The 57160-nt window shown below is 66.7% G+C and carries 49 protein-coding genes and 1 pseudogene (2 of these 50 only partly in view); 32 read left to right on the forward strand and 18 right to left on the reverse strand.

Features of this window, described 5'->3' with window-relative positions:
- Positions 1-352, reverse strand: partial view of a TetR/AcrR family transcriptional regulator gene (locus HWX03_RS24775; protein WP_175873014.1) — the 5' portion only. Its footprint begins 287 nt before the window's first position; 352 of the gene's 639 nt are visible here — the first part of the coding sequence; it begins with the start codon at positions 350-352; its stop codon lies beyond the left edge, outside the window.
- A gap of 144 nt (positions 353-496) precedes the next feature.
- On the opposite strand from HWX03_RS24775, the gene HWX03_RS24780 reads away from it, so the two are divergent.
- Positions 497-2017 (forward strand): MFS transporter, encoded by a 1521-nt coding sequence (locus HWX03_RS24780; RefSeq protein ID WP_175873015.1) that lies wholly within the window; start codon positions 497-499, stop codon positions 2015-2017.
- 53 nt (positions 2018-2070) lie between these two features.
- Here the strand turns inward: HWX03_RS24780 and HWX03_RS24785 are convergent, their stop codons facing one another.
- From HWX03_RS24785 to HWX03_RS24795, 3 genes are all read right to left on the reverse strand, one after another.
- Positions 2071-2715, reverse strand: a complete 645-nt coding sequence (locus HWX03_RS24785; RefSeq protein ID WP_011548771.1) for a response regulator transcription factor — start codon at positions 2713-2715, stop codon at positions 2071-2073.
- 31 nt (positions 2716-2746) lie between these two features.
- A complete protein-coding gene (locus tag HWX03_RS24790) occupies positions 2747-4129 on the reverse strand; it encodes a cache domain-containing protein (protein ID WP_175873016.1) in 1383 nt (460 codons plus the stop codon).
- Between the two features lie 152 nt (positions 4130-4281).
- Entirely contained in the window at positions 4282-5847 is a 1566-nt protein-coding gene (locus tag HWX03_RS24795) for a sensor domain-containing diguanylate cyclase (RefSeq protein ID WP_175873017.1), read from the reverse strand.
- Positions 5848-6727: 880 nt separating this feature from the next.
- Between HWX03_RS24795 and hutU the strand changes: the two genes are divergently transcribed.
- The 7 genes and pseudogenes from hutU (at position 6728) to HWX03_RS24830 (ending at position 14225) form a co-directional block, all read left to right on the forward strand.
- A complete protein-coding gene (gene hutU, locus HWX03_RS24800) occupies positions 6728-8449 on the forward strand; it encodes a urocanate hydratase (protein WP_175873018.1) in 1722 nt (573 codons plus the stop codon).
- Between the two features lie 251 nt (positions 8450-8700).
- A pseudogene (locus HWX03_RS24805) lies at positions 8701-9737 on the forward strand (LLM class flavin-dependent oxidoreductase).
- 21 nt (positions 9738-9758) lie between these two features.
- A complete protein-coding gene (locus HWX03_RS24810) occupies positions 9759-10370 on the forward strand; it encodes an isochorismatase family cysteine hydrolase (protein WP_175873019.1) in 612 nt (203 codons plus the stop codon).
- On the forward strand, positions 10351-11418 hold the full coding sequence (trpD, locus tag HWX03_RS24815) for an anthranilate phosphoribosyltransferase (RefSeq protein WP_175873020.1): 1068 nt from the start codon (positions 10351-10353) through the stop codon (positions 11416-11418). Before HWX03_RS24810 ends, trpD begins: the two co-directional genes overlap by 20 nt.
- Complete coding sequence (locus HWX03_RS24820) at positions 11415-12626, forward strand: phosphoribosyltransferase family protein (RefSeq protein ID WP_175873021.1); 1212 nt, start codon at positions 11415-11417, stop codon at positions 12624-12626. Before trpD ends, HWX03_RS24820 begins: the two co-directional genes overlap by 4 nt.
- Before the next feature lie 16 nt (positions 12627-12642).
- Entirely contained in the window at positions 12643-13902 is a 1260-nt protein-coding gene (locus HWX03_RS24825; RefSeq protein ID WP_175873022.1) for an MFS transporter, read from the forward strand.
- A 17-nt stretch (positions 13903-13919) separates the two neighbouring features.
- Positions 13920-14225, forward strand: coding sequence for a hypothetical protein (locus HWX03_RS24830; protein ID WP_175873023.1), 306 nt, complete (start codon positions 13920-13922; stop codon positions 14223-14225).
- A gap of 225 nt (positions 14226-14450) precedes the next feature.
- On the opposite strand, the gene HWX03_RS24835 is transcribed toward HWX03_RS24830, so the two are convergent.
- Genes HWX03_RS24835 through glcD form a run of 5 tightly spaced genes read right to left on the reverse strand, consistent with a single transcriptional unit; the run spans position 14451 to position 20920 of the window.
- Complete coding sequence (locus HWX03_RS24835) at positions 14451-16622, reverse strand: malate synthase G (protein ID WP_175873024.1); 2172 nt, start codon at positions 16620-16622, stop codon at positions 14451-14453.
- Positions 16623-16666: 44 nt separating this feature from the next.
- Positions 16667-17071, reverse strand: coding sequence for a heme-binding protein (locus HWX03_RS24840; RefSeq protein ID WP_175873025.1), 405 nt, complete (start codon positions 17069-17071; stop codon positions 16667-16669).
- Positions 17072-17093: 22 nt separating this feature from the next.
- On the reverse strand, positions 17094-18314 hold the full coding sequence (gene glcF, locus HWX03_RS24845; protein ID WP_175873026.1) for a glycolate oxidase subunit GlcF: 1221 nt from the start codon (positions 18312-18314) through the stop codon (positions 17094-17096).
- Positions 18315-18344: 30 nt separating this feature from the next.
- Positions 18345-19421 carry a glycolate oxidase subunit GlcE gene (gene glcE / locus HWX03_RS24850; RefSeq protein WP_175873027.1) on the reverse strand — a complete coding sequence of 359 codons (1077 nt, stop codon included), beginning with the start codon at positions 19419-19421 and terminating at the stop codon, positions 18345-18347.
- Complete coding sequence (gene glcD, locus HWX03_RS24855) at positions 19421-20920, reverse strand: glycolate oxidase subunit GlcD (protein ID WP_175873028.1); 1500 nt, start codon at positions 20918-20920, stop codon at positions 19421-19423. Before glcD ends, glcE begins: the two co-directional genes overlap by 1 nt.
- 223 nt (positions 20921-21143) lie before the next feature.
- Between glcD and glcC the strand changes: the two genes are divergently transcribed.
- The 3 genes from glcC to HWX03_RS24870 all read left to right on the forward strand — a co-directional run bounded on the left by glcC (position 21144) and on the right by HWX03_RS24870 (position 23988).
- A complete protein-coding gene (gene glcC / locus HWX03_RS24860) occupies positions 21144-21914 on the forward strand; it encodes a transcriptional regulator GlcC (RefSeq protein ID WP_174432547.1) in 771 nt (256 codons plus the stop codon).
- Between the two features lie 62 nt (positions 21915-21976).
- Positions 21977-23431 (forward strand): DEAD/DEAH box helicase, encoded by a 1455-nt coding sequence (locus HWX03_RS24865; protein ID WP_175873029.1) that lies wholly within the window; start codon positions 21977-21979, stop codon positions 23429-23431.
- 173 nt (positions 23432-23604) lie between these two features.
- Entirely contained in the window at positions 23605-23988 is a 384-nt protein-coding gene (locus HWX03_RS24870; RefSeq protein ID WP_175873030.1) for an ATP-dependent protease, read from the forward strand.
- Between the two features lie 80 nt (positions 23989-24068).
- Here the strand turns inward: HWX03_RS24870 and HWX03_RS24875 are convergent, their stop codons facing one another.
- Positions 24069-25010: a LysR substrate-binding domain-containing protein gene (locus HWX03_RS24875; RefSeq protein ID WP_175873031.1), complete on the reverse strand. Its 942-nt coding sequence runs from the start codon at positions 25008-25010 to the stop codon at positions 24069-24071.
- A gap of 76 nt (positions 25011-25086) precedes the next feature.
- On the opposite strand from HWX03_RS24875, the gene HWX03_RS24880 reads away from it, so the two are divergent.
- The 5 genes from HWX03_RS24880 (at position 25087) to HWX03_RS24900 (ending at position 28271) form a co-directional block, all read left to right on the forward strand.
- Positions 25087-25491 (forward strand): nuclear transport factor 2 family protein, encoded by a 405-nt coding sequence (locus HWX03_RS24880; protein ID WP_175873188.1) that lies wholly within the window; start codon positions 25087-25089, stop codon positions 25489-25491.
- Between the two features lie 124 nt (positions 25492-25615).
- On the forward strand, positions 25616-25912 hold the full coding sequence (locus HWX03_RS24885; protein ID WP_175823669.1) for a hypothetical protein: 297 nt from the start codon (positions 25616-25618) through the stop codon (positions 25910-25912).
- 100 nt (positions 25913-26012) lie between these two features.
- Positions 26013-26351: a multidrug efflux SMR transporter gene (locus tag HWX03_RS24890; protein WP_175823670.1), complete on the forward strand. Its 339-nt coding sequence runs from the start codon at positions 26013-26015 to the stop codon at positions 26349-26351.
- Positions 26352-26455: 104 nt separating this feature from the next.
- Positions 26456-27322: a DMT family transporter gene (locus HWX03_RS24895; RefSeq protein ID WP_175873032.1), complete on the forward strand. Its 867-nt coding sequence runs from the start codon at positions 26456-26458 to the stop codon at positions 27320-27322.
- Between the two features lie 70 nt (positions 27323-27392).
- Positions 27393-28271 (forward strand): hypothetical protein, encoded by an 879-nt coding sequence (locus tag HWX03_RS24900; RefSeq protein ID WP_175873033.1) that lies wholly within the window; start codon positions 27393-27395, stop codon positions 28269-28271.
- A 253-nt stretch (positions 28272-28524) separates the two neighbouring features.
- Here the strand turns inward: HWX03_RS24900 and HWX03_RS24905 are convergent, their stop codons facing one another.
- The 5 genes from HWX03_RS24905 to ugpC all read right to left on the reverse strand — a co-directional run bounded on the left by HWX03_RS24905 (position 28525) and on the right by ugpC (position 34862).
- On the reverse strand, positions 28525-29376 hold the full coding sequence (locus tag HWX03_RS24905; protein ID WP_006482683.1) for a carbohydrate ABC transporter permease: 852 nt from the start codon (positions 29374-29376) through the stop codon (positions 28525-28527).
- Positions 29377-29397: 21 nt separating this feature from the next.
- Positions 29398-30342, reverse strand: coding sequence for a sugar ABC transporter permease (locus HWX03_RS24910; RefSeq protein ID WP_175873034.1), 945 nt, complete (start codon positions 30340-30342; stop codon positions 29398-29400).
- A 54-nt stretch (positions 30343-30396) separates the two neighbouring features.
- The gene (locus HWX03_RS24915) at positions 30397-31656 is read right to left on the reverse strand and encodes an extracellular solute-binding protein (RefSeq protein ID WP_175873035.1); all 1260 of its coding nucleotides are present in this window, start codon (positions 31654-31656) and stop codon (positions 30397-30399) included.
- 63 nt (positions 31657-31719) lie between these two features.
- The gene (locus tag HWX03_RS24920; RefSeq protein WP_175873036.1) at positions 31720-33705 is read right to left on the reverse strand and encodes a beta-galactosidase; all 1986 of its coding nucleotides are present in this window, start codon (positions 33703-33705) and stop codon (positions 31720-31722) included.
- Between the two features lie 8 nt (positions 33706-33713).
- Positions 33714-34862: a sn-glycerol-3-phosphate ABC transporter ATP-binding protein UgpC gene (gene ugpC, locus HWX03_RS24925; protein WP_175873037.1), complete on the reverse strand. Its 1149-nt coding sequence runs from the start codon at positions 34860-34862 to the stop codon at positions 33714-33716.
- A gap of 189 nt (positions 34863-35051) precedes the next feature.
- Between ugpC and HWX03_RS24930 the strand changes: the two genes are divergently transcribed.
- From HWX03_RS24930 to HWX03_RS24940, 3 genes are all read left to right on the forward strand, one after another.
- Complete coding sequence (locus HWX03_RS24930; protein WP_175873038.1) at positions 35052-36107, forward strand: LacI family DNA-binding transcriptional regulator; 1056 nt, start codon at positions 35052-35054, stop codon at positions 36105-36107.
- A gap of 273 nt (positions 36108-36380) precedes the next feature.
- Entirely contained in the window at positions 36381-37088 is a 708-nt protein-coding gene (locus HWX03_RS24935; RefSeq protein WP_175873039.1) for a TetR/AcrR family transcriptional regulator, read from the forward strand.
- Between the two features lie 262 nt (positions 37089-37350).
- Positions 37351-38766, forward strand: coding sequence for a family 1 glycosylhydrolase (locus HWX03_RS24940; RefSeq protein ID WP_175873040.1), 1416 nt, complete (start codon positions 37351-37353; stop codon positions 38764-38766).
- 294 nt (positions 38767-39060) lie between these two features.
- On the opposite strand, the gene HWX03_RS24945 is transcribed toward HWX03_RS24940, so the two are convergent.
- Positions 39061-39702: a GntR family transcriptional regulator gene (locus tag HWX03_RS24945; RefSeq protein ID WP_175873041.1), complete on the reverse strand. Its 642-nt coding sequence runs from the start codon at positions 39700-39702 to the stop codon at positions 39061-39063.
- 131 nt (positions 39703-39833) lie between these two features.
- Between HWX03_RS24945 and HWX03_RS24950 the strand changes: the two genes are divergently transcribed.
- Positions 39834-40310: an OsmC family protein gene (locus HWX03_RS24950; protein ID WP_175873042.1), complete on the forward strand. Its 477-nt coding sequence runs from the start codon at positions 39834-39836 to the stop codon at positions 40308-40310.
- 18 nt (positions 40311-40328) lie between these two features.
- Here the strand turns inward: HWX03_RS24950 and HWX03_RS24955 are convergent, their stop codons facing one another.
- Positions 40329-41279 (reverse strand): LysR family transcriptional regulator, encoded by a 951-nt coding sequence (locus tag HWX03_RS24955; protein ID WP_175873043.1) that lies wholly within the window; start codon positions 41277-41279, stop codon positions 40329-40331.
- 114 nt (positions 41280-41393) lie between these two features.
- Between HWX03_RS24955 and HWX03_RS24960 the strand changes: the two genes are divergently transcribed.
- From HWX03_RS24960 to HWX03_RS24995, 8 genes are all read left to right on the forward strand, one after another.
- The gene (locus tag HWX03_RS24960) at positions 41394-43145 is read left to right on the forward strand and encodes an IlvD/Edd family dehydratase (RefSeq protein ID WP_089489919.1); all 1752 of its coding nucleotides are present in this window, start codon (positions 41394-41396) and stop codon (positions 43143-43145) included.
- Positions 43146-43422: 277 nt separating this feature from the next.
- A complete protein-coding gene (locus HWX03_RS24965) occupies positions 43423-44781 on the forward strand; it encodes an MFS transporter (protein ID WP_175873044.1) in 1359 nt (452 codons plus the stop codon).
- Between the two features lie 48 nt (positions 44782-44829).
- Positions 44830-45759, forward strand: a complete 930-nt coding sequence (locus HWX03_RS24970; protein ID WP_175873045.1) for a dihydrodipicolinate synthase family protein — start codon at positions 44830-44832, stop codon at positions 45757-45759.
- Positions 45760-45783: 24 nt separating this feature from the next.
- Positions 45784-46713, forward strand: a complete 930-nt coding sequence (locus HWX03_RS24975; protein WP_175873046.1) for a Gfo/Idh/MocA family oxidoreductase — start codon at positions 45784-45786, stop codon at positions 46711-46713.
- A gap of 90 nt (positions 46714-46803) precedes the next feature.
- Positions 46804-47817: an arabinose ABC transporter substrate-binding protein gene (locus tag HWX03_RS24980; protein WP_175873047.1), complete on the forward strand. Its 1014-nt coding sequence runs from the start codon at positions 46804-46806 to the stop codon at positions 47815-47817.
- A gap of 21 nt (positions 47818-47838) precedes the next feature.
- Positions 47839-49386 carry an L-arabinose ABC transporter ATP-binding protein AraG gene (gene araG, locus HWX03_RS24985; protein ID WP_175873048.1) on the forward strand — a complete coding sequence of 516 codons (1548 nt, stop codon included), beginning with the start codon at positions 47839-47841 and terminating at the stop codon, positions 49384-49386.
- 30 nt (positions 49387-49416) lie between these two features.
- A complete protein-coding gene (gene araH / locus HWX03_RS24990) occupies positions 49417-50436 on the forward strand; it encodes an L-arabinose ABC transporter permease AraH (protein ID WP_175873049.1) in 1020 nt (339 codons plus the stop codon).
- Positions 50437-50486: 50 nt separating this feature from the next.
- The gene (locus HWX03_RS24995) at positions 50487-51389 is read left to right on the forward strand and encodes an SMP-30/gluconolactonase/LRE family protein (RefSeq protein WP_175873050.1); all 903 of its coding nucleotides are present in this window, start codon (positions 50487-50489) and stop codon (positions 51387-51389) included.
- 92 nt (positions 51390-51481) lie between these two features.
- Here the strand turns inward: HWX03_RS24995 and HWX03_RS25000 are convergent, their stop codons facing one another.
- Positions 51482-51886, reverse strand: a complete 405-nt coding sequence (locus tag HWX03_RS25000; RefSeq protein WP_175873051.1) for a hypothetical protein — start codon at positions 51884-51886, stop codon at positions 51482-51484.
- A 283-nt stretch (positions 51887-52169) separates the two neighbouring features.
- Between HWX03_RS25000 and HWX03_RS25005 the strand changes: the two genes are divergently transcribed.
- The 4 genes from HWX03_RS25005 to HWX03_RS25020 all read left to right on the forward strand — a co-directional run.
- Positions 52170-52697: a MarR family winged helix-turn-helix transcriptional regulator gene (locus HWX03_RS25005; protein WP_175873052.1), complete on the forward strand. Its 528-nt coding sequence runs from the start codon at positions 52170-52172 to the stop codon at positions 52695-52697.
- Between the two features lie 234 nt (positions 52698-52931).
- Positions 52932-53762 carry a p-hydroxycinnamoyl CoA hydratase/lyase gene (locus tag HWX03_RS25010; protein WP_175873053.1) on the forward strand — a complete coding sequence of 277 codons (831 nt, stop codon included), beginning with the start codon at positions 52932-52934 and terminating at the stop codon, positions 53760-53762.
- A gap of 71 nt (positions 53763-53833) precedes the next feature.
- On the forward strand, positions 53834-55282 hold the full coding sequence (locus HWX03_RS25015) for an aldehyde dehydrogenase (protein WP_175873054.1): 1449 nt from the start codon (positions 53834-53836) through the stop codon (positions 55280-55282).
- A protein-coding gene (locus tag HWX03_RS25020; RefSeq protein ID WP_175873055.1) for a feruloyl-CoA synthase crosses the window boundary here: on the forward strand, positions 55279-57160 show its 5' portion. Its footprint extends 20 nt past the window's final position; only the first 1882 of its 1902 coding nucleotides appear in the window; its start codon is at positions 55279-55281; its stop codon lies off the right edge, out of view. Before HWX03_RS25015 ends, HWX03_RS25020 begins: the two co-directional genes overlap by 4 nt.

Here is a 57160-nt window from a genome sequence, read left to right on the forward strand (position 1 = left end):
AGATCTCGATGCTGGCGCGGATCCACGCACGCAGGCGCGCGAGCCAGTCGTCGGCGTCGCACGCGTTCACCGCGTGCTGCAGCTGGTCGAGGAACGATGCCGTATAGCGCTGCGCGAGCGCCGCGAGCATGTCGGCCTTCGATTCGAAGTAGTGATAGAACGTGCCCTTCGCGACCTGCGCGTGCTCGACGATCTCGCTGATGGTCGTCGCCTCGATGCCCTGCGCGAGGAACAGCGTCTCGGCCGCGGCCATCAGCTCCTCGAGGCGGACTTCCGCCGGCTTCGTGCGCGGCTTGCCCGCCGCCCCGTCGTCTTTCCCTGTCCTGATCCCTGCCTTGGTCCTGTCCGTCATCGCGCGGCTCGACGCCCGTTCATGCAAAGCCCGCAGTTTAGGCCAGCACCTCGTTCACGGCCAACGCAGTTGATTGACCGACGGTCAGTCGATATATAAGATGAGAAGCATTCTCATCGATAGGCCCGCCGCGGCCCGACCGCCATGTCTCGTTACCGTCGTGCCGCACTCGTTCTGGCCGCGTGTCTGGGCACCTTTCTCGCCACGCTCGATATCAGCATCGTCAACGTCGCGTTACCGACGCTGCAGACGGCGCTCGATACCGATATCGGCGGCCTGCAGTGGGTCGTCAACGCGTACGCGCTCGCGCTGTCCGCATTCATGCTGTCGGCCGGCCCGCTCGGTGACCGCTATGGTCACAAGCGCGTGTGGCTCGCCAGCGTGATCCTGTTCACGGCCGGGTCGATCGTCTGCGCGTGTGCGGGCCGGATCGAGCCGCTGCTGGCTGGCCGCGCGATCCAGGGGCTCGCCGGCGCGTTGCTGATTCCCGGCGCGATGCCGATCCTCACCCATGCGTTTCCCGACGCGCGCGAACGCGCCCGCGTGATCGGCGGGTGGTCGGCGTTCAGCGCGCTCGCGCTGATCGTCGGGCCGCTGCTGGGCGGCCTGCTGGTCGAGCATGGCGGATGGCAGGACATCTTTCTCGTCAACGTGCCGATCGGTATCGTTGCCGTGCTGCTCGGCGCCTGGGGCATTCCGGAGCGGCGGCATCCGGAGCATGCGGCGTTCGATCCGTTCGGGCAGGTGCTGAGCGTGGCGTGGCTCGGCCTGCTGACCTACGGGCTGATCGGCATCGGCGAAGCCGGCACCTCGCACGTGAAGGTGCTGGCGCCACTGGCGGGCGCGGCGGTGGCGTTCGTCGTCTTTGTCCGTGTCGAAACGCGTGTCGCGCGGCCGCTGCTGCCGGTGTGGCTGTTTCGCGACCGGCGGCTGGTGCGCGCGAATCTCGCGTCGTTCGTGCTCGGGTTCTCGGGGTACAGCAGCCTGTTCTTCCTGTCGTTGTTCCTGCAGCAGGCGCAGGGCCGTGCGCCCGCCGCAGCCGGGTGGCAACTGATGCCGCAGTTCGTGATGACGGCGATCACGTCGATGCTGTTCGGGCGCATCGCGGCGCGTATCCCGTTGCGCGCGCTGATGGTGGCCGGATACGGGCTGATCGGCGCGATGCTCGCGGTGATGGCCGGCTTCGGTGCGGCAACCCCCTATGCGGCGGTCGGCGTGGTGCTGGCGCTGCTCGGCGTCGGCATGGGGCTCGCGGTGCCGGCGACCGGCATGACCGTGATGGAGCTGGCGCCGGCGGAGCGCGCGGGCATGGCGTCGGCGACGATGAACGCGTTGCGCCAGACCGGGATGAGCCTGGGCATCGCGGTGCTCGGCAGCATGATGAGCGTGGGCGCGTTGCACCGGATGACGGTGGCGATGCACGCGGCGGGCAGTGCGCAAGCGGATACGCTTGCGCGGCAGGCAGTGATGGAGCACGTGTTCGTGGCTGGGCGACCTGACATGCTCGGCGCGTATCGGGATGCGATGGCGCGCGGGTTTTCGATCGCGATCCTGTGTTCCGGGATCCTCAGTATGGCGGTCGTGGTGATGTTGATGATGCGGCGTGAAAAGGAGCCGCGAGCGGCCGCGTTGTGCGTGACGCCTTCGCAGCCGGAACCGGAATGAGGCGGCGTACCGGCCGATCGCTTTTTCGTTGCGAATCGGTGCGGCAGGCGCGCCTACCGCCGCCGATGCTCGACCGCGAACTTGATCAGCTCGGCCTGCCCCTCGATCTCCAGCTTGCGCTTCAGGTTGAGCCGGTGCGTCTCGACCGTGCGCACCGACAGCCCCGTCTGTTGCGCGATCTGCTTGCTCGACAGCCCTTCGGCCAGCGCGTCGAGGATGTCACGCTCGCGCGGCGTCAACCGGTCCAGCGGCGACGCGGTCGCGCTGGCCTGGATCATCCGCGCGGCCAGCCCTTCGCTGAAGAACGTCTGCCCGGCCAGCACCGCGCCGATCGCACGGACGATCTCGCTCGCGGGCGAATCCTTCAGCAGGTAGCCGCTCGCGCCGGCGCGCACCGCCTGCGTCACGTACTCGATGTTGTCGTGCATCGACAGCATCAGCACGCGAATGCCCGGAAAGCGCTCGTGGAACACGCCGGCGAGCGTGATGCCGTTCATTCCGTTCATGCCGACGTCCATCAGCGCGAGATCGGGTTCGAGCGACTCGGCCAGCGCGAGCGCCTCGTCCGCGTTGCCGGCCTCGCCGACCACCGACAGGTCGGCCGCTTCGAGCCGCATCCGCAAGCCGTCGCGCACGAGCGGGTGATCGTCGACGAGCAGCAGCCGGGCGGCGGGCCGGGCGGTATCGGGGGCGCTCATGCGTGAAAGTCTCCTGTGATGGGGCGCGTCGTCACGCCGCGCTGGGCAGCGGCACGCTCGCGGCGACGATCGTGTGGCCGACCTGCGACGCGATCGACAGCGTGCCGCCGAGCGCGTCGAGGCGCTCGCGCATGTTGCGCAGGCCGATGCCGCGGCGTGCGTCGGCCTGCGAGCGTTCGGCGTCGAAGCCGCAGCCGTTGTCGGCGATCGTCAGCGTGACGGAGTGCGCGCCGACGTCGAGCGTGACGGCCGCGCGCGACGCCCGCGCATGATGCACGATGTTGCTCAGCGCTTCCTGCGCGATCCGGAACAGCGCGGTGTTGACGGCTTCGGGCAGCGGCCGCGTGCCGCTGTGCGCGACCTGCGTATAGCCGATGTCGATGCCGCTCTCGGCGCCGAGCTCGCGCACGAGTTGCTCGAGCGCGGCCGCGAGGCCGAGATCGTCGAGCATCGACGGACGCAGCGCATGCGAGATGCGCCGGACTTCGCGCAGCGTGTCGCCGAGCCGCCCGACGCCGGACGCGAGTGCCTGCTCGGCTTCGGGCACGCGCGACGTGCCGCGCTCGAAGCGCGCGAGCGCGGATTCGAGCATCAGCTTCGCGGACACCATCATCTGGCTGATCCCGTCGTGCAGTTCGCGCGACAGCCGCGCGCGCTCCTGCTCCTGCGATTCGACGACGCGCTGCGCGAGCAGCTTGAGCTTCGCGTCGGCGCTGCGCGACTCGCTGACGTTCAGCACCAGCGCGCACACGGCGATCGCCGCCGCGCCGGTGAGCGCGATCGCGGTGAGCCAGCTCATCGTGCGCTCGATGTTCGCGGACGCGCGCGCGTCGATGCGCTGCAGCGCGGTGTCGACGTCGTCGAGATAGATGCCGGTGCCGACCATCCAGCCCCAGCGCTCGAGCGCGACGACGTAGCCGAGCTTCGGCGCGACGCGGCCCGTCGACGGCCGCTGCCATGCGTAGCGCACGTAGCCGCCGCCCTGCGACGCCGCGCCGATCAGCTTCTGGATCGTCAGCGCGCCCTGCGGGTCGCGCATCGACCAGAAGTTGTGGCCGACGCGCTCGGGCTCGCGCGGATGCATCAGCGAATTGCCGTGCAGGTCGTAGACGAAGAAATAGCCGTCGGGGCCGAAATCCATCTTCTGCAGCATCGCGAGCGCCTGCGTGCGCAGCAGCGCGTCGTCGCGCGCATTGCGGCCGCTCGCGTCGTAGAGCGGCATGATCGCGCTCGTCGCGAGCTCGACGTAGTGTTTCAGCTCGACTTCCTTGCTCGACAGGTACGCGGCCTGGATCGTCACGTGCTGCGTGCGCGCGAGCGACGTCGCCTGCTGGCGCACGCCGAAGCCGATGCCGGCGATCGCGAGCAGGAACGGCACGATGGCCAGAAGGAAGATCTTTGCCTTGAGTCTCATGGTGGTGCGAAGCGGCTGCGAAGCGGCGCGGCCGGCTAGGCGCGGACCGGTCGGGCGCATCGGCCGCGCGGCGGCGTATCGAGCCGATATTGTCGGTGATTTTGCATGCGGACGGCGGCGACCCGGCAGCCGCCCCGCCGCTGCCCGTACGCTCAGGCCCGTCGCGATTCGAGATCGTCGGGCGACGCGGCCGCCTGCACGACGACGCGGTTGCGCCCGCCTTCCTTCGCCCGATACAGCGCATCGTCGGCCCGCTTCAGCGCGGCCTGGATGTTGTCGTCGCGTTCGGGATAGCTGGTCGTCACGCCGATGCTCACCGTCAGGCGGCCGACCGTGCCGGCGTCGTGCCGGATGCCGAGATCGAGGATGCCCGCGCGGATCGTTTCGGCGATCGTCACCGCGCCGTCCGTGTCGATGTCGGGCAGCACCACGACGAATTCCTCGCCGCCGTAGCGCGCCGCATAGTCGGCCGGGCGGCGCAGGCAGCCGGCGATGCAGCGGCCGACCGCGGCGAGCGCGTCGTCGCCGGCCTGGTGGCCCTGCGTGTCGTTGTAACGCTTGAAGTCGTCGACGTCGATGAACAGTAGCGACAGCGCATGTTGCGAGCGCGAGGCGCGGCGCCATTCGCGCGCGAGCGTGACGTCGAGCATCCGGCGGTTGTCGAGGCCCGTCAGGCCGTCGGTGCGCGCGAGCGCCTGCAGCTCGGTTTCCGCGCGATGGCGCTTGCGCAGTTGCACGTCGAGCAGCAGCGACAGGCCGACGAAGCCGATCGCGAGCACGGCCATCGCGGAGCCGATCGGGATCGCGCGGTCGTACCACGCGGCGTAGGTGTCCGCTTCCGAGCGCGCGACCATGACGATGAGCGGCAGGCCGTCGAGGTGCCGGAACACGTACAGGCGCCGCACGCCGTCGATCGATGCGGTATCGGCGAAGCTGCCTTCGCTGGCGGTCATGAATTGCCGGAACGTGCTCGCGCGGCTGATGTCGCGGCCGACGATCTTGGGGTCGTACGGCTCGCGCGCGACCATCCTGCCGTCCGTGTTGATCAGCGCGATCGAGCCGCGATCGCCGAGCGACAGGCGCGAGAACAGGTCCTGGAAATATTCGAGCCGGATCGACATCACCGCGACGCCGCCGAACGATCCGTCGGGCTTCGTGATCCGCCGGCTGAGCGCGACGCTCGGCGAGCCGTCGCGCAGCCGAGAATGATACGGGGGACTGACGTACAGGCCGACGTCGGGGCGGTCGCGGTGCACGGTAAAGTACGGTTCGTGGCTGAAGTTGGCCTTGCGCGGCACGTCGCTCTTGCCGTCGACCGAGATGTCGCCCTTCGCGTCGAGCACGTAGATGCCGCCAAGGTACTTGGCCGTCGTCGCGCGGTCGAACAGCACCTGGCGGCGCAGCGGCATCGGCAGCCGCATCACCTCGGGGTCGTTCTCGCCTTCGACGACCGCCTGCAGCGACAGCGAATAGATCTCGATGTTGCGCTCGATGTCCCACGAGGCCATCAGCGCGAGGTTCTGCTGCATGCTGCGCGAGCGGTCGCGCGCGTCGATGCGGCCTTCGTACAGCACGATCCCGCACAGGAGCAGCAGGATCAGCGCGATCAGCAGCCCCGTATAGAAGATCAGGTGCGGCAGGAGGAACCGGCGCAGATGAGCGGCGACACGGCTCGTCAGGCCGGATTCGCTGGGCATTGCGTAGTCGGTTTCTGCCATGGTCCGTGGATCGGGGGGCATCGTCGCCGGGCGGCGGGCCGATGCGATTGTTCGTATGATTGGCTGGCGGCGATCCGGTGCGCGGCCCCCGGTGCGTTCCCCGTCCGCTCGGGAAAAACGGCGTTGATTATCGGTAATTGCGCCCGGATAACCACTGAATCGCCGATTCGCCAGCGAGGTCCGCCGCGCTTCGACGACCCCCGCGATTCAGGTGGCGCGGATTGATCCGAGTATAACGCGCGCCCCTACGTGCGACGAAAATGTTGGGGGCCGTTGATCCAGATCAAATTAAGAAGATTGACCCAACGGGCGTGTCGATCCTTGGCATTTCTCATACGCACGGGGGATCGCTCCCGCGAGTCGATTGCCGCCTGGTTCACGCAATCACGGGGGTAGTGCCGACCTTGGCTGACCTTGGCATGCAATATTTTCCGATTTCTGAAGTCTTTCCATCACTTGATCGCACGATTTTTCAGAAAGATTCCAATTCGAGATGTTCGGTAATCAACCATGTTGAGATAATCATCAATAGATAAGAATATATTTCCGATTGCTGATTTGATTGATGGTGGTTGAGGCTATTTGAATAATTTATTTGTAATCGAGCGGTGATGCCGTGGCGCAGTGGGTTGAACATGTCTTATCTCATTAAAAACAAGGGTTTACACGTATCGACGTCGATAAGACCGCAAAATAAACTTCGTCACATATAGTTGTATATACAACTTTGCGGCTTCCAGATTGATTCATGTCGTGGTGTTGGCTTTCGCACATTGGCCGAGTCCGCATTTTTTGTCTCTCGTTCTGCTCTTGATTCGTCCTCTATAAACAGGGTCGGATAAAAACGATCTTTTTATCAACTCAAAGAGAGAAGAAACTCATGAATAGTCGAGACAGTTGGATATCGAATGATGCTTCCGGGATTTCGGGGTCGCGCCCGGTGTCGATTAAAGCGCCCACCGGTAGCAGCCTTAGCTGTAAAAACTGGTTGATCGAAGCGCCTTATCGGATGTTGCAGAACAATCTCGATCCCGAAGTCGCGGAGCGGCCGGAGGATCTCGTGGTGTACGGCGGTATCGGCAGAGCGGCGCGCAACTGGGCGTTTTTTGACAAGATTCTCGAGGCGCTGCGCAATCTCGACGACGACGAGACCCTGCTGATTCAGTCGGGCAAGCCGGTCGGCGTGTTTCGCACGCAACCGGACGCGCCGCGCGTGTTGATCGCGAATTCGAACCTGGTGCCGAACTGGGCAACCTGGGAGCAGTTCCACGAACTCGACCGCAAAGGTCTCTTCATGTACGGGCAGATGACGGCGGGCAGCTGGATCTACATCGGCAGCCAGGGCATCGTGCAGGGCACCTTCGAAACGTTCGTCGAAGCTGGGCGGCAACATTACGGTGGCGATCTTGCGGGCCGCTGGGTCCTGACGGCCGGGCTCGGTGGCATGGGCGGCGCGCAACCGCTCGCGGCAACCCTGGCCGGCGCGGCGTCGCTCAACATCGAATGCAACCAGGCCAGCATCGATTTCCGGCTGCGCACCCGCTATCTCGACTGCCAGGCGCAAAGCCTCGACGAAGCGCTCGCACTGATCGAGCGTCACACCGCGGCGAAGGAGGCGGTATCGATCGGCCTGCTCGGCAACGCGGCGGAGATCCTGCCGGAACTGGCGAAGCGCGCGCGAGCGGGCGGTCCGCGGCCCGATCTCGTCACCGATCAGACGTCGGCGCACGACCTGATCCACGGCTACCTGCCGGCGGGCTGGACCCTCGAACGCTGGCGCGTCGCGCAACGCGATCCCGCCCAGCACGGCGCGTTGACCCATGCCGCCGCCGCGTCATGTGCGACACACGTTCGCGCGATGCTGGAATTTCGTGCGATGGGCGTGCCGGTCTTCGATTACGGCAACAACCTTCGCCAGGTTGCGTTCAACGAAGGCGTGACCAACGCGTTCGATTTTCCCGGTTTCGTGCCCGCTTATATCCGCCCGCTGTTTTGCGAGGGCAAGGGGCCGTTTCGCTGGGTGGCGCTGTCGGGTGATCCCGAAGATATCTACAAGACGGATGCGAAGATCAAGGAACTGTTTCCGGACAATCACCACACGCACCGGTGGCTCGACATGGCGCGCCAGCGCATCGCGTTCCAGGGCCTGCCGGCGCGAATCTGCTGGCTCGGCCTCGGCGAGCGGCATCGGGCCGGACTCGCGTTCAACGAGATGGTCAGGCGCGGCGAACTGAAAGCGCCGATCGTCATCGGTCGCGATCATCTCGACACCGGTTCCGTCGCCAGCCCGAATCGGGAGACCGAAGGCATGAAGGACGGAACCGACGCCGTGTCCGACTGGCCGCTGCTGAACGCGCTGCTCAATACGGCGGGCGGCGCAACGTGGGTGAGCCTGCACCATGGCGGCGGCGTCGGCATGGGCTATTCCCAGCACGCCGGAATGGTGATCGTGGCGGACGGCACCGATGCCGCCGAGAAACGATTGGCGAGCGTGCTGGTCAACGATTGCGGATCGGGTGTGATGCGTCACGCCGATGCCGGCTATCAGGCGGCGATCGATTGCGCCAAGCGCTCGGGTCTCACGCTGCCGATGGTGAGGTAGGGCACCGCATCGCCATTCGAATCGACAACTGCAGGCCGTCGATTCGATCGCAAGACCGTGTAGTACTCCTTCCGATTCCGTCGCGACGGCTCGTGCCGAACTGCCTTTCCCGGGCAAGTCGGTCGGCCGGCGCGTCGGAGCTCGGTTTCGGCCATATAAAACATCGCAGCTTCCATCGGCCATCCAGTTGGGCGGCGATCGACGCGCGGCTTTTCCGAGGACGACACAGCATGAGGCTCGGCGCTTTCATGATGCCTGCGCACCCGCGGCATCGAACGCTTCACGACGGTCACTATCACGATCTGGACACGCTGGAATACTTCGATCGAATCGGTTTCGAAGAAGCATGGGTCGGCGAGCATTACATGATGCCGGCGGAGCCGTGTCCGTCACCTGATCTGTTGCTGGCGCAGGCATTCCTGCGGACGGAGCGCATCCGCCTGGCGCCTGGGGCGTTCATGCTGCCTTTCCATCATCCGGCGGAACTGGCGCACCGCATCTGCATGCTGGACCATATTTCGCAGGGGCGTCTGATGGTGGGCATCGGCGCGAGCGGCACCAACCTCGATCTGAAGATGTTCGACATCGACTATCAGGCCGGCGCACATCGCGAGATGACGGCTGAGTCGATCTCGATCATGACCCGGTTCTGGGAAAGCGACGGACCGTTCGAGCACCGCGGAAAATTCTGGACCGTGCGCCGCCCCGCCGATCTGCCGCACAAGTGCAGCAGCTATCACCTCAAGCCTTTTCAGAAGCCGTATCCGCCCATTGGCGTGACCGGCCTGTCCGCATCGCCGGCGCGAACGGCTGGATTCCGATCAGCTTCTGTTTCACGCCGCACTACCTGCATACCCATTGGGACGTCGTCGAACAAGGCGCGCGCGAGGCCGGGCGACAGGCGCCCGATCGCGGCGAGTGGCGGGTCAGCCGGCCGATTCTCGTGGCCGATACCGACGCCGAGGCATGGCGCAGGGCGGTCGACGGCGAAATGGGACGGTACTTTCGCGAGGATTACCTGCCGATGCTGGCGGGCAACAACGCGCTCGGGCTGCTCAAGGAGGATCCCCGGATGCCGGATAGCGACGTGACCGTCGAGTACGTCGCGAAACACTGCTGGATCGTCGGCGGGCCCGAGACGGTGCGCGAGCGCATCGATGAAATGCAGGCGCTGTCGGGCGGCTTCGGGGTACTGCACGTGATGGGCTTCGATCACCTCGACGAGCTGGACGCGATTCGCGACAGTCATCTCGCGCTCGCGGACATCGTGACGAATCGTTGCGCTTGAGCTGCCAGGAGGAATCATTCGATGGACACGCTCAAGAAGGGTGTCGACCCGCGCCGCGTCGCGCTGCTGATCGTCGACATGCAACGGGACTTCGTCGACGTCGATGCGCCGATCGCATGCCCGGGCGCGCCGGACATCGTGCCCGCCATCCAGCGGCTGGCGCGCGCCGCGCGTGATGCGGGGATGCCCGTCATCTACACTCGGGAATCGCATCGTCGTCAGAAAGTCGATTTCGGTCTCGAGCTCGAATACGGTGAAACGGAGCATTGCGTCGAAGGCACGCCCGGCATCGAGATCGTCGATGCGCTGACCCCGGACGAATCGGATTACGTGCTGGTGAAGCGCCGCTACAGCGGCTTCTTCGCGACCGATCTCGATCTGCTGCTCAAGGGGCTCGGCGTGAGCACCGTGATACTGACGGGCGTGGCGACCGATGTCTGTGTCCGCGCCACAGCCCAGGACGCGCTGCAACTCGATTACCGGGTTCTCGTGCCGCGGGAATGCGTGGCGGGCACGACGGTGGCGCGACACGCGGCGGCGCTCGACCATATCGGTTATGTCCTCGGGCGTGTGCTGCCGCTCGACGTCGTGATCGCGCATCTTTCGTCCGCCGATGGAGGGCTGCATGGATGAGCGCTCACGCCACGGGCCGGATGCGCATTACCACACCGTGATCTGCAAGCTGGTCGCGTCGCGCGCCGATCTCGATCGCGCGGAAGCCGCCAGGACGGTCGACGCGATGCTCGAGCTGCGGTTCGCGGATCTCGAAATCGCGGCCACGTTGATTGCACTGGCCGGAAAAGGCGAGACGGCGGACGAGATCGCGGGCGCGGTCGACGCGATCATGGGGCATGGCACGCCGTTTCCGGCCGCGATGACGGATGCGATCGATATCGGCGGAACGGGCGGGGATCGCGCCGGGACGTTCAACATCTCCACGACGGCCGCTTTCATCGCAGCGGCGGCGGGGGCGCGCGTGATCAAGCACGGCAACCGCAATGTCACGAGCGCCTGCGGCAGCGCCGACCTGATCGTGGCCCTCGGCGCCGATATCGTTCGCTGCGGCACGCCCGCCCATATCAAGGCCAGTCTCGATGCAGATGGCTTTGCGTTCGTTTCGACGGCCGGCCATCACCGCTTTCCGGCGCGGCTCGGCGAGATTCGACGTGCGCTGGGCGTGCCCAGCCTCTTCAATCTCGCGGGTCCGCTCGTGCATCCCGCCGCGGTGCGGCGGCAGATCGTCGGTGTCGCGCAACGATCGCAGATGGCCGTGATCGCCGCCGTCCTGGTCAAGCTCGAGCGGGACGCGGCGTTCGTCGTGCATGGCATGGCCGGGCTCGATGAAGTCAGTTGCGTCGGCGAAACGCAGGTCACGCACATCCGGCATGGCGCTACGACGTCGTTCAGCGTCACGGCGCGGGATTTCGGGCTGATGCCCTGTCGCGTCGAGGATCTGCGGGGCGGCGATCCGGCGACGAACGCCGCGATCTGCCGCGCGATCCTCGGCGGGGAGCGCGGCCCGCGCGCCGATACCGCGGTGGCGGCGGCGGGCATGGCGCTGGTGCTCAGCGGCCGCGCGCCAACCCTTCTGGACGGCGCCCGCCAGGCACGCCACGCGATCGACATCGGTGCGGCGCGACGTGTCCTCGAAAACTTTCTGCATGGAGCACGCAAGACATGAAAACACGCATCAAGATCTGCGGCCTGACGAATCTGGACGATGCGCTCGCCGCCGTGCACGCGGGCGCCGATGCGCTGGGGTTCGTCTTCTCGGAGAGTCCGCGCCGGATGGCGGCGCGGGATGTCCGGGCGATCGTCGATCGGCTGCCCCCGTTCGTGAGCACGGTGGGCGTATTCGTCGACGAACCGCTCGAGCGGCTTCGCGACGCGGTCGACATATCCGGTGTTGCGCTGGTCCAGTTGCAGGGCAGGGAAAGCACCGCCTATTGCCGACAGATCGGGCGACCGGTCATCAAGGGCTTTCGCATCGACGAGCAGTTCGATCCCGCGATCGTCGATACGTACGATGTCGGCGCGTATCTGTTCGACGCGGCAGTCGACGGCCGGGACGGCGGGACGGGCGTGCGCTTCGACTGGGAGCGACTGCGGGGGATCCGGTTTTCCCGGCCGGTGATCGTCGCGGGCGGGCTCGATGCGGGCAACGTCAGGCGCATGCTCGACCTGTTGGGTCCGGCGGGCGTCGACGTCAGCTCGGGGGTTGGCGCGAGCGCGACCCGCAAGGATCCGAAAAAACTGCGCGAATTCGTCGCGGCAGTCAGGCAGGCGCACGGTGTGGCGGATGGCGTGTCGGGCGACGCCGACATGCTGCGCGCGTCGTTTGACGATCGGCAGCTCGTCGGCATCAACGGCAAGCAGTTCCTGGTCAACTCGCTGACCGAGCAGGTGCCCGCGACGCCGGCGCATCTGCTGCGGGTGGCCGCGCAGCGCGTCTGCGATGCGATCGTGTCGAAGCCGGGGCTGAAACTCGTGGGTGAAGAGGACAAGGGCGGTGCGCTGCTGGCCGCCGTGTCGCTGTTGTCCGGCCTGCCGTTCGGCATCGCGCGCTGGTATCCGTCCGGGCTCGAGGGGCAGGTGAAGGTCGGGTTCGGTTGCGAATATACGTCCGGCGAGCTGTACCTGAACGGTGTGGAGGACGGCGATCGTGTCGTCATCGTCGACGACATGATCAGCACGGGCGGCACGCTGATCGGACTCGTCGAGGCCGTCAGGCAAGCGGGCGCAACCGTCGAACAGATCGTCTGCGTCGTGGAGAAGGCCGATTACGCGGGTGTCGAGCGGGTGCGCGAGGCGACCGGACTCGACGTCAGGACGCTGGTGCGCGTGAGCGTGGCGGGAGATAGGTCGCGCGTGCTGGACGTCAACTATTGATAGCGAGGGGACCGATATGGAAAGCAGGATCTTTCGAGGCTGGTATGTCGTCCTGGCGGCCCATTTGCTGCTGGCACTGATCTTCGGCGCGGCCTATTCGTTCGGCGCGTTCTTCGTGCAGTTGCAATCGAGCTTCGACGTCGGGCGTTTCTCCGTCGCTTCGATCTTTTCGCTGACGGCGCTCATCTACTACGTCGTCGGCGTGTTCGCGGGGTCGATCGCCGATCGGACTTCGACGCGCAAAGTGGTCGGCACTGGCGTGGTGCTGCTTGCGCTGGGATTTTTCATCAGCAGTTTCACGGGCCATTCGATGGCGGGCTTTCTGACCGCGTTCTGCACGCTGGTGGGGCTCGGCGTCGGCCTGGTTTACGTCCCGACCGTGACCACCGTGCAGCGCTGGTTCGTGAAGAGTCGCGGCAAGGCGTCCGGGCTCGCCCTCGCGGGCACCGGGCTGGGTACGTTCGTCGGCCCCAGTCTCGCCGGGTTGCTGATGCAGCATCTGTCATGGGAGGCGACGATGCGGATCTTCGCGATCGGCATCGCCGGACTCGGGCTGGCCGCTGCGACCGCGGTCCGCGGCCGTCCGGAAGAACTGGGGCTGATGCCCGACGGGACGACGCAGGCCGCCGCGGCGACGGGCGGGTCGTCGACCGCGATCGACGCGACGCTGGCGGAGGCGATTCGCACGGCGCGCTTTTGGTGGTACTTCGTCGCGATCTTCCTCGGTTCGGTGGGTTTGTTTCTCGCGCTCGTGCACATCAATCCGTATGCGCGGCAGTTGGATATCTCGACAACGAAGGCGAATCTGCTGATTGGCCTGATCGGCGTGGGCAACGTGGCCGGCCGCTTGCTGCTGGGCAGCATCGCGGACCGGATCGGCGCTCGGCAACTGTTGATGGGACTGACATTTGCGCTGGCGTTGCTGAATGGATTCTGGCTGGGCGCGCACGGATTCGTCGCGCTGGCGATCTTCGCGGTGCTGTTCGGCGTGGCGAACGGCGGCTGCATTTCGCTCTATCCGTCGGTCGCCGCCAGCTGGTTCGGCACGGCGAATCTCGGCGCCATATTGGGGGCGCTCTATATCTCGGTCGGGGTGGCGGCGGTGGCGGGCGGCAGCATCGGCGGGCTGCTGTTCGACGTGTACGGGAGCTACGTCGCGTCGATCGTGTTCAGCGCGTTGTGCGCGCTCGCATCGGTGGTCCTGATCGCGGTCGCCGCGTCGCGGCCGGCGGCAGCCCGATCGGCGGACCCGGCATCGGTCGGACTCTCGAAGTAAATGATCGGAGGCGCGGCGTGACCGGCATACACGACCTTCGCAGCGCGCTCGATGCGCTGGCGCGAGCAGGGGAGCGGCCGGTCGAGATCGCCGCGCCGCGCGATCCGCATGTCGAGCTGATCGACGACTATCTTGCGTCGTATCGCATGCCCGACACGTCGTGGTTCTGCCGACGACGTACTCTGGGCGATGGCGACGCGCTGCCGCCTGGAACGGGACATTTTCAGTACCGCGAGTTTGCGCGGCACGTCGCTGGATCCGACTCAATCGGAACGATATGCCGGCGGCGGCCAGAAAGGTTTTACCAACAAGTGCGTCATTGATTGCACGATCCCGTTCCATCTCCAGGGAGAATTTCAACGGGCATTCTCGTGAGAGGGAAGCGGAAGTCGTTGCGTATGCCCGTAAAGGTCGCTCGGCACCCGAGGTCGGGCGATACGCGGCGATCATTCGTTTCAGCGGTTCGTCTGATCCGGATATGAAAACGGGCGGCCGCGATGGCCGCCCGTTTCGTGAAACCGCATGCGGGAAAGCCCGCATGCGAACGCTCACGCGCCGTGTTGCGCCTTGAACGCGAGCCGGAACCGATGCAGCAGCGGCTCGGTATAGCCGCTCGGCTGCGACGTGCCTTGCAGCGTGAGCGCGCACGCGGCCTGGAACGCGGTCGACTGGTCATAATCGGGCGCCATCGGGCGATAGTTCGGATCGCCGGCGTTCTGCTGGTCGACGACGCGGGCCATCCGCTTGAACACGTCGAGCACGAACGCCTCGGTGATCACGCCGTGGCGCAGCCAGTTCGCGATGTGCTGGCTCGAAATGCGCAGCGTCGCGCGATCTTCCATCAGGCCGACGTCGTGGATGTCCGGCACCTTCGAGCAGCCGACGCCCTGTTCGACCCAGCGCACGACGTAGCCGAGGATGCCCTGCGCGTTGTTCTCGACCTCGCTCAGGATCTCGGCCTCGCTCCACGCGGCGCGCTCGACGACCGGCACGGTCAGCAGCCCTTCGAGCAGCGCGTCGCGCTCGCTCGCGTACGGCGTCTTCTCGAGTTCCTGCTGGACGGCCTGCACGTCGACGAGGTGGTAGTGCAGCGCGTGCAGCGTCGCGGCGGTCGGCGACGGCACCCACGCGGTGTTCGCGCCGGCGCGCGGATGCGCGATCTTCTGCTCGAGCATCGCGTGCATCAGGTCCGGCATCGCCCACATGCCCTTGCCGATCTGCGCGCGGCCGCGCAGGCCGGCCGACAGGCCCGCAAGCACGTTGTTGCGCTCGTACGACTGGATCCACGCCGACGATTTCATGTCGCCCTTGCGGATCATCGGGCCCGCTTCCATCGCGGTGTGCATCTCGTCGCCGGTGCGGTCGAGGAAGCCGGTGTTGATGAACGCCACGCGCGCGGCGGCGGCCGCGATACAGGCGGCGAGGTTCACGCTGGTGCGGCGCTCCTCGTCCATGATGCCCATCTTCAGCGTGTTGCGCGGCAGGTTGTACAGATCCTCGATGCGCGCGAACAGCGTGTCGGCGAACGCGACTTCGACCGGGCCGTGCATCTTCGGCTTCACGATGTAGATCGAGCCCGTGCGCGAATTGCGCTTGGCCTTCAGGTCGTGCAGCGCGCACAGCGTCGTGACGACGCCGTCGAGAATCCCTTCCGGAATCTCGTTGCCGTCGCGGTCGAGCACCGCGCCGTTGGTCATCAGGTGGCCGACGTTGCGCACGAACAGCAGCGAGCGGCCGTGCAGCGACAGCGTGCCGCCGGCCGGCGTCGTGTATTCGCGATCGGCGTTCAGGCGGCGCGTGAAGCTCTTGCCGCCCTTCGCGACTTCCTCGGAGAGCGTGCCCTGCATCAGGCCGAGCCAGTTGCGGTAGAGCTGGACCTTGTCGTCGGCGTCGACCGCCGCGACCGAATCCTCGCAGTCGATGATCGTGCTGACCGCGGCTTCGAGCACGACGTCCTTCACGTTCGCGAGATCGGCGCGGCCGATCGGCGTCGACGCATCGATCTGGATCTCGAGGTGCAGGCCGTTGTGCTTCAGCAGGATCGCGGACGGTGCGCCGGCCGCGCCCTGGTAGCCGACGAATTGCGCCGGCTGCGCGAGCTGCGTGACGCCCTTGCCGGTTTCGACGGCGAGCTGGCCGTTCTCCACGCGGTAGCGCAGCGCATCGCGGTGCGAGCCGCTCGCGAGCGGCGCCGCGTTGTCGAGCACGTTGCGCGCGTAGTCGATCACGCGCTGGCCGCGCGTCGGGTTGTAGGCCGCGGTGCGTTCGGCGCCGCCGTCTTCCGGCAGCGCATCGGTGCCGTACAGCGCGTCGTACAGGCTGCCCCAGCGCGCGTTTGCGGCGTTCAGCGCATAGCGCGCGTTCGACAGCGGCACGACGAGCTGCGGGCCGGCCTGCGTGGCGATCTCGCTGTCGACGTTCGCGGTGGCTGCCGTGACGTTCGACGGGACCGGCACGAGGTAGCCGATTTGTTCGAGGAATGCGCGATACGCGGCGTGGTCGCGTACCGGGCCGGGGTGCGCGCGATGCCACGCGTCGAGCTCCAGCTGCAGGCGGTCGCGTTCGGCGAGCAGCTCGCGGTTGCGCGGCGCGAGGTCGTGCACCAGAGCTGAGAAACCGCTCCAGAACGCGGCCTTGTCGATGCCGGTGCCCGGCAGCGCTTCGTTTTCAATGAACTGGCTCAGCGCTGGCGCGACTTGCAGTCCTGCTTGGTCGATCATCGTGAATCCTCCCGGGGAATAAAAAACGCGCGCGGCTTGGCTGGTTATTCCGCGACGCTTTGTGTACCGGCGCGGGCGATCTGCGCGTCCTGTTCGGACTTTACGCCAGACACGCCGATCGCGCCTGCGATCCGGCCGCCGACCGTGACCGGCACGCCGCCTTCGAGCAACCCCGTCAGCGGCGCGCTCAGAAATGCGGTGCGGCCACCGTTGATCATATCCTCATAGGCCTTCGTCTCGCGACGGCCGAGCGCCGCCGCGCGCGCCTTGTCCTGCGCAATGGTGTTGCTGGCCGGCGATGCGCCGTCCAGCCGCGCGAACGCGAGCAGGTGGCCGCCGTCGTCGACGACGGCGATCGACACGGCCCAGCCATGGCGTTCCGCTTCCGCGCGGGCCGCGGCGAGCATGCGCTCGGCATCGGCCAGTTCGAGTTCGGGTTTCGTTTGCATGGCTTTCCTCCGGAAGCGGCGGTCAGTTGACCAGCCGGTTGTCGACGAGCTCGATCCAGTGACGCACGGGCGTGCGACCCGCGCCGTTCAGATGAGTCTGGCAGCCGACGTTGGCGGTGACAATCAGGTCCGGCTGCGCGGCTTCCAGCGCATCGAGCTTGTTGTCGCGTAATGTCGTCGCGAGTTCGGGCTGCGTCAGCGAATAGGTGCCGGCCGAGCCGCAGCACAGATGGCCGTCGGCGACATTCGTCAGATCGAAGCCGAGCCGCGTCAGGATGCTTTCAACCGCGCCGCCGAGGCGCTGCGCGTGCTGCAGCGTGCACGGGCAATGGACCGCGACGCGCCGTGGCGTCGCATCGGCGAGCGCGTCGAGCGGCTCGGCCGCGATCACTTCGGCCAGATCGCGCGCGAGCGCGCTGACGCGCCGCGCCTTCTCCGCATAGACGGGGTCGGAGCGCAACAGGTCGCCGTATTCCTTCACGAACGCGCCGCAGCCGCTCGCGGTCAGCACGATCGCTTCCGCGCCGGCCTCGATCGCGGGCCACCACGCGTCGATGTTGCGGCGTGCGCGGCCGAGGCCTGCTTCCTGCGCGTTCAGGTGATATTCGGTCGCGCCGCAGCAGCCGGCTTCGCGCGCCGGGGTCACGCTGATGCCGAGCCGGTCGAGCACGCGCGCGGCGGCCGCATTGGTATTCGGCGACAGCGACGGCTGTACGCAGCCCTCGAGCATCAGCACGCGCCGCGCATGACGCACGGCCGGGCGCGGCGCGGCCGCGGGAACGGCGGCCGGAATCTTGTCCTGCAGCGTGCCGGGCAGCAGCGGGCGCAGCGCGCGGCCGGCCTTCAGCAGCGCGGCGAACGTCGCCGGGCGCGGCACCACATGACGCAACCCCGCGCGCAGCAGGCGCTCGCGTGCCGGCCGTTGCACGCGCTTCTCGGCTTCCGCGCGGCCGATGTCGAGCAGCGTGTGATAGCGCACGCCGGACGGGCAGGTCGTCTCGCAGTTGCGGCACGTCAGGCAGCGGTCGAGATGTTGCTGCGTGCGTTCGCCGCACGGCTCGCCTTCGAGCAGTTGCTTGATCAGGTAGATGCGGCCGCGCGGCCCGTCGAGCTCGTTGCCGAGCACCTGGTAGGTCGGGCAGGTCGCATTGCAGAAGCCGCAGTGCACGCACGCGCGCAGGATCGCTTCCGCTTCGTCGGCCCGGGCGAGGGCCTTGCTTGCTTCGCTGAGGTTGGTTTGCATCGGCGGGTCGGGATCGGGATCGGGTTCGCGTCAGAAGTCGGCGTAGAGCCGGCCGGGATTGAAAATCGCGTGCGGGTCGAGCTGCGCCTTGAGCTGTCGATGCACGCGCAGCAGCGCGGGCGGCAGCGGCTGGAACGGCTCGGGCGTCGTACCGGGCGTGAAGCAGGTCGCGTGGCCGCCGCACTGCGCGGCGAAGCGCTGCACGTCGGCCGGCGCGGCGTCGGTCTTCAGCCAGCGCTGCGCGCCGCCCCAGTCGACGAGCTGCGCGCCCGCGAGCGCGTCGAGCGGCGCGGCGGCCGGCACCGACACGCGCCACAGCGGGCGCGGATCGTCGAAAAACGGCAGCGCGAGGTCGCGCAGCCGCGTCCAGAAGCCATCGTCGCGGTCGTCCATCCGGTCGCCGCCGATCGTGTCGCGCGCAGCCTTCACCGAGCCTTCGCCGCCTTCGATCCGCACGCGCAGCACGCCGTCCGCGTGGCACGCGCCCGCGAGCGGCAGCCCCGCGCGACGCCACGCGGCGACGCGCTGCACGGCTTCGCTTGCCGTCAGCGTCAACGCGAGCTCGCCGGTCGCGCGCGGCTTCGGCAGCACCTTCAGCGACACCTCGGTCACGATGCCGAGGCAGCCGAAACTGCCCGCGAGCAGCCGCGACACGTCGTAGCCCGCGACGTTCTTCATCACCTCGCCGCCGAAGCGCAGGTGTTTCGCGTGGCCGGTGATCACGCGGCAGCCGAGCACGAAGTCGCGCACCGCGCCGGCCCATGGGCGGCGCGGCCCCGACAGCGCCGCCGCGACCATGCCGCCGACCGTCGCCGCGCCGCCGAACGACGGCGGCTCGCACGGCAGCATCTGGCCGGCTGCGTCGAGCATCGCGTCGAGATCGGCGAGCGGCGTGCCCGCGCGCGCGGTGATCACGAGCTCGGTCGGGTCGTACGATACGACGCCGCGATGCGTGCGCACGTCGAGCGTGCGGCCTTCGACCGGGCGGCCGACGAACGCCTTCGTGCCGGCGCCGCGGATGTGCAGCGGCTGGCGATCGCGGATCGCCGCGTCGACCTGCGCGACGAGCGCCGCGCTGTCGTCGATCGATTCGATGTCGCGTCGCATCAGAAGCGCTCCAGTTCGGGAAACGGCAGCTTGCCGTGATGGACGTGCATCGCGCCGAATTCGGCGCAGCGGTGCAGCGTCGGGATGTTCTTGCCGGGATTGAGCAGGCGCTGCGGATCGAACGCGGCCTTCACCGCGTGGAAGAACGTGATTTCGTCGGCGTTGAACTGCACGCACATCTGGTTGATCTTCTCGCGCCCGACGCCGTGCTCGCCGGTGATGCTGCCGCCCGCCGCGACGCACAGCTCGAGGATCTTGCCGCCGAGCGCCTCCGCGCGGTCGAGCTCGCCGGGCCGGTTCGCATCGAACAGGATCAGCGGATGCATGTTGCCGTCGCCCGCGTGGAACACGTTCGCGACCGGCAGCCCGTATTCGGCGGACAGCGCGGCGATCCCTTCGAGCACGCGCGGCAGTTCGCGGCGCGGGATCGTGCCGTCCATGCAGTAGTAGTCGGGCGACATGCGGCCGACCGCCGGGAACGCGTTCTTGCGGCCGGCCCAGAAGCGCTGGCGCTCGGCCTCGTCCCGCGCGACGCGAATCTCGCTCGCGCCCGCGTCGCGCAGCAGCGCGGCGACGCGTTCGGCGTCCTCGTCGACGTCGCTCGCCGCACCGTCGAGCTCGCACAGCAGGATCGCCTGCGCGTCGACCGGATAGCCCGCGTGGATGAAATCCTCGGCCGCACGGATCGCGAGGTTGTCCATCATCTCGAGGCCGCCGGGAATCACGCCCGCGCCGATGATCCGCGCGACCGCGACGCCGGCCTCGGCGACGTCGTCGAAGCTTGCCATCAACACCTTCACGCACGGCGGCTTCGGCAGCAGCTTCACGGTCACTTCGGTGACGATCCCGAGCATGCCTTCGGAGCCGGTGAACAGCGCGAGCAGGTCGAAACCCGGTGCGTCGAGCGCATCGGCGCCGAGCGTGAGCGTGTCGCCGTCGATCGTCAGGATCTCGACCTTCAGGATGTTGTGCACCGTGAGCCCGTATTTCAGGCAGTGCACGCCGCCCGCGTTCTCGGCGACGTTGCCGCCGATCGAGCACGCGATCTGCGACGACGGATCGGGCGCGTAGTAGAGGCCGTGCGGTGCGGCGGCCTGCGAGATCGCGAGGTTGCGCACGCCGGGCTGCACGCGCGCGATGCCGGCATCGGGGTCGATGTCGAGAATCCGGTTGAACTTCGCCATCACCAGCAGGAGGCCTTTTTCGAGCGGCATCGCGCCGCCCGACAGCCCGGTGCCCGCGCCGCGCGCGACGACCGGCACGCCGTGTGCAGCCGCGACACGCAGCACCGCGCGCACCTGGTCGACCCTGTCGGGCAGCACGACGGCGAGCGGCACCGTGCGGTACGCGGCCAGCCCGTCGCATTCGAACGGCTTGAGCGCCTCGCGTTCGTGCAGCACGTCGAGGCCGGGCGCCGCCGCGTGCAGCGCGGCGACGAGTGTGGCGCGGTCGACGGTCGCCAGCGGGCCGTCGATCCGTTCGTCGTAGATGAAACTCATCGTATGTCTCCGTCTCCACCATGCAGGCGGCCGCGCGACGCGCGACACGCCGGATGGAAGGCATTCTTGGTGGGTCGTGCGGGCCTGTCCAGACGTGTCGAAGGTGGTCGTACCAGTTTTTTCGATGCCATTGAACACGCATTCTCTTCGGTTCGATGAAACCCAATCGCAACAAGGCTTTGTGCGAAAATCGACGTCATCCGTCCAAAGTGGTCATACCAGTATGGAAATGCAGGATCGAGAAAGGCCGGCGCGGCGCGTGGCCGACGTTGTCGCCGAGCGGATCGAGCAATTGATCGTCGACGGCGTGCTGAAGGCCGGGCAGGCGCTGCCGTCGGAACGGCGGCTGACCGAGAAGCTCGGCGTGTCGCGCACGGCCGTGCGCGAAGGCATGAAGCTGCTGCACGCGCGCGGGATCATCGACACCGCGCACGGCAAGGGTTCGTTCGTCGCGAGCCTGACCCCGCAGCGCGCGATCACGCCGATGATGCATCTGCTCGGCTCGCAGCCGCGCACGCTGTACGACCTGTTCGAGGTGCGCGGGATGCTCGAGGCCGAAGCCGCCCGGCTCGCGGCGCTGCGCGGCACGCCGGCCGATTTCATCCTGATCCGGCGCCGCTACGAGGAAATGACGGCGGCCGACGCGCAGGATCTCGACCCCGCCGCGCGCGCGAAGCTCGACCACGCGTTTCATCTCGCGATCTGCGAGGCGTCGCACAACCCCGTGCTCGTCAATACGCTGCAGTCGCTGACCGACCTGCTGCTCAGTTCGGTGTTCGCGTCGGTGAACAACCTCTATCACCGCGAACCGCTGAAGAAGCAGATCGATCGCCAGCATGCGCGGCTCTACAACGCGGTCACGGGGCGGCTGCCCGACCAAGCGCGCAAGGCCGCGAGCGAACATATCCGTCAGTGCGTAGACTATCTGCGCGAGATCGAGCAGGAGGAACAGCGGCTCGTGCGTTCGACGTTGCGGCTCGAAGGGTGGACGTGAGCGGGCGGGGCTTGGCCGGCGCAGTAACCGCTAGAATTGCGGTTTTCGTCCGGAATACGTCCATGTCTTTTGCCTCGCTTGGCCTGATCGAGCCGTTGCTGCGTAATCTGCAGGATCTCAATTATCAGACACCCACGCCGGTGCAGGCCAAGGCGATTCCCGTCGTGCTCGGCGGCAAGGACGTCATGGCTGCGGCACAGACCGGCACCGGCAAGACGGCCGGCTTTGCGCTGCCGCTGCTGCAACGGCTGGTGCAACACGGCCCGGCGGTGTCCAGCAACCGTGCGCGCGTGCTGGTGCTGGTGCCGACGCGCGAACTGGCTGAGCAAGTGCTGCAAAGCTTCATCGAGTACGGCAAAGGGCTCGATCTGCGATTTCTGGCCGCCTACGGCGGGGTGAGCATCAATCCTCAGATGATGAAGCTGCGCAAGGGTGTCGACGTGCTCGTTGCGACGCCGGGCCGCTTGCTCGACCTCAATCGCCAGAACGCCGTGCAGTTCGATCAGGTCCAGACGCTGGTGCTGGATGAAGCCGACCGCATGCTCGATCTCGGCTTCGCGCGCGAACTCGACGCGGTCTTTGCCGCGTTGCCCGCCAAGCGCCAGACGCTGCTGTTCTCCGCCACGTTCTCCGACGAAATCCGCACGATGGCGGCGGGCATTCTGCGCAACCCGGTCGATATCAGCGTCAGCCCACCCAACGCCACGGCGAGCAAGATCAAGCAATGGGTGGTGCCGGTCGACAAGCGGAACAAGCCCGACCTCTTCATGCACCTGGTGGCCCAAAACAAGTGGGAGCACGCGCTGGTATTCGTCAAGACCCGCAATGGCGTCGATTATCTGGCGGTCATGCTGGAGAAAGCGGGCTATGCGGTCGATACGATCCACGGCGACAAGCCGCAACCCGCGCGCCTGCGTGCGCTGGAGCGCTTCAAGGCGGGTGAAGTGCAGATGCTGGTTGCCACCGACGTCGCGGCGCGCGGGCTGGATATCGACGATCTGCCGCTGGTGATCAACGTCGATCTGCCGATCGTCGCGCAAGACTACGTGCACCGTATCGGCCGTACCGGCCGCGCGGGCGCCAGCGGAGTGGCGGTGTCCCTCGTGTGCGCCGACGAAGCGCCGCAACTGGCCGCGATCGAGGCGCTGATCCGGCAGACGCTGCGGCGTGAAGAAGAGCCGGGTTTCGAAGCCGAACACCGCGTGCCGGAAACCAGCGCGACGGGACAGATCATCAAGAAACCGAAAAAGCCGAAGAAGCCCAAGGTGCAGCAAGCTGCGCCGGTCGGCAAGCAGGCGCCGGGCAAGAAGCCGCATACGCAAGGTGGCGAAGGCAAGCGCAAGCCTGGGGCGCAGCATGCGGCGGCCACGGGTGCCGGTAAAGGCCCGGACTACACCATCGGTAGCCCGTTCAGCGCGCAGAAGCCGCGCAGCAAACCGGCCGGCAAGCCGGCTGCGGGGAAGGCTGCTGGCAAATCTGCTGGTGGTCGTGGCAAGCTTGGCAAACCGTCCAGGTAGCCTGAATCCTTCCCTTTCAACGTGCCCGATACGATTGACCCGTCCGATGCAGTGAACGAATACGGGTGGTTCGGAACAGGACCGCCGGTTTTCTCGTTAACGACCTGAAACCGCCCGCGATAAGGGCTTCGCGGCGTGACCGATGATGTGCAATGACTGAAGTGAGAGATGGAATGACGACGACATTCGACGAGGCGACTACGGCGGCGATCGCCGCGTTTGCCCAACTGGATTTCTACACGGCCGTGCAAGCGATGCGCGCCGAGGCCGATTACGACCACGAACGAGACCAGTGGATCTCGCGCTATATCGACGAGCACGGCGGCGGCGCGGACGATGCGGAATACGACGCCTTGCACGCGCGGGCCCAGGCAACCCCGGAATACGCGCAGTTCGTCGATGCGGTTCGGCGGGAAATCCTGGAATACTTCGGCGTGACCGACGATCAACTGGACTGGATGGTCGTGCTGCGCAATGACGACAGCGATGAGCTTTGGGCCGAAGTCAACCGGCAGCGGAGCGCGCTGGGAACCGGTGAAGTGCGCGGAGATCTCTGACCAGGCCTGTCATTCGCCGGTACGTTGGGCGCGCCATTTGAAGGTCGGCCCCCCCCACGGACCGGACGCTCGCCTATCCATCAATCTTCTCGCGCAAGGCGTAGCAAGACGTCAGCGAGGGCTCGAATTTTCGGTTGTGCCGCACGTTGGGGCGGATAGACGAGGAAGTAGGACAGGCCGTCTTGAACCACACCCTCGAACGGTGTCACCAGCGATCCGGCACGCAGCCGGTCTCTTGCCATTCGTGGGTCGCCGATTGCAATGCCGTGTCCTTCCATCGATGCCGCGAGCGTCAATTCGAGGGTATCGAATACGAGTCCACGTCCCGCATCGATCTGGCGTGCCCCGACATGCTCAAGCCAGCATCTCCACTCCGCGTGGCTGGGCCCGGGATGGAGCAAATCGACCTGCGCAAGGTCGGCAACGGATCGCAGTGATGTTGCCAATGCGGGCGCGCACGTCGGCGTGAGCCTCTCCGGAAACAGCGGTACCGCTTCCATACCGGTCCACTGTCCGGTGCCTCGCACGACGATGGCATCGACGTCGGACGTCGTGAAATCCGGCGTATCGTCCGCGGATGTCGAAATACGAAGCTCCGTGCCGCTCATGGCGCGATGAATGTCCGGCAGCCGCGGGAGCAACCAGCGAATGGCGAACGTGGACGGCAACTTCAACGTGAGCACCGAGGTCGCTCGTGCATGGGAATCCGCGTGCTGAACCAATTGCGTGAGCACGTTGACCGCGACCGTCAGCAGTCCATTGCCTTCTGCCGTCAACGTCAGGCCCGATACATGGCGCACAAAGAGTGCGCATCGATAATGCGTTTCCAACTGCTGTATCTGACGGCTCACTGCACCTTGCGTCCGGCATAGATGATCCGCAGCCTTGCTGACGCTGCCCAGCTGCGCAGCGGCGACGAACGACTGAATCGCCGCCAACGGTGGGAGCGGCCGCGTCAGGTCAGCCAGCGGATATGCATGCGCCGCATACCCGGGTTGCAAATTTTTCGATTGTTCGGTCATCGGTGCGTCGCTATCGTGCGTCTACCGGATGCCCTGTTCCTACGAATGAACGGGGTGGTCAACGAATGATCGGAGGATAATTTTTGACTCAACGTCGGGATCACTATATACGCAACAGGTTCGCGCTTACCTTCGGGAACTGGAGCGAGGCGATGTCGGCGCCATCTGCGCGCTATTTACGCCGGACGCGCAGATTTTCTCGCCGTTTCTCGGCTGGATGCACCCTGAGCCGTTCTTTTCGAAGGTCGCTGCCGCGTCGGGAGAAAGCAGGATTACACCGATCGATATCTGCGTCAGCACGAGTGGGGCTCGACGTGCGACAGGCTACTTCATCTACGACTGGGCCTTGAAAGACGGTTCGGTGGCGCGCTTCGAGTGCGTCGACGTATTCGAGTTCGACGTCGCGGGGCTCATCGAACGGATGATCATCGTCTACGACACCCATCCGATTCGCAGTACGGTCGGCGACAAGTACGCGTAACTGAATCGATGTCGCTCGATACCGAAGGCTGGCGTTTGCGCAGGGCTGTTCCGCATGACGTCAAACTTCCACGGATGCTGTTTCTGATGATTTGTAAGCATGTCGAAATATATCTCGACGAGCGATGTCAATCAAAGTCGCGCGCAAGTGCCAAGCGCGTCGAGACCCCGGCAAGCTACGAGTCTGTGTCGCGGTGCTGTCTATCGAAATTCTGCCTCGCTTCTCGGAAGCGGTCCGCATTCTCGACGATCCAGGTCCACATGTGAAGGCAATATGGCAGGTGGCGGAAGTTGCCTGTCAGCGGTCGTTGGCGGCGTTGTCTGGTTTTTCAAAACCCTTTCTAATCATGGGTCGTCTTTTTTACGCCGACGCTATCGATAGAAACAATCAATTCATTCAGGCGGCTGCCCGCCTCTTGTAGACCATCGAGGCTTGTATTAATCTGGCGTCTACCGGGTACCGCTGAATCCACCCCTCCCCTGCATCGTTCGGTATAAGCGACGCAGATGGCGAGGTGTGTCGTGACTTCGAGCCGATTTGCCTGGTTTGTCCTCGGACTGAGTGTGATTGCCGAAGTATTCGGCACCATTGGTCTCAAGTTCTCGTCTGGATTCACCAACCTTTCCTCTTCAGTCTTCACCGTCGTTTGCTACGCTGGCGCCGTTTGGCTCATGTCCATTACGACATTAAACGTCGAGGTGGGTCTAGCCTACGCCGCGTGGGCTGGCGCCAGTACAGCCATCACCGCCGGACTCGGAATATTGCTCTTCGGCGAGTCTGTTTCGGTATTGAAGCTCTGTGGCCTCGCAATGGCTGCAGGTAGCCTCGTTCTGCTGAATCTTGGTGATGGCCCTCCATAGCAATATCTCTCTCCTCGTCTGAGCCGATACTTAGCGAAGCCGCGAAAGTATTTATTTTATTCGCGATGGTAAATCGTTTATAAATTTTCATACTGGGATATGAGATGAAGTCTGAGAATATTTGGGCATTCGCGCTTGTTTGCGTGACCATACTCTGGGGCTGGTCATTTGTCGCAATCCATCAATCTCTAGGGTTCGTCAGTGCATCAACGTTCAACGCATATCGCTTCCTGATCGGCGCAGCGGCGATGTTCATCGTGTTGATGCGCCGCTGGCGACACGTCGAATGGCGCGCGGCGCGGCGTGCCATATTGCCCGGCGTTGTCCTTTTCATCGCATTCGCGCTCCAGACAGCCGGCATCGTTTACACGACTGCATCGAACGCGAGCTTCATTACGGGGCTCGCGGTCATATTCGCTCCAGCATTTGGCTACTGGATGCTCAAGATTCGGCCGAGCCGGCAACAGATGATCGGCGCGGCGATTGGCGCCGCCGGTCTTGCCATGTTGACGATGCGGGACCTTTCGATACACGTCGGTGATGCACTTGTCCTTGGGTGTGCAGTTTTCACGGCGCTGCACATCGTAGTCCTATCTAAGCGAAGCAAGGGGGCCGACGTCGAACTGCTTGCATTCATCCAGGTATTGGTCGTAGGCGTCCTGTCGCTGTTGTGGTCGCTGGCATTCCGCGAGTTCTCAGTTCCTACCTCACCTCAGCCCATCTGGACGGCGATCATTGTTGGAATCGGGGGAACCGCGATCGGCTACTTCGTGCAGACCCGTGCACAGGTCGAATCCGCACCAAGTCGAATCGCGCTGATTCTTGTGCTGGAGCCTGTTTTCGGCGGGCTCTTCGGATACGTCCTCGGCGGTGATCGCCTGAGTCCCGTGAACTTCGCCGGCGCAGCGCTCATCATCGTCGCGATGATCGTCACGGAGTATCACCCTCGCTTGCGCGTGGTCACGAATTGATGTCCCGATTGCGGAGAGGCAATCGGTGCTTGTGCGTGTCCCTTCAACCTTTTATTTTATGGAGAAACTCATGCGCGCTGCTTTCGATCAAGTCCAGAAAGAATCCAGTGAGCTTATCGTGATTGACCGAAGGCTCGACAACACGGCGCCTTGGCAGGAGTGGGCTAGCCAGATTGTCGACCGAGGATTCGCGATCGTCTCGATTGGGCCGGGGATGCAGGATGATTTTCATGCGCTCCAGCAGTTGGCGGGGACTGTGGGCTTTCGCGACAAGCAAGAGTTCTGCTTCGTCGGCCGGACTGACGGCTACTTTCCGGTCGGATACTCCCATATCGGAAAAGAAAATAGTGACAGGTGCGAGATCTTCAACTACTGGCATCGCTTCAAAGACGAGCATCAGCAATACGAGTTCAGCCGTAGCGAGTTTTACTCGCGTATCGCGAGCTATGAGGCGCAGGTCGCCGGCTATGGGCAGAAGTTGGTCGACGAGATCCGGAAGCGCTACGGCTACGCGCACGAAATCCCCACGCGCGACGACTCATATCTGCAATACAACCACTACCGCGAAGACCTCCGCCTCGGTAACAGCCGCTATCTGCAAGGAAAGCACGAGGACGGGCATCTGATCACGGTTATCAAGCCGAATGCGCCAGGACTCGTCCTGTTCCAGGGAGACAAGGAGTGTCTCGTCGACGTCGCGAAGGACCAGGCCATCGTGATCTCAGGGTCTCTATTAACGGAGCTCTCTGACGGCGAAATCCAACCGACTTTTCACGCCGTTCTGAACCTTACCCTGCCGACCGCCCGTGCCTCAATCGTCTACAACGTGAACGTGTTGAGCAATATCATTCCGAGCTTCAGGCAGGGCCGCGATATCCGGATGTACGACTTCGCGAACGAGCGTCATCTCGAATTCGGGCACGCTCCCTACGTCATCGAGCAGGTTTAAGCGCTGCCGATTCTGCAAAGCTACGTCGAGAGCCAGACAATTCACCATCCTCATTGTTGTTAAAAAATGAGGATGGCGTTTCGTACCCGTCTATCCCCAGTTTCATACGTTCGCCTTGGATCCGCAGAAAAGGCAAGGGTGCCGCCGTCGCCAACCGCCATCCACCCACCCCCGCAAAGCATGAAAAAAGCCCGCCGAAGCGGGCAACCTCACGATGCGGAGGGGGAGATACGAAAACGCGGCCGACGCGCGTTCAGCCTTTCGTCGCGCCGAACGTGAGCCCCGCGACGAAATGCTTCTGCATCGCGAAGAACATCGCGACCGACGGCAGCGCGGCGAGAATCGACCCGGCCGAGACAAGATTCCACGACGTCGTCCATTGCCCCTTCAACGCCGCGACACCCGCCGTGATCGGCGCGGCCTCGTCGCCCTGCGTGAGACACAGCGCCCAGAAGTAATCGTTCCACACGAACGTGAACACGAGAATCGCGAGCGCGGCCAGCGCCGGCCGGATCAGCGGCAGCACGATGCGCCAGAACACCGTCCATTCGCCCGCGCCTTCGATGCGCGCCGCCTCGATCAGCTCGAACGGCAGCTGCTTGATGAAGTTGCGCAGGAACAGCGTGCAGAACCCGGTCTGGAACGCGACGTGGAACAGGATCAGCGCTTCGACGGTATTGAACACGCCGAGCCGCAACGACAGGTCGCGCACCGGAATCATCAGCACCTGCACCGGCACGAAGTTGCCGGCGACGAACGTGCCGAACAGCGCGGTATTGCCGCGAAACCGGTAGGTCGCGAGCGCGAAGCCGGCCATCGCCGCGAGCGCGATCGAGCCGATGACCGACGGCACCGTGATCTGCACGCTGTTCCAGAAGTAATGCAGCATCGGCGATGTGGTCAGCGCGTCGCGATAGTTCTCGATCATCGCGAAGCGGCGCGGCCAGCCCCAGTAGTGACCTTCGACGAGTTCCTCGGTCGAGCGCACCGACGTGACGAACACCGCGATCATCGGCAGCAGCCAGATCACGAGCGCGACGGGCAGCGACAGCTTGTACAGCCGGCGCGATACCGGCTTCCAGTGGGCAACGGGTGTCGGAAACATGATGAGTGAACTCCCGAAAGGTCACTGTTCGTTGCGCAGCATGCGGCGCAACTGGAACACGATGTAGACGAGCATGATCGCGAACAGCACGACCGCGATCGACGCGGAATAGCCGAGCCGGTAGTACTTGATCGCCTGGTCGTACATGTAATACGCGAGCACGGTCGAGCTTTCGAACGGGCCGCCGCCCGTCATCACCGAGATCAGGTCGAAGCTGCGCAGCGCGCCGATCACGGTGACGACGATCGCCATGAAGGTGGTCGGCCGCAGTTGCGGCAGCACGACGTGCCACAGCAGCGCGAAGCCGCGCGCGCCTTCCATCCGCGCGGCTTCGATCTGTTCCGGGTTGACCGACGTGAGGCCGGTCAGGTACAGGATCATGCAGTACGCCGTCTGCGGCCACAGCGCGGCGAACACGATGCCGAAGGTCGCGTAGCGCGCGTCGCCGAGCACCGGGATGCCGTGCCCGGCGATGAGCGCGAGCAGCCCGAAAGTCGGATCGTAGAACCACGAGAAGATCAGTCCGACGACCACGCCCGACAGCACGAACGGCGCGAAGAACAGCGACTTCACGAGCCGGATGCCGCCGACCGCCTGGTTCAGGTACAGCGCGAGCGCGAGGCCGAGCGGCGGCGCGAGCATGAACAGCACGAGCCAGATCACGTTGTTGCGCAGCGCCGTGTAGAACGTCGGCGCATGCAGCAGCTCCGCGTAGTTCGCGAGGCCGACGAAGGTGCGCTCGGTCATCCCGTCCCAGTTGTACAGGCTCAGCCATAGCGTCGACAGGATCGGCCAGATCACATAGACGGCAACCATTGCGCAGGCCGGCGCGAGAAAGAGCCACGCGGCGCGCCGTTGCCGCCGCACGGCAGGCGACGGGCGGCGCGCGGGCAACGTGCTGGCGGACGGGCCGCGCGGCGGCGGTGCGGTGCCGGCGGGCGGGGGGGACGTGATCGGACTGGACACGGCAAGCCTCCTGAACGGACACGGCGGCGCGCGGCCGCCGGTTGGGTCACGCGGTCACTTCTTGTAGATCCGCTTGCGGGTCTGTTCGAGTTGCGCGAGCACCGTATCGAGCTGCGCGGGATTTGCGAGGAACTGCTGCATGCCCTTCATCCCTTCGTCGGCCATTTCCTTGGTCATGTCGCGATCGTAGAACTGCGCGACGCCGCCCTTCGTGTCGGCGAGGATCCGGAAGCCGATGCGCGAGATCGGATCGGCCGGCTCCGGCGACTTGCTGTTGGCCGACAACGAGCCGAGCCCTTCGGCGAGCTTTGCGCCCATCTCCGGCGTTTCGACGAACGCGAGGAACGTGTGCGCGTCGGCCTTGTTCTTCGCCTTGGTCGGGATGTGCAGCGATTCGACCGGGCCGTCCTCGGCGGTCGGCACCTTCGGGTCGATGATCGGGAAGCGGTAGTAGCCCATTTCCTGTTTGACGTTCGGCGGGAAGCCCGCCGCGATGAATGTGCCCATCAGCATCATCGCGGCCTTGCCCTGGAACAGGAACGGCTGCGCGCCGTCGAGATCGTAGGACAGCGCGTTGTCGATGAAGTAGCCCGAGTCGATCAGCGATTTCCACGTCGTGTAGACCTTCTTCACGCGCGGGTCGGTGTACGGCACGTCGCCGGCCATCAGCTGCTGGTGGAATGCGTTGCCGTTCAGGCGCAGGTCGAGATAGTCGAACCAGCCGGCGAGCGTCCACGCATCGCGGCCGCCGATCGCGACCGGCGTGATGCCGGCGGCCTTCAGCTTCTTGCACGCATCGAGAAACTGGTCCCAGGTCTTCGGCTCGTCGGCGATGCCGACCTTGCGGAACAGGTCCTTGCGGTAGAACAGCCCCCACGAGTAGTAGACGGTCGGCGCCGCGTACTGCTTGCCGTTATAGGACGACGCGCTGCGCGTCGACGCATACATCGCATCCCAGCCGTTCTTCGTCCAGTCGGCGCTCAGGTCCTCGAACAGCCCGCGCTTCGCGTAGTACGCCATCCGCTCGCCCGCGTGCCAGTTCACGACGTCCGGCGCGACGGTCGTGAGCCATGCGGGGAGCTGCACCTTGTACGCTTCCTCGTCGACGAAGGTCGGCTTCACGTCGATGTCGGGATGCGCCTTGTGGAACGCTTCGATCGTCGACTGCCACACCGCGCGCTGGCTCGCGCCCTTGAACGCGATGTTGATCGTCAGCGTGCCGGCATCGGCGGGCGCCGCGGCGCCGAACGAGGAGAACGCGATGGCGGCGGCGGTCGCAAGCCGGGCGGCGATGCGAAGGGGGCGATGGGTCATGAGTGTCTCCAGTCCTGTGTGTCGTTGTGCGTGACCGGCGCGTCATGGCGCCGGGGGCGGTTGCTACGAACGGCTTCGATACACGGCGACGCCTTGCGGTTCGACCTGCGCGGCGCCGAACACGAACGCGGACGGCGGCACCGCGTCGATCGTGTGCGGTGTGCGCGCGTAGTTGAATACGTAGGTCAGGCCGCCGCGCCGGCTCACGCGCACGGCGTCGCCGAGCGGCGTCGGCGTGAGGCCCGCTTCGGCGGCGACATCGGCGAACAGGCGCGTGGTGGTCGCCTCGTCGAACAGCGCGGCCCAGTAATGCAGCGCGCCGTGCGACACGCAGGCCGGATGGCCATCGGCGAAGCGCGCGTGCACGACGCTGCGCGTGTCGTCGTGCAGCTCGACGAGGTCGCGCCAGTGACGCGCTTCGCCCGCGAGCGGTGATCCGTCGCGCAACGTGCCGTCGATCCGTTCGGTCAGGTTCGGCCGCAGCGATTCGACGCGCCATACGCGTACCGGCAGGATCGACGCGAGCGGGCCGGGCGGCAGCGCTGGCGGAATCTGCAGGTCGGCGGTCTTCGAGCCGGTGCGCGGCCCGAACACCGCGTGCGCGCCGGATGCCGCGAGCCGTGACGCGAAATCGTCCGGCACGACCGGCAGCGGCGGCACGACGACGAGGCGGTAGCCGTCGAGCGGCGCGTGCGCCGACACGATGTCGACATCGAGGCCGAGCGAGCGCAGTGCCGAGTAGTACTCGAACGCGAAACGCGGGTAGTGGAAATCGGCACCCTGCGGCTGCACTTCGAACAGCCACTTCGCCTCGTAGTCGAAGACCAGCGCGACCGGTGCGCGCACCGGGCCGTTCGCGTCCGCGCCGGCGTCGTGCACGGCCGCGATCTCGCGCGCGACGCGCTGCGCTTCGCGGCCGCCTTCGTCGAGCTTGTCGTCGGGCGTGTGCAGGCCCGCGTGCATCTGTTCCTGCGCGAACGGCGCCTGCCGCCAGCGGAAGTACGACACGCAGCCGGCGCCGTGCGCGAACGCTTCCCAGCTCCACAGCCGCACCATGCCCGGCAGCGGCGCGGGGTTCCAGTGCGCCCAGTTCACGGGGCCCGGCTGCTGTTCCATCACCCAGAACGGCAGCTTCGACATGCCGCGGTACAGGTCGTGATTGAACGACGCGAAATCCGGATGGCCGGTGCGCAGCCAGCGCGCCTTCACGTCGGGCGCGAACCACAGCTCCTCGAGCGCGCCGAGCGGGTAGCTGTCCCACGTCGCGACGTCGAGGTCGCGCGCGACCTCGTAGTGATCGAACTCGGTGAACAGCTGCATGAAGTTGTGCGCGACCGGCCGGCCCGGCGAGTGCGCGCGGATCACGTCGACCTGCATCCGGTGATAGCGCGCGAGCTCGTCGGACGCGAAGCGCCGGTAGTCGAGGCGATGCGACGGATGGGCTTCGGTCACGGTGCCCACGGGCGCGTCGACTTCGTCGAAATGGCGATACTCCATGCTCCAGAACACGGTGCCCCACGCGCGGTTCAGCGCGTCGATCGTGCCGTAGCGCGCTTTCAGCCATTCGCGGAAGCGTACGAGCGCGGCCGGCGAGTAGCTGACGACGGTCTGGTGGCAGCCCAGCTCGTTGTCGGTCTGCCAGTAGCGCACGGCCGGGTGGCGGCCGTAGCGTTCGGCGACCGCCGTGCAGATCTGGCGCGACGCTTCGAGATAGGTCGGCGACGAGAAATCGTAGTGGCGGCGTGAGCCGAACGCGCGCGGGCGGCCGTCCGCGCCGATCGCGAGGATGTCGGGATGACGGTCGACCAGCCACTTCGGCGGCGTGGCGGTCGGCGTGCACATCACGATCTCGAGGCCGGCGGCGCCGAGCACGTCGACCGCCCGGTCGAGCCAGCCCCAGTTATATTCGCCCGGCGACGGCTCCATGCGGCTCCACGCGAATTCGGCGATCCGCACCTGCTCGATGCCGAGCGCTTTCATCCGGTGGGCGTCGTCGGCCCACATCGATTCCGGCCAGTGTTCCGGGTAGTAGCAGACTCCGAGGCGCATGCCGATCCTTATGCGTAGTGGTGAACGTGGACGTCGGCGCACGCGGGCACCGCGCGGCCGTCTTCGGTGAACAGATGGCAGGCCGCGGCCGGCGCGTGCACGTGCACGCGTTCGCCGGTGCGCACCTGCGCGTCGCCGGGCACCTTCGCGATCAGCGATGTGCCGCCGGGCTGGTCGAGGTGCACGTAGGTCTGCTCGCCCAGGCGTTCGACGAGCGCGACGTCGCGCGCGAGCGTCGTCGCGTCGGGCGCGGCGCCGAGCGTCAGGTGTTCGGGGCGGATGCCGAGCGTGACAGCCGCGCCTGGCGCGAGCGCGGAGCCGTCGCGCGGCAGCACGAAGGTTTCGCCGGACGGCACGAGCGTGATGGTCGTGCGATGCGCGTCGCACGCAGTCACGACGGCCGGCAGGAAGTTCATGCGCGGCGAGCCGATGAAGCCGGCGACGAAGCGGCTGGCCGGGTGGTGGTAGAGGTCGAGCGGCGCGCCGACCTGCGCGATGCTGCCGTGCTGCGCGGTATCCGCGCCGGCGTGCAGCAGCACGATCTTGTCGGCGAGCGTCATCGCCTCGGTCTGGTCGTGCGTCACGTAGACGACGCTCGCGCGTTCGAACTGCCGGTGCAGCCGCGCGATCTCGATGCGGGTCTGGCCGCGCAAGGCCGCGTCGAGATTCGACAGCGGTTCGTCGAACAGGAACACGCCGGGCTCGCGCACGATCGCGCGGCCGATCGCGACGCGCTGCCGCTGGCCGCCCGACAGCGCCTTCGGCTTGCGTTCGAGCAGCGTGTCGAGCTGCAGGATGCGCGCGGCGTCGCGCACCTTCCGGTCGATCTCGGCCTTCGGCACGCGCGCGAGCTTCAGCCCGAACGCCATGTTCTCGTACACCGTCATGTGCGGAAACAGCGCGTAGCTCTGGAACACCATCGCGACGCCGCGCTCGGCGGCTGGCACGTCGTCGACGCGGCGGCCGTCGATCGACAGCTCGCCCGCGCTCAGATCCTCGAGCCCGGCGATCATGCGCAGCAGCGTCGATTTCCCGCATCCGGACGGCCCGAGAAACACGCAGAACTCGTGCGCGCCGATCTCCAGATCGACGTCGCGAATGACCGGCGCGTGCTCGCCGTAGGCTTTCTGCACGCGTCGCATCGAGATGCTCGCCATTGTCTCCGCTCCATGTTTTAATGCGCCGTACTGCTTGATTAAGCGCTTAATCATCGCGATCAAAAAAAGGGGCGATGCGATCGCGGCCGAGTCGCGCCCGTCGGACGGGCGGCAAGGTGTGCGGCGATAGTGCGCCGCTTCGGTGAGCGAAGCAAATACTGGATCGGCGTCTCATATAGTGAGCAAGCGATGGCAACTCTGGATGAAGTGGCGCGCCGCGCCGGCGTGACGGCCGCGACGGTATCGAACGTGCTGCGCGACCGCGGCCGGGTGGGCGACGCGACGCGGGCGCGGGTGCTCGAAGCGGTCGACGCGCTCGGGTATCGGCCGCATCTCGCCGCGCGGGCGCTGGCGGAAGGGCGTGCGCCGACGGTCGCGCTGATGGTGTCGAGCATCGCGAACCCGTTCTATCCGGAGTTCGCGCTGGCGGTCGAGCGTGCGGTGCGCCGCAACGGGCAGTTCCTGATCGTCTGCAATACGAACGAAGATCCGTTGCAGGGGCGCGCGTATCTCGACCAGATCGCCGGCACGATCTCCGAGGGGATTCTCGTGACCAATGCGAACCTGCACCTGCCGGATCTGCTCGACGTCGCGCGGCGCGGCGTGCCGGTCGTGCTGTGCCTGTGGGAGCGGCCCGAGGCGCCGCCCGACGGGCTGCCGTGCGTGGCGATCGATTTCCGCGAGGCGGGACGGATCGCGACGCGGCATCTGCTCGAACTCGGTCACGAGAAAATCGGCGTGATCGTCGGCGGCGCGGCGTGCGGCGTGCAGGCGGCGCGCTACGACGGCTTCGTCGACGTGATGCGCGACGCGGGGCTCGACGCGTCGATCGTCGCGGCCGAGCACGATTCGATCGAAGGCGGCCTGCGCGCGGCCGGCCGGCTGCTCGATGCGCACCCGCAGTTGACCGCGCTGGTCGCGACCAACGACTTGCCGGCGATCGGCGCCATGCATGCGGCGGCCGATCGCGGCCGGCGCGTGCCGGACGATCTGTCGATCGTCGGCATCACCGACATTCATCTCGCCCGCGACACGCGGCCCACGCTGACGACCGTCGCGATCCCGACCGCCGAAGCGGCCGGCATCGCGGTCGAATTGCTCAATACGCTGCGCGAGGCGGGCGGGCAGGGCGACGACGCGTCGCGCGTGCGGGTCGCGTCGCTGCCGACGCTGACGGTGCGCGGCACGACCGGGCCGGCCAGCGACCGCGCCATGCACCGTGCCGCGCGATCGTCGCGTACCTGAAGCCGCGTGCCGGCCGAATATTGAACACGTGCCAGTCATGTGCCGGTGCGAGGTTCGTTGGTAGAATTCGCCTCCGTAGACCGCCGCCGATCGCGATCGATTCCGTCGACGGCTGCGCCGCGCTCTCCTATGCCGTCGTCCGCGGTGTGTGCCGCGCGTTTTTGCGCAGTGACGCATCGAGCGCGGCGACCGGTTATCGATCGCCATCGTCGAACGGCGGCCGCGCCAGGCGCGCCGACCCACGCCCGTTCCGGCACCCGACCCAACACGTGAATGAAGAAAACCGTCAAGACAGGCGCGGCAACGACTTCCGGCACCGCGCGCACACGCCGGCCGACGCAGGCGGAGCGCAGCCAGGCGACCCGTGAGCGCGTCATCGCCGCCGCGATATCGTTGCTCCACAAGGAAGGCTATTCGGGCGCGACGACGCTCGCGATCCGGCGCGAAGCCGACGTCAGCATGGGCGCGCTGCAGCACCAGTTTCCGACCAAGGCGGAACTGATGGCCGCGGTGCAGGAGCGGCTCACCGGCGATCGTTTCGCGCAATTCAAAAGCGCATCGCACGGCGCGACGACGCCGCTCGAACGGATCGACCGGATGCTCGACGTCGCGGGCGCGCTCATCGGTACGTCGTTGTTCGCCGCCAGCATGGAGATCCAGTTGGCGCGGCGCGCCGACAAGGAACTCGACGACGCGGTGGCGCGCGTCCTCGAACCGTTCGACCAGGGCTTTCGCGCATTGATGGACGATGTCGTCGCGGATTTCGACACCGCGACCGCTGCGACGATCAAGCAATTTCAGGTGCTGGCCGGGTCGATGATCCGGGGGCTCACCATCGACGTCGTGACCGGCGGCGAGCCGGCCACCGCGCGCGCCGCGTTCGCGCTCTGGCGCGACATCGCGCTTCGGCAAATCGCGGACGTGACGCCTCCACCCGCTGCGGCGAAAGCGAAAACCGCCAAGCGCCGCGCCTCGCGCTGATATTCCGCTGACGATTTTCATAGGCCGCTGGCCGTCGGTGGGCGGCTGACGGCGCTGCACTCCGCGGCGACGGGTTCGGCAACGCCAGGATCACCGGTCGATCCGGGGGCGCAACGTATTGCAGGGACCCAAGCCGCATTTCGAGACAACGCTCGATGCGCTTCGTTGACAAGCAATATGGCCTACTTGTATGTTGCAGCGCATGCGTGCTGGGGCTGCACCGCAAATGACGCAGCCGGCCCGTCATCACATGGAGATCCGAATGCCTGTCGATACTTCCACGCCGCGCTCGCCAGCGCGTCGCCTGTTCCTGCGCGCCGGCGGCGCAGCCGCGGCCGGCCTTGCCGGTGCGCCCGCATTCGCACGCGATGACGGTGCCCGCTTTGCCGACGACTTCGTCTGGGGCGTCGCGGCATCGGCTGCGCAAACGGAAAGCCGGGAAGGCCGCGGACGCAGCAACTGGGACGAGTTCGCGGAGCGGGCCGGCACGATCGCCGACGGCTCGACGAATGTGCGCTGCACCGAATTCGAGCGGCGCTATCCGGCCGATATCGCGTGGATGGCGGCAGCCGGGATTCGCGCATTCCGCTTCTCGATCGCATGGCCGCGCGTCCAGCCGCAGGGGCCCGGCGCGCCGAGCGACGCGGGCCTCGGCACCTATGACCGGATGATCGATGCGATGCTGGCGCACGGCATCGAGCCGTTTCCCACGCTGTTTCACTGGGATACGCCAGTCTGGGCCGGCGATTTCCGGAAACGCGACATCGCCTATCGGCTGGCCGATTACGCGGACCGGGTGACGCGTCGGCTCGGCGACCGCGTGAAGCGCTGGATCGTGCTGAACGAGCCCAACAGCCTCGCGCTGCGCGGCTACGGGATGGGCGTGCATGCGCCGGGGCTGCGTTCGCCGAAAGGCGTGTTCGCTGCGATGCATCACCAGAATCTGGCGCAGGGCCTCGCATTCCAGGCGCTGCGTGCCAACCTGCATGACGCGCGGATCGGCACGACGATCAATCTGCAACCGATCCGCCCGGCCGGGTCGCGCGACGAAGACCGCAAGGCGGCCGGCCTCGTCGACGTGCTGTGGAATCGCGCGTTCCTCGATCCGTTGTACGGGCACGGTTACCCCGAGCCGCTCGTGCACTCGCTCGCCGGTCTCGTCCGGCCCGGCGACATGGACATCATTGCCGCGAAGCCGGACTTTCTCGGCATGAACTACTACTCGCGCATCTACGTGCGCGCCAACCCGTCCGTGCCGCTGGGCGTCGAACAGGGCGAGCCGCCGGCCGATCTGCCGCGCACCGCGTACTTCCAGGTCGAGCCGGACGGGATGACCGAGATGCTGCTGCGCCTGCATCGCGACTACGGCGCGCCGGACATCTACGTCACCGAAACGGGGTTTGCGCTCGACGATCCGGCGCCGCACGACGGCGCCGTCGATGACGGCCCGCGCATCGATTACCTGTCGCGCTATCTGCGCGCGGCACACGACGCCTATCGGCAAGGCGTCCGGCTGAAGGGACTGTTCTACTGGTCCGCCACCGACAACTGGGAATGGGGGCAGGGGTTTTCGAAGAAGTTCGGCCTCGTGCACGTCGATATCGATACGCAGGTTCGCACACCGAAACGAAGCCTCGCGTACTTCGCACGATGCATCGCGCAGAACGCGGTGGCGTGACACGGCATCGAAACCTGAGCCCGGACGTCGAGCGGCTCGCCTGCGCAGGGCCGTGTACGAGGGCGGCGGCGTGATTGCGTTGCGTTCCGGTGAGGTACTGCACGTCAACGCGATGCGGATCGGCTTGACGGCCGCGGCGCTCGATGACCTGTTTCCGCAGCCCGACGCGCGTCGCTAGCGCGCGTTTCCCATGCGTGACGGCCGGCTCGCCCCGTCTCTACCTGAGCTACAGCGATCTCGCCGTCAGCGCCGCGCAGGCCGGCGCGCGTGAAGCCCACGCTCCGCGCGCCGGCCTCAGCCGCCTTCGACGAGCCGCAGCACGATGCGCCGGGCCGAATCGAGATGCGCGACGGTCATCGCGCGGGCGCCGCGTGCATTGCGTTCGCGGTACGCCTGGAGGATATCGTCGTGCTCGACCTGGAACGACGGCGTATCCGCGAGCAGCGTGGCCTGCAAGCGCTCGTAGCGCTCGACCTGGCTGCGCAGTTCGGCGATCGACTTCAACTGCCGCGCGTTGCCGCAGCACGAATACAGCAGCGCATGGAATTCGCGGTTCAGCTCGCCTTGCCGGCGCGGCACGGTTGCGTCGCCGAGCAGCCGATGCACGAGTTCGGCACGCGCGAGCGTTTCGTCGTCGAGCCGCTTCACGCTGCGGTAGATCGCATCGCCTTCGAGCAGCACGCGCAGATCGTAGATTTCCTGCACGTCCGACGCGCTCAGCATGCGCACGACGGCGCCGCGATTCCTGAAGATATCGAGCAGGCCTTCGCGTTCCAGCCGCTGGATCGCCTCGCGCATCGGAATCCGGCTGATGCCGAACCGTTCGGCCAGGTCGCGCTCGACGAGCCGCTCGCCGGCCGCCAGCTCGCCGTTGATGATCATGTCGCGCAGCGATGCGGCGACCGCGTCCGCCGTGGAGTCGAGTTTGGCTTCCATGCCTGCCTGTTCCGTCATTTTGGAATAATGGTATACCAAACGATAATCCGGTGCCACAATGGCGACCACCGGCGGGCGTCATGCAACGGCGTTCGGCCCGGTCGAGGCAACCGACATCAATGGAGAGCGAGATGGCATCGGGCGAACACACGTATCGCGTTGCAGTGGAGTGGACGGGCAATCGCGGCACCGGCACGTCGGGGTATCGCGAGTACGGCCGCGATCACGTGATCCGGGCCGGTTCCAAGCCGGATATCCCCGGTTCGTCGGACCCGGCGTTCCGCGGCGACGCGGCGCGCTGGAACCCCGAAGACCTGCTGCTCGCGTCGGCGTCGGCATGCCACAAGCTCTGGTATCTGCACCTGTGTTCGGAGGCCGGCATTCGCGTGCTGGCCTACGTCGACCACGCGGAAGGCACGATGCTCGACGGCGCCGAAGCGGGGCGCTTCACCGAAATCGTGCTGCGTCCGCAGGTGACGATCCGGGCCGGCGACGATCGTGAACGGGCGGCGCATCTGCATCACGACGCGCATGCGAAGTGCTATATCGCGAATTCGGTCAACTTCCCGATTCGCTGCGAACCGGTTATCGAATTCGCCGCGGAGTAAGTAACCGCGGCTGCGTCGTCACAGCGCGACGCCGTAAACCTCCGTTGCCGCCGCCCGAATCGCATCGACCATCACCGTCACCGCCGGCGAATGCAGCCGGTCGGTGCGCGTGATGATCCCGAAATCGTCCATCCGGCAATCCATCTCCAGCGGCAGCACCGTGACGATGCCGTGCCGCGCGTAGTAGTGCGCGACGTCCTCGGCGAGCACCGCGATCATGTCGCTCTGCTCGATCAATTGCGTGATGAACAGCAGCGCGGCCGTCTCGACGACGTTCGCCGGCGGCGCGAGGCTCGCGCGCTGGAACACGAGATCGAAGCGGTGGCGCAGCACGCTGCCGGCCGGCGGCACGACCCAGGCGGCGCGCTGCACGTCCGCGAGCGACAGCGGCGCGTGCGCGAGCAGCGGGTGGCCGGGGCGCACGACGGCGGCCACCGATTCTCCGGTCAGCGGCTCGTAGCGCAGGCGCAGCTTGTCGTGTTCGGCGGACAGCCGGCCGAGCACGATGTCGATCTTCTCCTGCGCGAGGTGTTCGAGCAGCACGTTGCTGGTGTCGATCTCGACCGACACGTGCAGGCCCGCATGCGTGCCCTTCACCGCGGCGACGGCCGGCGGCACGAGCCGCAGGCCCGGCGACGTGATCGCCCCCACCGCCACGTGGCCGAGATGGCCGGCCTTCAGCGCGGCCAGCTCCTCGCGCGCCTGGTCGAGGCTGCCGAGCGCCGCGCGCGCGTGGCGGATCAGCGCGTCGCCGTACAGCGTCGGCCGCATCCCGCGCGGCAGGCGCTCGAACAGCACCGCGCCGATCGATTCCTCGAGTTCGCGCAGCAGCTTCGACGCGGCCGGCTGCGTCATGTTCAGCGCGGCCGCCGCGCGGTGGATGCTGCCTTCGTCGGCTAGCGCGACGAGCAGCAGCAACTGGCGCGTCTTCAGGCGGGCGCGGTTTCCCCACGGGCTGGCTTCGGGCATCGTACGGGTTTATATCGATATCGGAATCGATATCGTAATCGCCTAAATCGTCATTAGCCAGTTATCAAAATTCTGCCTAGACTGCGCCGGTATCCCGTCACCACAGGACTGACGATGTCGGCAACAAAACCCAGGCTGCGCTCCGCCCAATGGTTCGGCACGAACGACAAGAACGGCTTCATGTACCGGAGCTGGATGAAGAACCAGGGCATTCCCGATCACGAATTCGACGGCCGGCCGATCATCGGCATCTGCAACACGTGGTCCGAACTGACGCCGTGCAACGCGCACTTCCGCAAGCTCGCCGAGCACGTGAAGCGCGGGATCTCCGAGGCGGGCGGCTTCCCGGTCGAGTTCCCGGTGTTCTCGAACGGCGAATCGAACCTGCGGCCATCGGCGATGCTCACGCGCAATCTTGCGTCGATGGACGTCGAGGAAGCGATCCGCGGCAACCCGATCGACGCGGTCGTGCTGCTCGCCGGCTGCGACAAGACGACGCCCGCGCTGCTGATGGGCGCGGCAAGCTGCGACGTGCCGGCGATCGTCGTGTCGGGCGGCCCGATGCTGAACGGCAAGCTCGAGGGCAAGAACATCGGTTCGGGCACGGCCGTGTGGCAGCTGCACGAAGCGCTGAAGGCCGGCGAGATCGACGTGCATCACTTCCTGTCGGCCGAAGCCGGCATGTCGCGCTCGGCCGGCACCTGCAACACGATGGGCACCGCGTCGACGATGGCGTGCATGGCCGAGGCGCTCGGCGTCGCGCTGCCGCACAACGCGGCGATTCCGGCCGTCGATTCGCGCCGCTACGTGCTCGCGCACATGTCCGGCATCCGGATCGTCGAGATGGCGCTCGAAGGGCTCGTGCTGTCGAAGATCCTGACGCGCGCGGCGTTCGAGAACGCGATCCGCGCGAACGCGGCGATCGGCGGCTCGACGAATGCCGTGATTCACCTGAAGGCGATCGCCGGCCGGATCGGCGTGCCGCTCGAACTGGAAGACTGGATGCGCATCGGCCGCGACACGCCGACGATCGTCGACCTGATGCCGTCGGGGCGCTTCCTGATGGAGGAGTTCTATTACGCGGGCGGGCTGCCGGCCGTGCTGCGCCGGCTCGGCGAAGGCGGGCTGCTGCCGCACCCGGATGCGCTGACGGTCAACGGCAAGTCGCTGTGGGACAACGTGCGCGAAGCGCCGAACTACGACGACGAAGTGATCCGCCCGCTCGATCGGCCGCTGATCGCGGACGGCGGGATCTGCATCCTGCGCGGCAATCTCGCGCCGCGCGGCGCGGTGCTGAAACCGTCGGCGGCGAGCCCCGAACTGCTCAAGCATCGCGGCCGCGCGGTGGTGTTCGAGAACCTCGACCACTACAAGGCGACGATCAACGACGAGGCGCTCGACATCGACGCCAGCTCGGTGATGGTGCTGAAGAACTGCGGGCCGCGCGGTTATCCGGGCATGGCCGAGGTCGGCAACATGGGGCTGCCGCCGAAGTTGCTGCGCCAGGGCGTGAAGGACATGGTGCGGATTTCCGACGCGCGGATGAGCGGCACCGCATACGGCACGGTCGTGCTGCACGTCGCGCCGGAAGCCGCGGCCGGCGGGCCGCTCGCGGCCGTGCGCAACGGCGACTGGATCGAGCTCGACTGCGAGGCCGGCACGCTGCATCTCGACATTACGGATGAAGAGCTGCAGCGCCGCCTGTCGGACGTCGATCCGACCGCGGCGCCGGGCGTGGCCGGCCAGCTCGGCAAGGGCGGCTATGCGCGGCTGTATATCGATCACGTGCTGCAGGCCGACGAGGGGTGCGACCTCGACTTCCTGGTCGGCATGCGCGGCGCGGACGTGCCGAGCCATTCGCATTGAGCGGCGGGCGGTAATGGCCGGTAGCGCAGAGACACGGCCCACGTCACGCTGAAGCGCCAACGTGGGCCAACCGCGAAGCATGGGACGTACGTAAGCGCCGAAGCGCTAACGTACGTCGACCGCGAAGCATGGGGCCCACGTAAGCGCTAAAGCGCCAACGCGGACCGACCGCGAAGCATGGGGCGTGCGTAAGCGCTAAAGCGCTAACGCACACCGACCGCGAAGCATGGGACGTACGTAAGCGCTGAAGCGCTAACGTACGTCGACAGGAGACAAGATGACGACGCAGTACACGCCCGTGCACGCCGCGGCGGAACAGTCCGATTCGACGGCAGCCGTCGACGAACGGCAACTGACCCGCCTGCTCACGCGCAAGCTGGTGCCGTTCCTCGCATTGATCTACGTGGTCGCCTACGTCGACCGGACCGTCGTCGGCTTCGCGAAGCTCCACATGAACGCGGCGATCGGCCTCGGCGACGCCGCGTACGGGCTCGGCGCGGGACTGTTCTTCATCGGCTACTTCCTGTGCGAGGTGCCGAGCAACCTCGCGCTCGGACGCTTCGGCGCACGCGTGTGGTTCGCGCGCATCCTCGCGACCTGGGGCGCGATCACGATGGCGATGGCGCTCGTGCAGGGGCCGACCAGCTTCTACGTGCTGCGCTTCCTGCTCGGCGCGGCCGAAGCCGGCCTCTATCCCGGCATCCTGTATTTCCTCACGCAATGGTTCCCGATGCGCGACCGCGCCCGCGTGATCGGCCTGCTCGTGCTCGCGCAACCGCTCGCCGGTATCGTGACCGGGCCGCTCGCCGGATGGCTGCTGTCGACACACGGGTGGTTCGGCCTGTCGGACTGGCAGACGCTGTTCGTCGTCAGCGGCTTGCCGGCCGTGCTGCTTGCGTGGCCGACGCTGCGGCTGTTGCCCGAGTCGCCCGCGTATGCGCGCTGGCTGAACGATGACCAACGGCGCTGGATCGCGCGGCAGCTGGCGGCCGACCGCGACACGTATCGCCCCGATTCGCACGGCAATCCGCTCGCCGCGCTGCGCGACCGCCGCGTGCTGCTGCTCGCCGCGCTGTTCTTGCCGTTCCCGCTGTGCATCTACGGGCTGTCGCTGTGGCTGCCGACGATCATCCACGCGTTCGGCGCCGGCGATGCGATGACCGGTCTGCTGTCCGCCGTGCCCTACCTGTTCGCGGTGGTCGGCCTGCTCGTCGTGCCGCGCCATTCGGACCGCAAGCGCGAGCGCTACTGGCACATCGTCGTCGTATCGGCGGCGGCCGCCGTGACGATGGCCGCGAGCGCGTGGGTGCGGCAGCCCGCGCTGCAATTCATGTTCATCTGCCTCACCGCGTTTTCGCTCTATTCGATCCAGGCCGTGGTGTGGGCACTGCCCGGTGAATTCCTGACCGGCACGAGCGCCGCGGTCGGCATCGCCGCGATCAATTCGCTCGCGAATCTCGGCGGCTACGCCGGGCCGTACGGGATCGGCCTGATCAAGGCATCGACCGGCAGCCTCGCGGCGGGCCTGTATTTCCTCGCGGCGACGCTGCTGTTCGCGGTGCTGATGACGTTCGTGGTCCGGGCCGCGCTGCGCGCGCCCGAGCCGGCCGCGGGCGCATTCGCCGGCGAATCATGAACGCTTGTTTTCCGGCTGAACGCCGATTCGACTGACGCAGGACCCACCATGACATCGAGCAGCACGCCGCGCCATCGCGGCATTTTCCCCGTCGTCCCGACGACGTTTTCCGACACCGGCGAGCTCGACCTCGCGAGCCAGAAGCGCGCGGTCGATTTCATGATCGACGCCGGCTCGGACGGGCTGTGCATCCTCGCGAATTTCTCCGAGCAATTCGCGATCACCGACGACGAACGCGACGTGCTCACGCGCACGATCCTCGAACACGTCGCGGGCCGCGTGCCGGTGATCGTCACGACGTCGCACTACAGCACGCAGGTGTGTGCGGCGCGCAGCCTGCGCGCGCAGCAGCTCGGCGCGGCGATGGTGATGACGATGCCGCCGTATCACGGCGCGACGTTCCGCGTGCCGGAAGCGCAGATCTTCGATTTCTTTGCGCGCGTGTCGGATGCGATCGACATCCCGATCATGATCCAGGACGCGCCCGCGAGCGGCACGCCGCTGTCCGCGCCGTTCCTCGCGCGGATGGCGCGCGAGATCGAGCAGGTCGCGTACTTCAAGATCGAGACGCCGGGCGCCGCGAACAAGCTGCGCGAGCTGATCCGGCTCGGCGGCGACGCGATCGAGGGGCCGTGGGACGGCGAGGAGGCGATCACGCTGCTCGCCGATCTCCATGCGGGCGCGACCGGCGCGATGACGGGCGGCGGCTTTCCGGACGGCATCCGGCCGATCCTCGAAGCGTTCCGCGAAGGCCGCCACGACGATGCGTTCGCGCATTACCAGACGTGGCTGCCGCTGATCAATCACGAGAACCGCCAGTCCGGGATCCTCACCGCGAAGGCGCTGATGCGCGAAGGCGGCGTGATCGCGTGCGAGCGGCCGCGGCATCCGATGCCGGAACTGCACCCGGACACGCGCGCGGAATTGCTCGCGATCGCGCGCCGGCTCGATCCGCTCGTGCTGCGCTGGGCGCGCTGAGCGGGTGACGAAGGAGAAACGCAGATGAGCGATGTGATTTCGTTGGGCGTCGTCGGGATCGGCAAGATCGCGCGCGACCAGCATTTGCCGGCGATCGCCGCCGAACCGGGCTTTGCATTGACTGCCTGTGCGAGCCGTCACGCGGAAGTCAGCGGCGTGCGCAATTATCCGGATCTGAACGCGCTGCTGGCTGCCGAGCGCGAACTCGACGCGGTATCGCTGTGCGCGCCGCCGCAGGTGCGCTACGCGCAGGCGCGCGCGGCGCTCGAAGCCGGCAAGCACGTGATGCTCGAGAAGCCGCCGGGCGCGACGCTCGGCGAAGTCGCCGCGCTGGACGCGCTGGCGCGCGAGCGCGGCCTGACGCTGTTCGCGACCTGGCATTCGCGCTGCGCGAGCGCGGTGGAACCGGCGCGCGCGTGGCTCGCCACGCGCACGATCCGCGCGGTGCAGGTGCGCTGGAAGGAAGACGTGCGGCGCTGGCATCCGGGGCAGCAGTGGATCTGGGAGCCGGGCGGCCTCGGCGTGTTCGATCCGGGCATCAACGCGCTGTCGATCGTCACGCGGATCCTGCCGCGCGAACTCGTGCTGCGCGAGGCGACGCTGTTCGTGCCGAGCGACGCACAGATGCCGATCGCGGCCGAACTCGATTGCGCGGATACCGACGGCGTGCCGGTGCGCGCGGAATTCGACTGGCGGCACGGCCCGGTCGAGCAATGGGAGATCGCGGTCGACACGGCCGACGGCGTGCTCGCGATCAGCCGCGGCGGCGCGCAACTGTCGATCGCGGGCGAGCCGGTCGAGATCGGGCCGGAACGCGAGTACCCGGCGCTGTATGCGCATTTCCACGCATTGATCGCGCGTGGCGAAAGCGACGTCGACGTGCGGCCGCTGCGGCTTGTCGCCGATGCCTTCCTGTTCGGCCGGCGCGTGCAGACCGACGCGTTCGGCCGCTGAACCTGCGTGCGCGCTTCGGCTCGACGCGCGCGGCGATTGATTGATATTTCGACACACATCACGGCATCTGCCGATACAAAGGAGACTCCCATGAACCGCACGACTCACACGATCCGTCGACACACCCTGCGCGCGCTGCTGGCCGCGCTGTGCATCGCGCCGCTCGGCATGCAGGGCGTCGCGCGCGCCGATGCGCCACTGAAGATCGGCTTCCTCGTGAAGATGCCGGAGCAGGCGTGGTTCATCAACGAGCAGAACGCGGCGTCCGCCCTTGGCCAGAAGGAGAACTTCTCGGTCGTGAAGATCGGCACGCCGGACGGCGAGAAGGTGCTGGCCGCGATCGACAACCTCGGTTCGCAGGGCGCGCAGGGCTTCGTGATCTGCGCGCCGGACGTGCGCCTCGGGCCGGCGATCGCGTCGCGCGCGAAGCGCTACAACATGAAGTTCGTGACGGTCGACGACCAGCTCGTCGACTCGACCGGCAAGCCGCTGTCGAACGTGCCGCACCTCGGGATGTCGGCGATCAAGATCGGCAACCAGGTCGGCCAGGCGATCGCCGACGAGATGAAGCGGCGCGGCTGGAAGCCGGAGGAAGTCGGCGCGCTGCGGATCACCAACTACGAGCTGCCGACCGCGAAGCTGCGCACCGACGGCGCGACGCAGGCGCTGCTCGCGAACGGCTTCCGCAAGGAGAACATCTTCGACGCGCCGCAGAAGACGACCGACGACGAAGGCGGCTTCAGCGCGGCCGCGCCCGTGCTCGCACGCCATCCGAACGTGAAGAAATGGGTGGTCTACGCGCTGAACGAGGAAACCGTGCTCGGCGCGGTGCGCGCGACCGAACAGCTGCACATCCCGGCGGCCGACGTGATCGGCGTCGGCATCAACGGCGCGGGCGAGGCGTTCGCCGAGTTCCAGAAGAAGGAGCCGACCGGCTTCTACGGGACGATCGCGGTCAGCTCGACGAACCACGGCAAGGACAGCACGCAGAACCTCGTCGACTGGATTCGCAACGGCAAGGCGCCGCCGGCCGACACGCAGACGAGCGGCAAGCTGATGACGCGCGCGAACTGGCAGGCCGTGCGCGCCGAACTCGGTATTTGAGCGGGGCGAGGCGAGAACGCGATGACGATGCAGACGATGACGGCCGTGTCCGGCCACGACGCCGAAGTGCTCACGCCGCCGGACGGCCCGCTGCTCGCGCTCGATGGCATCACCGTGACGTTTCCGGGCGTGCGTGCGCTCGACGCGGTGTCGCTGTCGGTGCGCGCGGGCGAAGTGCACGGGCTGATGGGCGAGAACGGCGCGGGGAAATCGACGCTGCTGAAGGTGCTGTCCGGCGTGAACCAGCCGCAGGCCGGCACGCTGACGCTGAACGGCACGGTGCAGCGCTTCGCGTCGACGCGCGCGGCGCTCGAGGCCGGCATCGCGATCATCTACCAGGAACTGCATCTGGTGCCCGAGCTGACGGTCGCGGAAAACCTGATGCTCGGGCAATTGCCGAGCCGGCTCGGCGTGGTCGACGAGCGTACGCTCGCCGCGCGCGCGCTCGATGCGCTGGAGCGGCTCGGCGAGCACATCGATCCGGGCATCCCGGTGAAGTATCTGTCGATCGGCCAGCGCCAGATGATCGAGATCGGCAAGGCGCTGATGCGCGACGCGCGCGTGATCGCGTTCGACGAACCGACGAGCTCGCTGTCCGCGCGCGAAACCACGCAACTATTCCGGATCATCCGCGCGCTGCGCGCGGAAGGCCGCGCGATCATCTACGTCACGCACCGGATGGAGGAAGTCTACGAACTGTGCGACCGCGTGACGGTGTTTCGCGACGGCCGCCGCATCGACACGTTCGATTCCGTCGCCGATCTCGACCGCGACCGGCTGATCGGCTGCATGGTCGGCCGCTCGATCGAGGACGTGTACGGCTATCGGCCGCGCACGGCCGGCGACGTGCTGATCGAAGCGAAGGGGCTGACGGGGCCGGGGCTGGCCGAGCCCGTGTCGTTCACCGCGCGGCGCGGCGAGATCGTCGGCTTCTTCGGGCTCGTCGGCGCGGGCCGCTCGGAACTGATGAAGCTGCTGTACGGCGCGGTGCGATCGAGCGCCGGGCACGTCGAGCTGAACGGCAGGCGGGTCGCGTTCGGCAGCCCGCGCGACGCGGTGCGCGCCGGCATCGCGCTGTGCCCGGAAGACCGCAAGCAGGAAGGCATCGTCGCAATCGCGTCGGTGGCCGACAACCTGAACATCAGCGCGCGCCGTCATTTCAGCCCGGCGCGCGTGCTGCTCGACGGGCGGCGCGAACGCGCGCTCGCGCAGAAATACATCGAGCGGCTCGCGATCAAGACCCGCGACGGCGACACGCCGATCGGCGCGCTGTCCGGCGGCAACCAGCAGAAGGTCGTGCTCGCGCGCTGGCTGGCCGAGCGCATCGACGTGTTCCTGATGGACGAGCCGACGCGCGGCATCGACGTCGGCGCGCGCGCGGAAATCTACAACCTGTTCTACGAACTCGCGGAAGCGGGCCGCACGGTGATCCTCGTGTCGAGCGATCTGGCCGAGGTGATCGGCGTGGCGGATCGCATCATCGTGATGAAGGAAGGACGGATCGCGGGCGAAGTCGCGAAGGCGCACGCGACGCCCGACGCGCTGATCAAGCTCGCGCTGCCGCGCTAGCGGCCCGCAGTCAACCGGAAAGCAAACGTTATGAGCCAGGCAATGCAACCCCAACGTACTTCCCCCTCCCCGGATACCCCCGCCGTGCCCGCGCGAGCGCGCGGCGGCGTATGGCAACTGATCAACCGCTCCGGCATCGTGATGGTGTTTCTCGTGCTGTTCGCGACGCTGTCGCTGACCGTGCCGGACTTCCTCACGCCGCGCAACATCCAGGGCCTGCTGCTGTCGGTCACGCTGATCGGCTCGATCGCGGTGACGATGATGTTCGTGCTCGCGCTCGGCGAGGTCGACCTGTCGGTCGCGTCGATCGTCGCGTTCTCGGGCGTCGTCGCATCGACGCTGATCACCGCGACGCATAGCGTCGTGCTCGGCATCGCGGCCGGCGTGCTCGCGGGCGGCGCGGTCGGGCTCGTGAACGGCGTGCTGATCGCGCGCTACCGGATCAACTCGCTGATCGTCACGCTCGCGATGATGGAAGTCGTGCGCGGGCTCGCGTTCATCACGTCGAACGGCGACGCAGTGATGATCTCCGAGGAACGCTTCTTCGATCTCGGCGGCGGCTCGTTCCTCGGCATCTCGTATCCGATCTGGAGCAACATCATCGGCTTCGTCGTGTTCGGCTTCCTGCTGCGCAAGACGGTGTTCGGCAAGAACGTGCTGGCCGTCGGCGGCAACGGCGAGGCCGCGCTGCTCGCGGGGCTGCCGGTGATGCGCATCAAGATTGCGGTGTTCGTGCTGCAGGGGCTCGTGACTGGCTTTGCCGGCGTGATGCTTGCGTCGCGGATGAGCCTCGGCGATCCGAAGACGTCGGTCGGTCTCGAACTCGGCGTGATTTCCGCGTGCGTGCTCGGCGGCGTGTCGCTGACGGGCGGCGTCGCGACGATCTCCGGCGTGCTGGTCGGCGTGCTGATCATGGGCTCCGTGCAGGACGCGATGAGCCTCTTGAACGTGCCGACCTTTTACCAATATCTGATACGCGGCGGAATTCTGTTGCTCGCGGTGCTGTTCGACCAGTATCGTCGCAACCAGCGGCGTGCGATGAAGATCTGATTTCGACCACGCGCGGCCGCCTGCACATACGACGAATATCGGGAGACGGCATGCAACAGACTCATCCGGCCGCGTCGGCGACGCTGCTGGCCGACAGCCGCAACACGCTCGGCGAAGGCGCGACGTGGTGCGACAGGACGCACGCGCTGTACTGGGCGGACATCGAAGGCGCGCAGCTGTGGCGCTGCCGCGCGGACGGCTCGGATCTCGCGCAGTGGGCGATGCCTGAGCGGCTCGCGTGCTTCGCGCTGACCGACGATCCGGACGTGCTGCTCGTCGGGCTCGCGACGCATCTCGCGTTCTTCGACCTGCGCAGCGGCGCGTTTACGCGAATCGTCGACGTCGAGCCCGATTTGCCGACGCGGCTGAACGACGGGCGCTGCGATCCGTTCGGCGCGTTCGTGTTCGGGATGAAGGACGAAGGCGGCGAGCCGCCGCGTGCGATCGGTGGGTTCTATCGGCTCAATTCCGATCTGACGCTCGAACGGCTTGCGTTGCCGCCGGCCGCGATCGCGAACAGCATCGGGTTCTCGCCGGACGGGTCGAAGATGGTTTTCTGCGATTCGATGGTGCGCGAGATCTTCGTGTGCGATTACCGCGCGGGCGGCGACGTCGCGAACGTGCGGCCGTTCGCGCGGCTGACCGATGCCGATGGTGACCCGGACGGTTCGATCGTCGATCGCGACGGCGGGCTGTGGAATGCGCAGTGGGGCGGGCGGCGGGTGGTGCGTTATGGGCCGGACGGGGTCGAGACGGATCGTGTTGAGGTGCCGACCGCGCAGCCGAGCTGCGTCGCGATCGACGGTGACGGCCGGTTGTATGTGACGAGTGCGCGTATCGGGTTGGGCGACGACGTGCTGGCCGGCGACACGCACGCCGGCGGCGTGTTCGTCGCGCAGACGCGGCATGCGGGGCTGCCGACCGCGCGGTTTGCGGGGACACGTGCTGGATGAGTGGCGGGTGTGGACGGCAGGTTCTATCGGCCGGCAGGCAAAACGAAAGCCCCCGGCTTGTGAAGGTTCGGGGGCTTTTCTTTTACACACAATCAAAATAAAGGTAGTCGGGCGCGAATCCAATCCCATTTGGTAGGCGGAATCGCAAGCAACTGCATCACATCACTGCTTGAGCTATCGTAATATACGATTCCGCCCACACCATCTACCAGTTCTCGCTCAGTTGCAGAATTTGCGTAGTATGAAAAATAGCGTTGAGCGCGCAATTCTCCAGTCCCATCAAAAAGCTGAAATCTCACTTCGTGCCCATTCCGAATATTCGCGCCACACAACTTCGCGTAATATTCCGCGCCTCCGAATTCTTTCTTCCCCCCATTCAGTTCTTTTTCAAAAAAATCACACCGGCCATAATTTGGCCTGGTCATATGAATGGAAATGCCAATCAGTAAAAACACAAGAATGGCTAACCCAGTGATTCGGGGGAGGCTGGTCTGCATATTTCTTCCTATATTAATCATTATTGGTTCCAGTATCCAGTCACTCTATCCTGTGAAGGTTTGAGTGAAGCTGTTCTTTTACCCCATCACGAAGTGGCGAACCATTTTCAAGATGAGAATTGATTGTTTTTTGGTAATTTAATTAGTGTGCCGACCGATATTTCGTACTTATACGAGGCAACTGAGAACATGGAGGGACGCTGAGAGTGATGTCGCGACTATGCGTTCGCCCCCCCCCCCGACCTGCTGGTAAGATGGCCCGCAATTCCATCCAGCACGCGCCATGAGTTCCACTCCGACCAAGCCCGCGAAACCGAAAAACGCCGCGACAGGCGCGGTGAAGAACGCCGCGAAAAACGCCGCCCGCGCGACGGGCGACAAGCCGAAAGCGCGCGTGCAACAACGCCTGACCTACGTGATCGGCGGCCTCGACCGGCTGCTGCGCCGTCACATGACCGACGCACTCGCGCCGCTCGGCATCACGCTCGCGCAATACACGGCGCTGTCGGTGCTCGAGGCGCGCGGCGCATCGTCGAACGCGCAGCTGGCCGAGCGCTCGTGGATCACGCCGCAATCGGCGAACGAGGTGATGAGCGTGATGGCCGCCCGCGGTTTCGTCACGCGCGAAGCCGACCCGTCACACGGCCGCATCATCCTGCTGACGCTGACCGACGCGGGCGCGGCGATGCTGCGCGAATGCGAAGCCGTGCTGCGCCCGCTCGAGGCACGCATGCTCGGCGACATCTCGGCCGACGACGCTGCGCACGTGCAGCACGCGCTCGAACTGTTCTCGCGCAATCTGCGCGGCTGACCGCTTCCCCGGTTTTCACGACGCGGGCCCGCCAGGCCCCCGCCCGCTTCGTACGCGCCGTCGGCGGTTGCCCGACCGCTCCCCGATTTCCCCAACGCTTTCTCCGCCTTCCGCTCCGGGTTTACACCGGCGCTCGTGCCGCTTGCAATATCAGGTAGCCTGATATTAAATGAAGTCGTCCGCAGCAGGCATGCTGCGCACCGAATCGCACAGGAACGAACGACAGGAACAGACATGAGCAAGTACGACAACCGCTGGCAGACCGTTGAAGTGAAAGTGGAGGCCGGCATCGCGTGGGTCACGCTGAATCGCCCCGAGAAGCGCAATGCAATGAGCCCGACGCTGAACCGGGAAATGCTGGAAGTCCTCGACGCGGTCGAGTTCGACGACGAGGCGAAGGTGCTGGTGCTGACCGGCGCGGGCGCCGCGTGGACGGCCGGCATGGATCTGAAGGAATATTTCCGCGAGATCGACGGCGGCTCCGACGCGCTGCAGGAAAAGGTGCGCCGCGACGCATCGGACTGGCAGTGGCGCCGCCTGCGGATGTACAACAAGCCGACGATCGCGATGGTGAACGGCTGGTGTTTCGGCGGCGGGTTCTCGCCGCTCGTCGCGTGCGACCTCGCGATCGCGGCGGACGACGCGGTGTTCGGGCTGTCGGAGATCAACTGGGGCATCCCGCCGGGCAACCTCGTCAGCAAGGCGATGGCGGACACGGTCGGGCACCGCCGCGCGCTGCACTACATCATGACCGGCGACACGTTCACCGGCGCGGAAGCGGCGGAGATGGGCCTCGTGAACAGCAGCGTGCCGCTCGCCGACCTGCGCGACGCGACGATCGCGCTCGCCGCGCGGCTGATGGACAAGAACCCGGTCGTGCTGCGCGCGGCGAAGCACGGCTTCAAGCGTTCGCGCGAACTTACGTGGGAACAGTGCGAGGATTACCTGTATGCGAAGCTCGACCAGGCGCAGCTGCGCGACCCGGAGCGCGGCCGCGAGCAGGGGCTGAAGCAGTTCCTCGACGACAAGACGATCAAGCCGGGCCTGCAGGCTTACAAGCGCTGAGACAAGCGCCGACGCAGCCGCCGGCATCACCGCCGGCGTAATCGCAAGAGACAGGCAAGGCAGGAGACGACATGACCGACAGACGGATGCTGATCGGCGGCGAGTGGTGCAACGCCCGTGACGGCCGCACCTTCGACCGCTTCAACCCCGCGACGGGCGCGCTCGCGTCGCACGCGCCGGCGGCCGGCGTGGCCGACGCCGACGCGGCCATCGACGCCGCGCACCGCGCGTTCCCCGCATGGGCGGCGCTTGCGCCGACCGAGCGGCGCCGCCGGCTGCTGAAGGCGGCCGACCTGATGGACGCGCGCATCGACGAGATCATCGCGACCGGCGTGGCCGAAACCGGCGCGACGCCCGGCTGGCTCGGCTTCAACGTGACGCTCGCGGCGAACATGCTGCGCGAGGCCGCGTCGATGACGACGCAGATCGCCGGCGACGTGATCCCGTCCGACGTACCGGGCAATCTCGCGCTCGCGATGCGCGTGCCGTGCGGCGTAGTGCTCGGCATCGCGCCATGGAATGCGCCGGTGATCCTCGGCACGCGTGCGCTGGCGATGCCGCTCGCGTGCGGCAACACGGTCGTGCTGAAGGCGTCCGAGGCGTGCCCGGGCGTGCACGCGCTGATCGGCGCGGTGCTGGACGAAGCGGGGCTCGGTGCGGGCGTGGTGAACGTGATCACGCACGCGGCGGCCGACGCGCCCGAACTCGTCGAGCGGATGATCGCGCATCCGCACGTGAAGCGGATCAACTTCACCGGGTCGACGCACGTCGGCCGCATCATTGCGCGCCACGCGGCCGCGCACCTGAAACCCGTGCTGCTCGAACTCGGCGGGAAAGCGCCGGTGCTCGTGCTCGACGATGCCGATCTCGACGCGGCCGTCGACGCGATTGCGTTCGGCGCATTCTTCAACCAGGGGCAGATCTGCATGTCGACCGAGCGCGTGATCGTCGCGCGGCCGATCGCCGATGCGCTCGTCGAGCGGCTTGCCGCGAAGGCGCGCACGCTGGTCGCGGGCGATCCGCTGGCCGGCCATCCGCTGGGCACGATGGTCGATGCGTCGGCCGCCGCGCGCGCGGCGTCGCTGGTCGAGGATGCGCGTGCGCATGGCGCGCAACTGCCGCTCGGCTGCCGTGTGGAAGGCGCGACGATGCAGCCCGCGATCGTCAACGGGGTCACGCGCGACATGCGGCTCTATCGCGAGGAATCCTTCGCGCCGGTCGTCGCGATCCTGCGTGCGGATAGCGACGACGAAGCGGTCGCGCTCGCGAACGACAGCGAGTTCGGGCTGTCGGCGAGCGTGTTCAGCCGCGATATCGCACGTGCAATGGCGGTCGCACGACGGATCGAATCGGGGATCTGCCATATCAACGGGCCGACCGTGCACGACGAAGCGCAGATGCCGTTCGGCGGCACGAAGGCGAGCGGCTACGGCCGCTTCGGCAGCCGCGCGTCGATCGCCGAATTCACCGAGCTGCGCTGGATCACGGTGCAGACCACGCCGCGGCACTACCCGATATGAGCGAGGTCACGATGAATGTATCGCACCCCGCCAGCGGGCCGGTGACCGACACGGGCGGCGTACGCTATCGCGCGGCCGCCGTCGCGGTCGGCGCGGCCGAGATTCGCCGCGACGACGACGGTACCTGGTACCTGCGCTCGCGCGAACCGCTCGGCGATTACCCGACGCGCATCACCGACTGCCTCGTGCGCGGCGCGCAAGCGCACCCCGACCGCGTGCTGGCCGCGCGGCGCGGCGCCGACGGCCGCTGGATCGAACTCACCTACGCGCAGATGCTCGAACGCGCCCGCGCGCTCGGCCAAGGGCTCGTCGATCTCGGGCTGTCGGCCGAGCGTCCGCTCGCGGTGCTGTCCGGCAACGATCTCGAGCATCTGCAACTGATGTTCGCGGCGATGCTGGCCGGCGTGCCGTACTCGCCGATCTCGCCCGCGTATTCGCTGGTGTCGACCGACTACGGCAAGCTGCGTCACACGCTCGGCGTGCTGCGGCCGGGCGCGGTGTTCGTCGCCGAACGCGCGCCGTTCGCGCGTGCGCTCGACGCGACGCTGCCGGCCGATGCGGCGCTGATCGTCGCGCGCGATGCGGATGCCGATGCCGAGGCCCGCGCGGTGCCGCTGTCGCGCCTGCTCGCGACCGTCCCGCGCACGATCGACGCGATCCACGCGGCGGTCGGCCCCGACCATCTCGCGAAGATCCTGTTCACGTCCGGTTCGACGAAGCAGCCGAAGGCCGTGCCGACCACGCACCGGATGCTGTGCAGCAACCAGCAGATGCTGCGCCAGACGATGCCGGAACTCACGCGCGAACCGCCGGTGCTGGTCGACTGGCTGCCGTGGAATCATACGTTCGGCGGCAGTCACAACCTCGGCATCGCGTTGTACAACGGCGGCACGCTGTATATCGACGACGGCCGCCCGATGCCCGGCCGCTTCGACGAAACCGTGCGCAACCTGCGCGAGATCGCGCCGACGATCTACTTCAACGTGCCGAAGGGCTGGGAGGAGCTGACCGCCGCGCTCGAACGCGACGCCGAGCTGCGCGACACGTTCTTCTCGCGCGTGAAGCTGTATTTCTTCGGCGGCGCGGGGCTGTCGCAGGCCGCGTGGGATCGGCTGGACCGCGTGACCGAAGCGCATTGCGGCGAGCGCATCCGGATCATGGCCGGCCTCGGGATGACGGAGGCGTCGCCGTCGTGCCTGTTCACGACGGGGCCGCTGATGCGCGCCGGCTATATCGGGCTGCCCGCGCCCGGCTGCGACGCGAAGCTCGTACCGTGCGGCGGCAAGCACGAACTGCGCTTCAAGGGGCCGAACGTGATGCGCGGCTACTGGCACGCGGAGGCCGATCCGCGCGACGTGTTCGACGAAGAAGGCTATTACCGCAGCGGCGACGCGGGCGTCTTTGCCGATCCAGAGCGGCCGGAACTCGGGCTGCTGTTCGACGGCCGGCTGACCGAGGACTTCAAGCTGAGCAGCGGCACGTTCGTCAGCGTCGGGCCGTTGCGCGCGAACGCGGTGTCGACCGGCGCGCCGTACGTGCAGGACGTGGTCGTGACCGGGATCGATCGCGACGACATCGGCTTGCTGGTGTTCCCGCGCGTCGATGCATGCCGTGCGCTGGCGGGGCTCGCCGCCGATGCGTCCGTGACCGACGTGCTGCGCGCGCCGGCCGTGCGTGCGGCGTTCGCGGCGTGGCTCGCCGCGCTGAACCGGAACGCGAGCGGCGGCTCGACGTTCGTCGCGCGGATCCGGCTGATCGACACGCCGCCGTCGCTCGATCTCGGCGAAGTGACCGACAAGGGTTCGCTGAACCAAGCGGCCGTGCGGAAGCATCGCGCGGCGATGATCGACGCGCTGTATGACCCGGCGCGGCGCGATC

The organism is Burkholderia sp. BCC0397 (assembly GCF_902832865.1).
Lineage (GTDB): Bacteria > Pseudomonadota > Gammaproteobacteria > Burkholderiales > Burkholderiaceae > Burkholderia.

Excerpts from the sequence above, each read along its gene's own strand:
- HWX03_RS24780 (WP_175873015.1), top strand. The coding sequence starts at position 497 with ATGTCTCGTTACCGTCGTGCCGCACTCGTTCTGGCCGCGTGTCTGGGC.
- HWX03_RS24785 (WP_011548771.1), bottom strand. The coding sequence starts at position 2,715 with ATGAGCGCCCCCGATACCGCCCGGCCCGCCGCCCGGCTGCTGCTCGTC.
- HWX03_RS24790 (WP_175873016.1), bottom strand. The coding sequence starts at position 4,129 with ATGAGACTCAAGGCAAAGATCTTCCTTCTGGCCATCGTGCCGTTCCTG.
- HWX03_RS24795 (WP_175873017.1), bottom strand. The coding sequence starts at position 5,847 with ATGGCAGAAACCGACTACGCAATGCCCAGCGAATCCGGCCTGACGAGC.
- hutU (WP_175873018.1), top strand. The coding sequence starts at position 6,728 with ATGAATAGTCGAGACAGTTGGATATCGAATGATGCTTCCGGGATTTCG.
- HWX03_RS24810 (WP_175873019.1), top strand. The coding sequence starts at position 9,759 with ATGGACACGCTCAAGAAGGGTGTCGACCCGCGCCGCGTCGCGCTGCTG.
- trpD (WP_175873020.1), top strand. The coding sequence starts at position 10,351 with ATGGAGGGCTGCATGGATGAGCGCTCACGCCACGGGCCGGATGCGCAT.
- HWX03_RS24820 (WP_175873021.1), top strand. The coding sequence starts at position 11,415 with ATGAAAACACGCATCAAGATCTGCGGCCTGACGAATCTGGACGATGCG.
- HWX03_RS24825 (WP_175873022.1), top strand. The coding sequence starts at position 12,643 with ATGGAAAGCAGGATCTTTCGAGGCTGGTATGTCGTCCTGGCGGCCCAT.
- HWX03_RS24835 (WP_175873024.1), bottom strand. The coding sequence starts at position 16,622 with ATGATCGACCAAGCAGGACTGCAAGTCGCGCCAGCGCTGAGCCAGTTC.
- HWX03_RS24840 (WP_175873025.1), bottom strand. The coding sequence starts at position 17,071 with ATGCAAACGAAACCCGAACTCGAACTGGCCGATGCCGAGCGCATGCTC.
- glcF (WP_175873026.1), bottom strand. The coding sequence starts at position 18,314 with ATGCAAACCAACCTCAGCGAAGCAAGCAAGGCCCTCGCCCGGGCCGAC.
- glcE (WP_175873027.1), bottom strand. The coding sequence starts at position 19,421 with ATGCGACGCGACATCGAATCGATCGACGACAGCGCGGCGCTCGTCGCG.
- glcD (WP_175873028.1), bottom strand. The coding sequence starts at position 20,920 with ATGAGTTTCATCTACGACGAACGGATCGACGGCCCGCTGGCGACCGTC.
- glcC (WP_174432547.1), top strand. The coding sequence starts at position 21,144 with ATGGAAATGCAGGATCGAGAAAGGCCGGCGCGGCGCGTGGCCGACGTT.
- HWX03_RS24865 (WP_175873029.1), top strand. The coding sequence starts at position 21,977 with ATGTCTTTTGCCTCGCTTGGCCTGATCGAGCCGTTGCTGCGTAATCTG.
- HWX03_RS24870 (WP_175873030.1), top strand. The coding sequence starts at position 23,605 with ATGACGACGACATTCGACGAGGCGACTACGGCGGCGATCGCCGCGTTT.
- HWX03_RS24875 (WP_175873031.1), bottom strand. The coding sequence starts at position 25,010 with ATGACCGAACAATCGAAAAATTTGCAACCCGGGTATGCGGCGCATGCA.
- HWX03_RS24885 (WP_175823669.1), top strand. The coding sequence starts at position 25,616 with ATGTCAATCAAAGTCGCGCGCAAGTGCCAAGCGCGTCGAGACCCCGGC.
- HWX03_RS24895 (WP_175873032.1), top strand. The coding sequence starts at position 26,456 with ATGAAGTCTGAGAATATTTGGGCATTCGCGCTTGTTTGCGTGACCATA.
- HWX03_RS24900 (WP_175873033.1), top strand. The coding sequence starts at position 27,393 with ATGCGCGCTGCTTTCGATCAAGTCCAGAAAGAATCCAGTGAGCTTATC.
- HWX03_RS24905 (WP_006482683.1), bottom strand. The coding sequence starts at position 29,376 with ATGTTTCCGACACCCGTTGCCCACTGGAAGCCGGTATCGCGCCGGCTG.
- HWX03_RS24915 (WP_175873035.1), bottom strand. The coding sequence starts at position 31,656 with ATGACCCATCGCCCCCTTCGCATCGCCGCCCGGCTTGCGACCGCCGCC.
- HWX03_RS24920 (WP_175873036.1), bottom strand. The coding sequence starts at position 33,705 with ATGCGCCTCGGAGTCTGCTACTACCCGGAACACTGGCCGGAATCGATG.
- ugpC (WP_175873037.1), bottom strand. The coding sequence starts at position 34,862 with ATGGCGAGCATCTCGATGCGACGCGTGCAGAAAGCCTACGGCGAGCAC.
- HWX03_RS24930 (WP_175873038.1), top strand. The coding sequence starts at position 35,052 with ATGGCAACTCTGGATGAAGTGGCGCGCCGCGCCGGCGTGACGGCCGCG.
- HWX03_RS24935 (WP_175873039.1), top strand. The coding sequence starts at position 36,381 with ATGAAGAAAACCGTCAAGACAGGCGCGGCAACGACTTCCGGCACCGCG.
- HWX03_RS24940 (WP_175873040.1), top strand. The coding sequence starts at position 37,351 with ATGCCTGTCGATACTTCCACGCCGCGCTCGCCAGCGCGTCGCCTGTTC.
- HWX03_RS24945 (WP_175873041.1), bottom strand. The coding sequence starts at position 39,702 with ATGGAAGCCAAACTCGACTCCACGGCGGACGCGGTCGCCGCATCGCTG.
- HWX03_RS24950 (WP_175873042.1), top strand. The coding sequence starts at position 39,834 with ATGGCATCGGGCGAACACACGTATCGCGTTGCAGTGGAGTGGACGGGC.
- HWX03_RS24955 (WP_175873043.1), bottom strand. The coding sequence starts at position 41,279 with ATGCCCGAAGCCAGCCCGTGGGGAAACCGCGCCCGCCTGAAGACGCGC.
- HWX03_RS24960 (WP_089489919.1), top strand. The coding sequence starts at position 41,394 with ATGTCGGCAACAAAACCCAGGCTGCGCTCCGCCCAATGGTTCGGCACG.
- HWX03_RS24965 (WP_175873044.1), top strand. The coding sequence starts at position 43,423 with ATGACGACGCAGTACACGCCCGTGCACGCCGCGGCGGAACAGTCCGAT.
- HWX03_RS24970 (WP_175873045.1), top strand. The coding sequence starts at position 44,830 with ATGACATCGAGCAGCACGCCGCGCCATCGCGGCATTTTCCCCGTCGTC.
- HWX03_RS24975 (WP_175873046.1), top strand. The coding sequence starts at position 45,784 with ATGAGCGATGTGATTTCGTTGGGCGTCGTCGGGATCGGCAAGATCGCG.
- HWX03_RS24980 (WP_175873047.1), top strand. The coding sequence starts at position 46,804 with ATGAACCGCACGACTCACACGATCCGTCGACACACCCTGCGCGCGCTG.
- araG (WP_175873048.1), top strand. The coding sequence starts at position 47,839 with ATGACGATGCAGACGATGACGGCCGTGTCCGGCCACGACGCCGAAGTG.
- araH (WP_175873049.1), top strand. The coding sequence starts at position 49,417 with ATGAGCCAGGCAATGCAACCCCAACGTACTTCCCCCTCCCCGGATACC.
- HWX03_RS24995 (WP_175873050.1), top strand. The coding sequence starts at position 50,487 with ATGCAACAGACTCATCCGGCCGCGTCGGCGACGCTGCTGGCCGACAGC.
- HWX03_RS25000 (WP_175873051.1), bottom strand. The coding sequence starts at position 51,886 with ATGCAGACCAGCCTCCCCCGAATCACTGGGTTAGCCATTCTTGTGTTT.
- HWX03_RS25005 (WP_175873052.1), top strand. The coding sequence starts at position 52,170 with ATGAGTTCCACTCCGACCAAGCCCGCGAAACCGAAAAACGCCGCGACA.
- HWX03_RS25010 (WP_175873053.1), top strand. The coding sequence starts at position 52,932 with ATGAGCAAGTACGACAACCGCTGGCAGACCGTTGAAGTGAAAGTGGAG.
- HWX03_RS25015 (WP_175873054.1), top strand. The coding sequence starts at position 53,834 with ATGACCGACAGACGGATGCTGATCGGCGGCGAGTGGTGCAACGCCCGT.